The following is a 57671-nucleotide window of genomic DNA, read 5'->3' as shown; positions in this document are numbered from 1 at the left end:
CCTCTTCTCAGCGAAGCTATGAACAGCTTCATCCAACCGAAGAGATCTCCTTGGAAAGAGCGTTATGTTTGGTCTTGCCGATCCAGACATCTCTGGTTGAAAGTGTGCAGATCAAAATTAAAAATAGATCCGAGCATTCGGAAACGTTGCAAGTGAAGCTGTTTGGCGGGGAGCGGAAGGAAAACTATATTCCCACCAGCGAGCTGAAGGGATACAACTTGGTGATTTCAGCGGGTCACAATGACTGGATTACAATGGACCTCAGCTGCAAGAAGCCAGAAGACGACAAAATCTACATTGTATTGGAAGGTACGGCGGGCCTTACTGTACACAGCAATGAAGAGAAAATGACTGGAGCGGTTAGCTTCCTTTATAGACCGGAAGAGCCATCCAGGCTGAAGAAACTTAATAAGAGCATTTGCTTCAAAGACCTGATACCATCTCAAAATATGTATAATCCCACGAATGTCGTCAACGGTTTCTCCAGACCTTATGGTCTGCCTAACAGCTGGATATCGGAAAGTACGGAAGGACAGGAATGGTTGGAATTTGGTTTTGCAAGCCCCAAGAATCTGGATGAAATCCATCTTATTTTCAATTCAAAACTGAATTTGGAGCATTTCGACGATCCGATCGAACCACTGATCCAGGATTATGATGTGACTTTAACTTTAGAAGATGGAACCAAGAGTGAAATTAAAGTCCGCGGGAATTATCTTTCGTTGAACAAACATCAGGTGAATGCACAAGGTGTAACCCAGATCCGGTTTGATTTCTGTGCAACGTATGGTTCGCCTTATTATGAAGTGTTTGCTGTAAAACTTTTTGCTCCTAAAAATGCTAATTGAGGGCGGGTGAAGTCACGATGAAGGAATTTTTCCCACGAAGAGGGCTGCCTAATGTCATTCAGAAGTTAGAAAATGGAGAAACCGTGACCATCGTTTATTTCGGAGGCAGTAATACACGTTCGGAAGGATACAGGGTCATGACGGCGGATTGGCTACGAGGGCAATATCCCCATGCCGATATCCGCGCTGTGAATGCAGGCATTGATGGGACAGGATCGGACCTCGGCTGCGCCCGTTTGGAGACAGATGTGCTTCGTCATCAGCCTGATCTCGTATTTGTTGAATTTGTTGGAAACGACGGCGGAGTTCCCGAATCCAAGGCACGGATCGAAGGGATTGTCCGACAGATTCGCAAGTGTAGCCGGTTCACCGATATCCTGTTTGTATATACGGTTAAGGAGCGGGATTTGACCTCATTTCAATCCGGCGAATACCAGAAGGGCGCTCTTATGCAAGAGGAAGTCGCCGACTATTACGACATTCCTTCCATTCATCTGGGCGTAGCGGTCAGTCAATTGGTTTCGGACGGAAAGCTTATTTTCACCTCAAGGGCAGACGTGGCCATTCCCGGAGCCGTTATTTTTACGCATGATTCGATCCATCCGACAATTCCCGAAGGACACCAGATTTACACAGACACCATCATTCGGTCATTTGAGAAAATGAGCAAACTTCGAGATCACGTGGGAAAAGTCGAACATCACTTGCCGCAGGACCCCTTGGTCCCGTCCAATCCTTGGGAGTATGCAACGATGCTGCCACTGGATCGTCTTACTCATTTTTCCGCAGGGTGGTCTTACGTGACCTCTGATGACTTTCCTTTAGTGCGTGAGTATGATTGGTTGTTCTCCGGTCTATGGCGAGCAGTTGATCCCGGAGAGGCGATCACAGTGGAGTTTGAGGGTACCCACATCGGGCTATTTGATATCGGGGGGCCGGATTCTGGCCGATTGAAAGTGTCGGTGGATGGAGGGGAACCATTCCTTATTGATCGATTCACACTCTATAACGATCATAATCGAAATCAATATGTTTTCTTGCCGGAGCTACCAAATGGGAAACATACAGTTTGCTTCGAGATCGATCACGAGAAAACTGACAAAGCAGCCATGTTTGAGGCAAGTGGTAATGAACGAAGTATGGAACATGTTCGACAACATCCTGCTTGGTATGATCAAACCGTCATTCAGCTTGGAAAGTTGTTATTGGTGCAGCCGCCATTATAATTGATGGGTTCACTTGGAACACTTGGAAGACCTATATTCTATCTGACTGCTACTGAGCAATCAATTAGGATGTAGGTTTCTTTTTTACTTAAAATCGTATAAGAAATTCTTAAAATGAAAGAAATTTCACCGTAATCTAACATGCTAAGATAAAAACGACAGAGCGGGATTAGGCAGAAGGGGAAGGTTAATTGCTTTTTTACAATCATTTGAGCAAAAGGCAATGCATTTATGCAAGCATTATCATTTTAAGGAGAGGCTGTGAATTGTATGGTCAAAAGGAAGCTGTTTTTCTTCATCGTTTTCATGTTGACGATCGTAGTTCCTTTCAGCCTGATCGGAATAAGGTCCGCTTATGCGGAGACCTTACCTTATCAGACGATTATCATCGATGACGGGAGTATCAAGATCAATGATGTTGTAACACCTGATGCGGGTAACGAGAACAATGGATATGCGGCTCCAAATTGGACTACAAGCACAGGGGTAAAGGGGTATGATCTATCCAGCACCAAATATACGAGTACAGCAGGCAGAACGATAACATGGAATCCACGCTTGGAAGCAGGAACGGCGAAAATATCGTTCTATAAGTTGGATTGGACAGATAAAGCAGATAGCAATGTGAAAATTGAGATCGTTCATAATGGAACTACGGATGTAGTCTATATGGATCTAAGACCCTCATCTGGCGAGCCGGCGGGTTGGGTTGATTTGGGAGAGTACTATTTTTCCGGGGTTGGTGAAGAGTACGTTCAATTGACCCGGTCTACCAGCACCACAAACACGATCCTTACACGCGCGGATGCGGTCAAGTTCGAAGGGAATATAAGGCAGAAAGAGCCACATAAGACAATCATCATTGATGATGGGAGCCTCACAATTGATCATGTCATCACTGTTGATTCAGGCAACGTCAGTAACGGGTTCTCCGCTCCTTATTGGACGACCAGTGCAGGAGTGAAGGGATACAATAATTCCAGTTCCAAATTTACAGACGCTGTAGGTAGAAGCATCACCTGGAATCCACGCTTGGAAGCAGGGACGGCGAGAATATCGTTCTATAAGCTGGATTGGGCGGATAAAGCAGACAGTAATGTGAAAATTGAGATTGTTCATAACGGGATTACGGATGTTAAGTTTATGGATCTTAGACCCTCGTCAGGTCCATCGGTTGGATGGGTGGATCTGGGGGAGTATGAGTTTAGTGGTGATGATAGCGAATTTGTCAGGCTGACTCGAACGCAGCCTTCTACGGGTACAATTATTACGCGGGCTGATGCAGTCAAGTACGAGGGGAATATCCGTCAACAAGCACCCCCGCTCCCCCCGCTAAGAAGCCGTACCTTAGCGAATCTCAGTTACACAGAGAAAGGCAGCATCGAAAATGCTAATTACAAGGCAACCTTCTATGAGGCAGCATGGGATGAAGGTAAATCCATCGTTCGTGACATGTTCTACAAAAACACGGAGACAGGGAACTGGGTTCCAATCAATAATGAATCGGAAAGATTGGAGGAACAATGGGTTTTATTGGACGGGAATGCGGGCAGCCGAACCAATTACTACGATACGATGAATAAGCGCTGGATTACATTCGACGAGGTCCATTTTCCCGACAGCCAGACGGCGGTACTAACCGACTCTACGCATGGCAGTGATTACGATTTTGAAGTGAACTGGTCCATGGCAGGGGATAAACCAGATGTCTCTTTTGCCTTTACGCCTCGCCGCGACGGCAATTATGTGATTGGATATCAGTCCTTCACAACAGAGGCAGTCTCGGGCATTAATGAAGTGTTAAATGGATTTAGGTCACATGCCAAAATGGTAGGTACGGTGGAATCAACAAGTTTAAGAGAGCTGAGCGCTCCGATGAGCCTGGTTGAGAAAAATGATGGTGCGGGAAATCCATTGACGTATGGCGTATTTGTACCTTCGGCAGAGCTTCCGGTTGAATTTGAACCGACGGGAGGCGTTACGAAACAACGGCTTGGCATGAGCCTGGTCAACAACGAAGGCAGCGTGCAGCCAATCCTGTATGCGCCTCAATTAGGGACTTATTCCCAAATGACCGCAGAAAGCACGTATCAATTTCATATTGGGCTAATCGCTCAAAAAAGCAATCTGTATGAGTCCTACGCGGATATTCTTCGCAATGATTATGGTTATTCAGCTTATCGGGAAAATGTGTCAGATCAGTCGCTTACTGATGCGATGTTTAATATGATCGATTTGCTTAAGGTTGAGCCGCAAGGGGACGACTCTATGAATTATGTCCCATCACCCAGCGGGTGGTGGAGCCGTGCCAAGGGTTTTATCGATATCGAAAACGAGGATAGCGTCCGAACAAGCTCAAATGCGGTTCTTTTGGGAGCTTACTATCTAACTGGGGATGACCAGCTATACGATACGAGAGCACTGCCGTCCGTCCAGTATGGCGTATCGCGAAACGGTATCGGTTGGTCGCCAACGCAGAAAAAAGTATACGGTGTGCCTTCGTTATGGAAAATGGCTACTCTGCCATTTGATGTTTCAAGTGTAGCCGCTGTCAATCAGATGATGGGCACTTCGGCAGGGATTGGGGCACTGGCACAGGAAGAGTACCTTGTGCGTGACCCGGATCAGAAAGACAGGGGTCCTGTCATTCAGCCTCTAATGATGTATCGTATGACGGGAGAGACACAGTATCTACAGGCTGCGAAGGATGCAGCCGACAACTATATCACGCAACATATCGATACGCCTGCATCTGTCGATGTGAGTAAAAATGAGTTCATTTATTATTATAGCAAGCTGTGGATGGAAATTTTGGAGCTTTACGAAGAAACGCAGGACCCCAAATACTTGGATGCCGCTTACAAGGAAGCTAAACGGTATGCAACCATGTTTGTTGCTCGTCCAGTTCCTGAAGGGAACGTTACGATTCCGCAGCCGGAAACATATAATTACGCGGAGTCGTTCCATTGGCCGGAAAGCGGTAAATTTCAATATCCTAGGCTTAAGCTTCCCGAAGATATTGCAGGAGGCGTTCAAGCGGAGCGTTGGCTTGTTTCACCGAGCGGACTGACGTTTGAAGCAGGAAGTACAACCGGCTATTATCGAATGAATGCTCAGGAAGCTCCATTCATGCTAAGATTGTCGCTTTATACAGGGGATGAACTGCTACAGGACATTGCTCATAATGCGGTTATTGGCCGATATTCCAGTTATCCAGGTTATTATTATAAAGGCTTCGCCGTTAGCCAACTTGAACCGGACTTTCCTCTGGAAGGCCCAAGCGGGGCTACATCCATCTATTATCACCATATTCCGGGGCAACTCGGGCAAACGATGGATTATTTGATCAGCGAACAATCATTGAAATCGAACGGCAGTATTACGTTTCCTTCCGTTTTTGAAACGAATTTTTTATGGTTCAAATATCATCTCTATGGGAATAAACCAGGTCAATTTTATGGTAATTCAGACGTCTGGCTTTGGATGCCCAAGGGGATTATTAAGACCAACCATCCTCAATTGAATTGGATAACGGGTGAGAGCGGCGATAAATTCTACATCGGGTTAAGCAACGCATCTTCAGAAGAAGTTCAGACTCCAATTGAATTAAATGAACAAATCATTGGATTCAACCCGGCACAAGATTACACCGTAACGATCATCCGTGACAATGGTACACCAGAGCAAACGGTTATGAGTGGTGGAATCATTCAAGCCACGGTTTCAGGCAAGGGCATCACCGCGATCATTATAGAGGGACTCGATATTGATGTACCGCTGCATCAGGTCAGAACGGCAGATACATCGGATGCAAGTTATTTCTTTGATACCCACAGTCCAATTGATGCGGTTAAAGTCATGCTGATCGTTAAGCCTGACGAAACGGTTTATGATGCTTATGTGCAGGCCAAAACAACGAAACCAGCGACAATCCATTATTCCCTGGATGGCGGGGCCACGTACACAACCGTGCCAGATACAATATACCCAATGGAATGGTCGATACGGGTGAATGATTTATCCCAGACCTTCACTTATTATGTGGAATCCGAGGGGAAGCAGACCCGCAAGCGGACACTCTATCTGCCGGATCAGGTATCGGAAACTCCAGTTCAACCCGATGGGCAGGATAGTTCAACCATCATTGTGGATAATACGGAGGCGGAGACAGAAGGTGTCTGGATAAGGGATACGACGGCTAACGATTATTATTATGATAACTATGTGTATGCCCAATCTACGACCGGCACAGCGACAAGCAAAATGAGATGGCGGCCTGAGTTGCCGGAAAGTGTCACTTACAGTGTGTATTACAAGATTCCGCAAATCACGGCTGCGAGTGAAAATTGGGCAACAAATGCCTCATTTACCGTTTATCATAGCGGCGGCTCCGAGACGGTGACAGTTGATGAGACAACAGCGAATGGTACTTGGGTGCACCTAGGTGATTATCCTTTTGCTGCAGGCGATAGCGGGTACGTGGAATTAACCAATAAGGCCAACAAGTCCAGAGTTGTTGCCGATGCAATCATGTGGGTGGACCCAAACAGGATACCTCAATTGGAGTCTGCTGTGATCATGTCCGATCGGAACGAGCTACAGATGACTCAAACCGCACAACTGAGCGTAACCGGCTATTTGGATAACGGTTTGATCGGTGATCTAACACAGGCCAATGTGCAGTATTTTGTTGATCGTACGGATCTGGCTGAAGTAAATAGCAGTGGGTTGTTGACTCTTCTTAATCTCGATGGGAACACGGATCACATTGAGGTATGGGCTACTGTCACGATTGACGGAGTGACCTTAACCACAGCACCTTTGAATATCACGATCAGGGACCTAACGGTTATCGTGGACAGTACAAATACAACAGGGTTATACACGACAGAAGGGTCTTGGAGCCAAAGCAATTTAGCAGGATACAAAATTGGGGTTAAATCCCGCTATTCAACAGTTCAAGGATCATCAGCAACGTGGAAAGGCCAGTTTCCAGAGGGGAAATATACGGTCTCGATCTACAAACTTGTCCATACAACGGCAAACGATAACAATGTCAAAGTGGAAGTGAAACATAAGACGGGTACAGAGGTCACCTATATCGATGCAACGGTTGGTTCATCGGGTTGGGTTAATCTGGGAACGTTCGACTTTACGGGTGACGGCAGCGAGTATGTGCGGTTAACCAGGGTTACTCCGACAACGACAGACCCGCCAACGCTTCCTGCGGATATGATCTATACGAGGGTTGACGCAGTTATGTTCGAACGGCATTCCGATGATTCGGAGTTGCTTGCAAATGAGCCAGATGAACCGATACATTCTGAACAAGACGAGTGAATTATGAATGAATGGAAATGAAACAACGGCAAGTGATGGTATGCAAATTATAGTAAAATAACGCTAAGAGCCGAGTGGATCAATACGATCCATTTGGCTCTTTTTGTTTAGGAGCAAGAAAGTGTGGTCACAGGAAAGGAAGCCAGTAGGCCACCTTCCTCGTACCCATTAAACATTTAAGTTTGCCAAATCCAACTTTTTTGGATTCTCGTAAAAAAATTGCCGCTTTCAGATTATGTTTCGTCACACTCAAAACGTTTCTCTAGACCCACACGAATCTTCAATGGTACCATCATACACGTGCTAGAAATGAAGATTGCAGGAGGATATCTTTTTGGATCAACTAAAATACGATAATCTAAAGCTGGGGGAGCGCGGAGCTATCATCAGCATTATCGCCTACATATGTTTGACCTTAATAAAACTGATCGTTGGCAATATGGCCGGATCCGAAGCCCTAAAGGCGGATGGATTAAACAATGCCACCGATATTGTGGCCTCCATAGCTGTACTGATCGGTTTGAAGCTTGCCCAACGCCCAGCCGACAAAGATCATACATATGGTCACTGGAGAGCAGAGACTGTTGCGTCACTAGTTGCTTCTTTCATTATGATGGCGGTAGGTTTACAAGTACTGTTTGAAGCCATCGGTTCTGTGTTCAGGGGTACACATGAATCTCCGGATATCATCGCTGCGTACACAGGTATCTTCTGCGCGGTTGTCATGTATGTGGTCTATCGCTATAACAAGAGACTTGCTACACGTATTCAAAGTCAGGCGGTCATGGCTGCAGCTCGAGATAATATCTCCGATGCCTTGGTGAGCACTGGTGCGGTCATTGGAATCGTGGGCTCCCAGTTCGGCCTCCCATGGCTGGATCCTGTAACGGCTGTCATCGTAGGTTTCCTGATCTGCAAGACCGCTTGGGACATTTTCAAGGAAGCCACACATCATCTGACGGACGGTTTTGATGTTGAACTGATTCAGGAGTACAAAAAAACGATTGCCGCAATTGACAGCGTAGAGACAGTTAAAGACGTGAGAGCGCGGAACTATGGCAATAACGTTGTAGTAGACGTTGTCATAACAGTCCATGCTGAGCTGGATCTTCAACAAGCACATGATATCTGTACAGACGTGGAGAACGAGTTAATGGAGGAGCATGACGTATACACCGTTCACGTTCATGTGGAACCTGATATGTTGAAAGAGTGCATTTGATATCAAGATGATAAAAGAGAGATTCGGCAAAGCAAAAAACCAGTGAAGTGTACTCATTCACTGGTTTTTTGCTTATTTCAATTGTCATCTTTAAAGAATCCGCTCGTTATTTATCCTCTACATGACTATCTCGGCAAATTGTAGGTAATCAGATTGTTATATTTATCCGCATGTTTCTGTTCATCCAGAATGATCCCCCACACCGTGTCTTTATATATGCCATAAGGGAGACCAAACCATATTTTCCGATACTTTTCCACGGCCGCCAATTCACCTTGAAACGCCTGTTGCAGCCCAGCAAGATAAGAGGTGACCGTCTCAACCGGCTCACTACTTACGCCCGAAATCTCCTGACCCGTTAGATCTTTGTACATTTGCCGAAACATTTGATTATGTCCGCGTTCATCATTACGGATGCTCGTGATGATGGCATCAGGTGACGACTGAATCAGTGAATCATAGAAAATTTCATCGTTTCGTTCTCCCTGTACAGCCGATTTGATTAATTCAAGTGCTTCGACTGATGATGTTGCCCATACCGGAGTAAAAGTGTACCTGTAACCATAAGGATATGCCACATACATTACGAATCCCTCCAAGACGAATATGAGTTAAGATATGCATGTATGCCCATCCGCGTTAACCCATAGCTGTATTGTGTATGCACGGTAAACTTTTCAGACCGGGTTTCGATCGCTTTGTAGATGTTTCAATAACATACCGTACCCGTAAGCAAGCACAAATGGCAGGAGATAGGACAAGAAAGTCCAAAAGATGTTCCAACCGTTAAAATAGATCACATGTCCCAGCGTTTTAGCAATCCATTCTATTAAAGTCAGTGAAAAGGAGGCCGCAAATATGGCTCCCCATGGCTTCGCCCCTTTTACTAAAATGGCATACATCATCAGGCATCCGGCAATTGGATAGATTCCGAGGTCCATAGGGAGAGCGGCAAAGGACTGGTTGCGAGTGTTTGGAAGTATGTTCCAGAAATAATTAAACCCCACGTTGTTGATACATGCGGAAATAGCCACACCCAGTGGATAATAAATTACAAGGATTTTAACATTCCGTCGCAGAATCCATACGCCCAACAGAATGGGAAGAACCATACCCAAGAGCAAATTTCCTAACATTTATTTTTCCTCCAAAGCTTGTTACTTCAATTATTGATTCTCATTTCTTAATTCAGTCCGTCGTTTTCTTCTCCATAAGACGATCCATTTGATCGGACAGCGCATTTAATTTTTTATCATAATGCTTGTACGTATAGTATCCAATGATTGCTTTGACCGTAAAAAAGAGTATCGCGGCAATAACAATCAATATATAATTGTGGGCAATCTGGCTCAACCAGTCGTTAACCGCATTCATCGAATTTCTCTCCTTCAACACATAGTTGGTTAAGTTAGAGTGCCCATCTTCATGGGAAATAATGCATGGCTATACGGCAGCGAGAACGAACACAAACGGAAATAAAATCGTCACCCTCCTATAAAATGGCTCCATGTTTTGTTCCAACAACCGAACATATTTAAGGACGATTGGGTGAATACTCAGAAGAGTTCCATAATTATCTAACGAGTGAAAGGGTGCTTGTATTGTACGAACATCTTAGCATCTTCCTCCGAAGTATCTTTGCCTTTTTGATATTATTGGGTATTGCACGTATATTGGGAAAACAAACGTTGTCTGATATGAATTTCCATGAATTTGTCACCGCAGTGATCATGGGAGCCATAGCTGCCAATCTAGCTTTTAACGAAAAAATAGAAGTTACACATCTGATTATTTCTCTAATTGTTTTTACCGGAACCTCTTATCTGTTATCTAAATTAAATCTGAAAAGCAGAAAAATCCGTCTACTGGCAGAAGGTTCACCTACAGTATTAATTGAAGGCGGCAAAATCCTTGAAAATAATCTCGCCAAGAATAAACTGACATTGGATTCCTTAAACCAAATGTTAAGACAGAAAGACATTTTCAACATGGAGGAAGTTGAGTACGCCTTACTCGAAGTGAATGGACAAGTTTCAGTCATGAAAAAAAACAAATATAGAACGGCTACGGTTGAGGATGTTCGTAGGAAGGTAGAGGCCAAACCTGAACGCATGCCTGTGGAGTTAATTATGGACGGAACGATGTTAAGCAAGAACCTAGAACTAAATGGCATATCAGATAAGGAATTAATGCAACAGCTTGAATCGAAAAGTAAGAACATAAACGATGTATTCTATGCTGTAAAAGGAAGCGACGGCAGGATCTATATAGATTATTATGAGGATCAAATCAAGCATCCCATTGATGTCGAGTGACGCCATCAGAAATGAAAAAAATTCCCTTCTCTTCAGATGAAAGAAGAGAAGGGATAATCATAACTACCGTATTATTGTCAAATTATTGGTGCTTGCTGAGGATATCAAATATGATCTTGGCATTATCTGTGTTGTCGATCAATCCGGCGAAGCGATGACTTGCGGGTCCGTAGGCATAGACAGGAACATCTTCACCTGTATGTCCACCTGTTGTCCAGCCCGTAAACGAACGACTGTTAATAATTGCTTCAATGGCATTATCAATCTTCGTTACATCTGCACTTTTGGCTACTTCTTTCACCGATTGAATCTCTTCCGACTTCAACTCGAGTTTCAGATAACTTTTCAATGTTTCTTCAACCGAAGCACCTTTGGCAATTTGTGCTGCCATGAAGTCTGGTGTTCGCAGTGCAGCTTTGATCGGATCTACGAAGAAGTTGTATTCTCCGTCTTTTCCAAGCGTAAGTCCGCCCGTGGAGTGGTCAGCAGTAGCTACGACAAGTGTTTCGCCGTCTTTTTTGGCAAAATCAATAGCTGCCTGAAATGCTGCTGCGAAATCTTCCATTTCACTCATCGCACCAACGATATCATTATCATGTCCTGCCCAGTCGATCTGGCTGCCTTCGACCATTAGAAAGAATCCTTTGTCGTTGGAGCTGAGACGATCAATCGCTGTATTGGTCATCTCAGCCAATGATGGTGTTTCAGCAGTACGATCGATCATCTTGTCCAATCCTCCATCGGCAAACAGTCCAAGCACTTGTTGATTCTTATCAGCGAGGAGAGAGGAACGATCCGTCACATAGCTGAATCCGGCCTTCTGGAACTCCTTCGTCAGGTCACGACCCTCGCGTACAAAATTGGATTTCCCTCCACCCAGAAGTACATCCACTTTATGCTTGCCATTAATCAACTCATCATAATAATCGTCCGCAATGGCATCCATATTTTTTCGACTGATATCATGGGCACCAAATGCAGCTGGTGTGGCATGAGTGATCTCCGACGTAGCCACGAGTCCGGTGGACTTACCGTTTTCTTTGGCCTGCTCAAGTACGGTTTTGACTTCCTTCTGCTCAGGGTCAACCGCAATGGCCGCATTGTATGTTTTCACACCCGCCGACATGGCCGTTGCTGCGGAAGCGGAATCCGTTACATTTTGTTTATCATCATCCGGATAGGTCATTTGTGCCCCAACAAGATAAGGGTCAAATACGGTTTTGTCCATGCCCTTCGTTGAAGAATCATCCTTCATATAACGGTAGGCCGAAGTATACGAGGTACCCATGCCATCCCCAATGAGGAAAATGATGTTCTTGATTTGTTTTTTCTCCACACTCACAGCTTGAACGGCACTTGCTTGTCCGGCAGACAAGAGAGTGGAAGCGGAGACAGCCAGAGTCAGCGCTACCGCTGGTAATACTCTTTTGGATAATTTCACAATGATTCCTCCTCATCGTATCTCGAAAACAAAAATGAATGCATGAATCTATATTCATTTGTTCATCATTAAAAAGGTTAGCATTTATTTGTAAATGAAAACCAAGAATTTTGTATACCTGAGGTCAAATAAACAAAATAAGACGATGTGTTAATTCTTTGCATGAGGAGAAAGACATACATCCCGATCAGGACAATGGGATTCTGACGAAAGATTCACATGATCTGCAACATACGAGATTATAAAAACATACTCATTCCGCTGTTTTTGAAGTATGATACAACATAAGTAGAACGCTTTCATTTTTGTATTACTGTTAATATAAAGTCAATTTCATTTCAGGAGGCTCTTTACCATTGACCAAAACAACTCCAACTTATGATGGGTATCTCTTTGTACATTTTATTGGCGAACAACTAGACGGAGAGCAGGTTTATTTCTCCTATAGCGAGGATGGTCTTCACTGGAAAGACCTTAATGACGGCTCGCCTGTGCTGTTTTCCGGCCTTGGAGAAAAGGGGGTGCGGGACCCATTTCTAGTTCGTTCAGTCAAGGATAATAAATTTTATCTGATTGCTACGGATCTCCGCATCGCAAGCGGCAAAGGATGGACTCATGCCGTTAATGCCGGGAGCCGGGACGTAATTATATGGGAATCAAGCAATCTCGTGAACTGGTCATCCCCATGGAACGTTACACTGGGTGTTGAGGGCGCTGGATGTGTCTGGGCACCCGAAGCTGTGTATGATGAAATAACAGATGAGTTTCTTGTATTTTGGGCTTCTGCGACGCAAGAATCTCAGGAGCAAGAACGAAAACAAAAAATATACAGCGCTCGTACAAAAGACTTTCGTTCGTTCTCGGCATCGGAAAAATACATTGAGCGGGATAATCATATTATTGATACAACGATTCTTCCTGCGGATGGCTCTTATTATCGATACTCCAAGGATGAAACAACCAAAAACATACGGGTAGAAAAAGGAGACTCTCTCGACAAAGAGGCGTTTGTTACGCTGCAAGCCCCGGTACTGGAGGCTTTGGCAGGTGTGGAGGGACCTCAAATCTTTAAATTCAATGACCGGGAGGAATAGTGCCTGATTGTTGATCGATTTGCTGAAGGAAAGGGGTATCTTCCTCTGCTGACTACAGATCTGCGAAGCGGAGAATTCCGAATCGTCCCTGATGGTGAATTCGATATGGGTACGACTCAAAAGCGTCATGGAAGTGTCCTGCCAGTCACAGCAGAGGAGTGCAGCCGGCTTCTTGCGGCTTTCGGGGATGGTCATCAGGTGCTTCCGGGACAATATGCCGATCCTGATGTAGCCAAGTTTGAGGATCGTTACTATATGTATCCAACAACAGATGGCTTCGAGGGGTGGTCGGGGACACAGTTCAAAGTGTTTTCTTCTTCAGACCTGAAGCATTGGCAAGACGAAGGTGTTATCCTTGATCTGGGAACAGAGGATGTGGCCTGGGCAACCGGTAATGCATGGGCACCGGCAATTGCCAGCCGTAACGGAAAGTTCCATTTTTATTTCTGTGGCAAAATGCTGAACGGCGAGAGTGCCATTGGCGTTGCTGTAGCGGATACACCGATTGGTCCATTCCTGGCCGAGTCGCAACCTTTGATCACAATGGAGCAGTTAAAACGTCTGGGCATTACCATGGGCCAGGCTATTGATCCCTCCATCTATATTGAAGATGATGGAAAACCATATCTGCTATTTGGCAATGGACATGCTGCCATTGTGGAGCTTAATGAAGATATGATAAGTGTCGTTGAGGACACAATGAGCAATCTGGCGGGCTTGCATGATTTTCGTGAGGCGGTAACCGTTTTGAAGCAGGGTGGACTATACCATTTTACGTGGTCCTGTGATGACACAGGCAGCGAAGACTATCATGTGAATTACGGTACGGCAGAGCAGCTATATGGTCCAATCACCTATCGATACCCAATCCTGAGCAAAAATGTGGAGAAGGGCTTGCTGGGTACAGGTCATCACTGTATCTTTAATGATTCCGAAACGGGTCAATACCAGATTGCCTATCACCGTTTTGTCACCCCACTATCCAGATTTTCCTCTGGAAAGGGGTATCACCGCGAAATATGTATGGACCCGCTTCTATTTGGTAAGGACGGACTGATTCAGCCGGTTATACTCTAATATAAGACGTTTAATTAAATCGCTATTTACAAAGACCTGATACAGCATGATTGCCTGTCAAATATCGCTTTTGGCGGTTTTGGCAGGCATTTTTATCATCCACCTGGAACAAGCCAGAACCTTAGGGCTGAGCGGGTATGAAACTTATTGAACACATTCAATCCAGAATACATTTGACATGCGAATCAATAAATCGTATTATTACGATATAACGATTTAGGAGGAATACTTTTGAACACTCCCGCTTTTGACAGCAATAACATTAAACAGTTCGATGAACCTGCTAATCTGCTGAAAGCTTTATCTCACCCCATTCGTTTATGCATTGTGCGGGGACTGATGATGAAAAAAAAATGTAATGTTTCTTATATGCAGGAATGTCTGGATCTTCCCCAATCTACAGTGTCACAACATCTCCAAAAGCTTCGTAGTGCAGGTATTGTTGCTACAGAGCGCAATGGTCTTGAAGTGAACTATGTGCTTGCTGATCCACGGGTTGAACAGATTATAAATACTTTATTTGAAAAGGATGATTGTGAATCATGAGTAAAAAAGTACTGATTGTTGGCGGGGTAGCTGGAGGTGCATCTTCAGCTGCACGTCTTCGCCGTCTGGATGAACATGCCGAAATTATTATCTTTGAGAAAGGGCCTTATATCTCATTTGCCAATTGTGGCTTACCTTATTATGTAGGGGGATCAATCGATGACCGAGAGCGTCTGCTGGTGCAAACGCCAAAAGGGATGGCAGATCGTTTTCGTATCGATGTTCGCACAAGAAGTGAGGTTGTAGCTATTGATTCGCAGAAGCGAGTGGTTCAGATACAGTCGCAGGAACGCGGTGCATATGAAGAAAGCTATGACGAGTTGATATTGTCACCAGGTGCAAAACCGATCATTCCCGATCTGCCGGGTAAGGACAATCCACTAATTTATACCGTACGGAATATTCCTGATATTGATCGGATCAAAGACCAGGTAAGTTCTTCTAACAACAAGTCTACGATCGTCATAGGTGGTGGATTTATAGGTGTGGAAATGGCTGAGAATTTAAAGGAAGCTGGTCTGGATGTAACGCTGGTTGAGGGGAACGCACAAGTACTCACACCATATGATCCCGAATTAGCAGCCGCATTAGCACAGGAAATGGAGAATCACGGTGTGAACCTGCTGTTTTCCAAACGTGTTCAGGGATTCCATTCCCTGGAGCAGGGCATAGGAGTTGAACTTGCGGATGGTCATATGCTAACAGCTGACATGGTTATTCTTGCGATAGGCGTAACGCCGGACACCTATTTCTTGAAAGATAGCGGTGTTTCGCTGGGTGCACGTGGACATATTATCGTAAATGAAGCTTTAGAAAGCAGTGTGCCACATATCTATGCGGTTGGGGATGCCATCGAAGTAACGGAAACCATTCATGGTACGAAGGCAACGATACCACTTGCCGGACCTGCCAACAAACAAGGTCGTATTGTTGCCGACCGTATTGCAGGGCTTCATTCTACCTATAAAGGAACACAAGGTACGTCCATTATCAAAGTATTTGGAATGACCGCAGCCACAACAGGCAGTAATGAGAAAACACTCCAGCGTCTCGGCGTGGAATATCAAACCGTTATCGTACACCCTGCTTCTCATGCATCGTATTATCCGGGTTCTAGCGCAATTACTCTTAAACTGCTGTTTACTCCGGAAGGTAAGATTTTAGGCGCACAAGCAGTCGGGTATGATGGAGTGGATAAACGAATTGATGACATTGCTGTAGCCATTCATTTCGGAGGACATGTACGGGATTTGACAGAGCTTGAACTGAGTTACGCGCCACCATATTCTTCTGCCAAAGATCCCGTGAATATGGCTGGATATGCAGCAGAGAATATGATCACTGGACGTGTTCAGACGTTCACCTATAATCAACTGGCTGATCGTCAGCCTGGGCAGTCGATACTTCTGGATGTTCGCAGTGAAATTGAGCATCATAATGGTCATATTCCGGATTCACTCTCTATTCCAGTTGATGAGCTTCGTGAGCGGTTAGATGAATTAGACCGATCCAAAGAAATTTGGCTATACTGTCAAGTCGGCTTACGTGGTTATACAGCTTCGCAAATTCTGCGTCAGCATGGTTTTAGTGTAAAAAACTTGAGTGGTGGTTATAAAACATACCGTCAAGCCCAGTTTAAGCCTGCTCCATTTACTGCTGCAAAACAAGATTATCATGATCCTGCGGTGGATGCTAAGGAAAAGGAGTCTATTCCAGCTGACTCGACACAGCCGCAACGTATTGATCATGACTTGAACGTATGCGGATTAAGTTGTCCTGGTCCGTTAATACAAGTGAAGCAAAAAATGGATCAACTCTCGAACGGAGAAACCCTTCGCGTGAAAGCTTCCGATCCAGGCTTCTATGAAGATGTTAAAGCATGGGCCACGATGTCAGGTTCCACCATCTTGCAGTTGGAAAGAATGAAAGGCGGTACAATTGAGTCTGTCCTTGTTAAAAATACAGCACAACCCGTGTCGGATTCCCCCATCAGCGATCCTGCCAGTACAATGGTAGTCTTCAGTGGCGATCTGGATAAAGCGATTGCCTCACTCATTATTGCAAATGGGGCCGCAGCCAGTGGACGGAAAGTAACTCTATTTTTCACATTTTGGGGATTGAGTATTATTCGTAAGCCGCAACCGCAAAAGTTATCCAAAACCATGATCGGCCGTATGTTTGATATGATGTTACCTCGCGGTAGCCAGAAGCTTGGCATGTCCAAAATGAATATGCTTGGAGCAGGCCCGAAAATGATCCGGGGTTTGATGAAAAAACATCATGTGCCTTCGTTGGAAGAATTGATAGAGAGTGTAATTGCACAAGGAGCAGAGATCGTTGCCTGCCAAATGTCCATGGATTTAATGGGAATTCAGCGTGAAGAATTAATAGACCAAGTTAAAATTGGTGGTGTAGGTTACTATCTTGGACAAGCATCACAAGCAAATCATAATCTGTTTATTTAAAAATTTATCACAAACTCAAAAAAGCGTTGATTCGAATTCGAACCAACGCTTTTTTGGACTTAATCATCAAGTAAACATTGACTTCATTTTTTTGATATTATAATATAAGCATACACTTATATGTATTGAAGGAGGAAGTGCTATGGATTCTATGCAAGAGGTAGCGGATAAGCTTAAATTGCTGGGTGATAAAACACGCCTTACGATCCTTACACTCCTCAAAGAACGTGAATGGTGTGTGTGTGAATTTGTAGAGATTTTAGACATGTCACAACCTGGAATTAGTCAGCATTTGCGCAAACTGAAGGATCAAGGCTTGGTTAAAGAAAGTAAACGTGGTCAGTGGGTATACTACTCTTTAAATGTAGAGAATACACCCTATATTTCATCTGTCCTGGAATTGATGCCGGATACAGCAACTATTCTTAAATCGTTAAATAAAGAAAACTTTACATCAGTATGTAATTAATTTTTGATCAATATATAAGCATATCATTATATACCAATGTAAATTAAGATGAACTGAAAGGGGGGGATCGTTTTGTTTTCTACGCTGTTAGCCTGCATCATCTTTTTGATTACACTTGTACTCGTTATTTGGCAGCCTAAAAACCTGTCCATTGGTTGGTCTGCTTGCGGCGGAGCAATCCTTGCTTTACTTGTGGGTGTGGTCAATTTGGAAGATGTATGGGATGTAACACGAATCGTATGGAACGCCACGCTTGCTTTTGTCGCAATCATTCTGATCTCATTAATTCTGGATCGTATTGGTTTTTTTGAATGGGCTGCCTTACATATGGCCAAAGCCGCTCATGGCAATGGTGTACGTATGTTTGTTTACGTCTCCATACTGGGAGCGGTGGTTTCTGCTTTCTTTGCCAACGATGGAGGCGCACTGATTCTAACGCCGATTGTTCTAGCCATGGTACGTGCATTGAATTTCGATGCGAAAAAAGTATTTCCATTTATTATCGCCAGTGGATTTATTGCGGATACAACTTCCTTGCCATTGGTTGTAAGTAACCTGGTCAACATAGTGTCTGCCGATTTCTTTGGTATTACGTTTATGGAGTACGCAGGAAGGATGTTTGTTCCAAATCTGTTCTCACTGGCGGCGAGTATAGGTGTACTGTATCTCTTTTTCCGCAAGAGTATTCCCAAACGATTTGATGCCAGTGAATTGAAACCTCCGGTAACTGCCATTAAGGATATGAAGATGTTTCGGTTGTCGTGGGTGGTGTTAGCGGTTCTTCTCATTGGATACTTTACCAGTGAATTTATCGGAATTCCCGTATCTCTTGTGGCAGGTATTGTCGCGATATTCTTCCTGATCATGGCTTCCCGCAGTTCAGCTGTACCAGCTACATTGGTTGTCAAAGAAGCGCCGTGGGCCATCGTATTTTTCTCCATCGGCATGTATGTCGTGGTTTATGGTCTACGTAACGTAGGTTTGACCGATCTGTTGGCCGTAGTCATTCAGGCTGTGGCTGATCAAGGATTGTTTGCTGCAACAATGGGTATGGGCTTTATCGCGGCAATCATCTCATCCCTGATGAACAATATGCCTACCGTGTTAATTGATGCGCTTGCCATTGATGCAACCACAGCTACAGGGACTGTTCGGGAGGCGCTTATCTATGCCAATATTATTGGCTCGGACTTAGGTCCCAAGATTACCCCGATTGGTTCACTTGCGACCCTGCTTTGGCTTCATGTACTTAGCACCAAAGGTGTCAAAATCTCATGGGGCACTTACTTCAAGACGGGTATCATAATCACCATTCCGACTCTGTTTATTACGCTAGTGGGTCTGTATCTGTGGTTAAGCATTCTATAAAAGCAATCTATAATTCAAGTAACGAGGAGACGATGAACATGAGTAAAAAAACACTGTACTTCCTGTGCACAGGCAACTCTTGCCGGAGTCAAATGGCCGAAGGCTGGGCCAAGAAATATCTGAGTGAGGACTGGAATATCTATAGCGCAGGAATTGAGGCCCACGGTCTGAATCCAAAAGCGGTTGAAGCCATGAACGAAGTTGATCTGGATATTTCAACTCAAACCTCGGACATCATTGATTCAGAGTTGTTGAACAACGCTGATTTCGTAGTCACGTTGTGTGGGGATGCAGCAGATAAATGTCCAATGACGCCTCCACATGTGAAGAGGGAACACTGGGGATTTGATGATCCTGCCAAAGCGCAAGGTACAGATGAAGAGAAATGGGCCGTATTCCAAAGGGTTCGTGACCAGATCGGGGAGCGTATTAAAACATTTGCTGAAACCGGAAAATAATATAGACCTGCCTGAGCAGGGATAATTGAATGAGTACCGAGAGAATGCCACGATGAGTGGCATTTTTTTGTTCAAAAAAAAAGAACGTTTCATTTAGAAACGGTTCTTTGACTTACCCATAACAGCAACATAGAGTGATGACAAGGGCGGTGGTTGATTTTAGCTAGGCAAATGAGAAGCATATATACCCTTGACTTTCCCCTGTACGGGAAACTATATACTCGCATTAAGTTAATAGATTGGAGTTGATATGTTGTTCAAAATCAGTGCATTTTCCAGGTTAAGTAGGGTCTCATTAAAAACACTGCGTTATTATGACCAGATTGGCATACTTAAGCCGAGAAAGGTAGATCACGATTCGGGTTACCGTTACTATTCCGCAGATCAGTTCCTCGAGCTCAACCGAATCTTCATTTATAAAGAATTTGGGTTTACGTTGCCACAAATCACACAGCTGTTACAGGAACATATTACATTGGAGAATATTCAAGGCATGTTTAAGCTAAAAAGAAGCGAAATTCAGCAGATTATTGACACGGAACAAGCCAAACTTGTCCGGATTGAGGAAAGCATGCAGCTTATAGAGGAAGAGTTCGAGTTTGAAATAGGTTACTTCTTAACTTGTGAGCTGCGATCACCTCCCGACCCATTTCAACTGCGGACTCTTCCTGCTGAGCCCATGATGGCCACCATAGCTTATCGTTCCAATGCCGCCTTTGCCTGTAAAACCTGTGTTCATCTAGCTACATGGATTGAGAAAAATAACTATCAGATCAAGGAGAACGAAGCTGGTAGGGAATTATATTTACCCTTATCTCCTGTATTCGCTCTGGCAGCGGCCATTATCGCTCCGATTCTCATTGCAATTACAATAAATATGGATCGCAAGAAGTTACTGTTGGCCACCCTCAGTGTGTTTATTGCCAGTAACGGACTTATGCTTGTTAACCTTTCTTACGAAACTATACTATGGGTGCGAATTATTCAAGGGGCTAGCGGAGGCATGGCTACCGTAGTAGCAATGGCCGTATCGACACGACTGGTTGAAAAAGAAAAAAGAGGCAATGCCATCGGCATCATTTTGATGGGGCTAAGTAGTTCGCTAGTGCTCGGTGTCCGATTAGGCACATTTTTTAGTGAAATGTTTGGATGGAGAGTTCTATTTGTTTTAATCGGTTTGTTAAGTGTTCTTCCATTACTTATTATCTACAAAAAGGTTCCGGCAATCAAAGAGGAAGAAAAAATCACCCTCAGAATGCAGCTCTCCATCTTAAAAAATCCACTCATTCTGACTGCCTTGCTTATTACGTTATTGTATATCGGCGGCTATTCAACACTGTTCACGTATATTACGCCGTTCTTGCAAGCTACATCGACACTTACCATGACCGAGATCAGCGGTGTTCTGTTTCTCGCGGGAATTTGCAGCTTTGTCGGATCGAAAGTTGGTGGACAATTGGCAGATGCAAAGGGATCAAAGTTTACAATTTGTCTAGGCCTTCTGCTACAAGGGGCAACTCTTCGTTTGTTCGCTCTAGCAGGGATCAATCTTATGATTTTAATCTTGGTATTAATGATTTTTATGTTAGCAACGTGGAGCATATCTTCGGCCCAGCAACTATATCTGGTTACACTGGCACCTCGTAATTCCGACATTGCCCTTAGCGTAAATAAGATAAAAAGACTTTTTTCATTGAATATCCTCTTTTCCTTAATATGTTTTAAGTTACCTATCAAATATAGCGAATATATTTCTTTAATGGATAAATTTTCAATAAAGATCAACAATCTGCAATATTCTTTTTCTGGACTGATCAGTTCAGATATGTTATATTTCTGAAACGGGAGGTGTTACTTATCGCCAGGACTAAAGAATTTGACAAAAATCAAGCGTTACACCAAGCAATGTTGTTGTTTTGGAAAAAAGGATACGAGGCTGCTAGCATACCGGATTTACTAGAAGTGATGGGCATTAGTCGATCCAGCCTTTATGATACGTTTTCCGACAAGCAAACCTTGTACAAAGATGCCCTGGAGCATTATAAAAAAGGGAGTTCCAATAAGCAGACCATTCTTGAACAAGCATCAAACGTTAGAGATGGAATTCTTCAATTTTTTGAGTATCATATTGCTTCAGCATACGATACGACCCTACCGGGCGGATGTTTTGTAACGAATACAGCTACAACATTGGAGTCACCAGATGAACAGATAAATGTCTTGATACAGACTAGTTTTTCGGATTTGGAACAAGCATTTTGCGAGCTTTTGGAGAAGGGCCAACAATCGGGAGAGATAGATAAAACAACTGATATCAAAACATTGTCTTATTTATTGCTGAATTTACATCAAAGCATAAATATTATGGCCAAAACAGGTCAAAATCCAGAACGTGCAAAAGAGATGATTAGCTTTGTAATTGCAGGGATATAATTTTTTTTATCAATATTGGAATGATTGTTCCGTTATTATAGTCCTCATATTTTGAAGGTGTCATTTGAAGAGTATCTGAAAAACCATAATTTTTTTGATCATTCTGGAACATTCATTCCGTTATCGAAACAATCCATAAATAATAAGGAGATGCAACAATGAAGGTATCGTTTATTGGACTTGGAAATATGGGCCTTCCAATGGCACAAAACCTGTTGAAAGCGGGTTATGACGTAGTCATCTTTAATCGGACCCCTGAAAAAGCTGAACCATTAATAAAACAGGGAGCACGGTATGTCCAAACTCCACTAGAGGCAGCGAAAGAAAGCAATCTTGTAATTACCATGTTATCTGATGATGCTGCTTTGAGAGAGATTGTTGAGGGACCAACTGGCGTTCTGAACGGATTATCTGAAAATGGAATTCACGTATCTGCCAGTACGATCAGCGCAGATCTGGCTCGGAAATTATCCGCTTTGCATGCGGAGAGACACCAGCACTTTGTGTCTGCCACCGTAATGGGGCGCCCGGATGCCGCTAAAGCAGCTACATTGCGCATTATTTTAGCTGGTCCGGAACATGCAAGACAACGAGTACTTCCCATGTTAATAGCACTAAGTCAAGAGATATTTGAGATTGGGGATCATGGCGAAGAAGGTAACATTGTCAAAATAGGCGTTAACTTTCTGATTGCTTCAATGCTAGAAGCTTTGTCGGAAGCGCAGCTCATGGTTGAAAAGCACGGCATTAAGCCGTCCCGATATATGGATGTTGTGAATGCTCTTTTTCAATCTCCGGTATATCAGAACTATGGCGCGATCATGACCGAACAGCGCTTTGAACCAGCCGGTTTTAAAATGAAACTCGGGTTAAAGGATGTTGCATTAGCTATCGAGGCAGCCAAGTCAGTTCAAGCTCCACTTCCTTTAGGTCAGCTTATTCATCAACACCTCTCTGAAGGAATTACCCATGGTTATGGTGAGTTGGATTGGACGGCTTTAATCCGTTGTCTTGAGCATTCCTCTTAAGGAAAGAAAATATAAGGAGAGATTAATTATGGAAATAGGTGTTACTTCATTCGTAGAAACAAAGCCTGATACTAAGACCGGAGTTGTGATGAGTCACGCTCAGCGATTGCGAGAAGTTGTGGAAGAAATTGTCCTTGCAGATCAGGTAGGACTTGATGTGTTTGGCATAGGTGAGCATCATCGTGATGATTATGCAGCATCTTCACCAGCAATGGTGTTGTCCGCTGCGGCGCCCCTCACAAAACGGATTCGATTGACAAGTGCAGTGACGGTGCTTTCTTCAGCAGATCCTGTCCGTGTGTTTCAGGATTTTTCCACGCTTGACGGTCTCTCCAATGGACGTGCCGAGATTATAGCGGGTCGGGGTTCCTTCATTGAGTCCTTTCCACTGTTTGGTTATAACCTGAATGACTACGAGGATTTATTTAATGAAAACATTGAACTGCTTCTTAAATTACGGGAATCCGAGAAAGTAACATGGAGTGGAGGCCATCGTCCAGCGATACATAATCTGGGGGTATACCCGCGTCCTGTTCAGAATTCTATACCTGTATGGATCGGTAGCGGAGGTACTCAGGAGTCTGCCATACGTGCTGGAATTCTAGGTCTGCCACTAGTTCTGGCAATTATCGGTGGAAATCCAACGAAATTTGCGCCACTTGTAGAACTGTATAAAAAGGCGGCAACTCATGCTGGTCATGATGTATCGCAGCTTCGGGTAGGTTCACATTCAATCGGATTTGTTGCAGAAGATACGGAAAAAGCCGCAGAACTCTTTTTCCCGTCCACTCAGTACGGCATGAATAAACTCGGCAAAGAGCGGGGGTGGGCATATTACGATCGTTCCAGCTATGACGCTGCCCGCAGCTCTGATGGTGCGTTGTATGTAGGGGATCCGGAAACAGTTGCTCAAAAAATTATTCATCTGCGTAAGCATGTAGGAATTACACGTTTCATGATGTATGTTCCCTTAAGCACGATGCCACATGAGTTGGTAATGCGGGCTATAGAATTGCTCGGTAAAGAGGTTGCACCGCGAGTACGAGAGGAAATTTCCAAGTGGGAAGCTGAAATGAGATAAGGATTAACTAAAAAACATAAATGAACGAATTCATTATTATTATATTTGGAGGAATTATCATGAGTATTGAGACACGTATATTACCAGAATTAAAAAAGGTATATTCACAATTTCCAGGGTTTGAATTGGAGAAAAATTTAGAGTGGAGCAGAAACTTAGTATCGGCTGCATCGGTGAAAAAATCAGAGCATGTAAACACAACTAGCCGGAAAATTCCGAGAGATAAAGGTGAGATGCTGGTCAAAATATATGAACCTGCCGATCGAACGAATGATTTACTGCCAGCCATGTTATGGATTCACGGGGGCGGATACGTGTTAGGACATCCAGATATGGACGACAAATTGTGCGAACGTTTTGTTCAGACAGCAGAATGTATTGTCGTATCAGTGGATTATAGGCTCGCTCCTGAGCATCCATATCCTGCGGCGATTGAAGATTGTTATGCTGGATTGGTATGGATGACGGAGGAGGCAGCAATACTTGGCATTGATGTGAATCGGGTTGCAATTGCCGGTGCTAGTGGTGGTGGAGGGCTGACAGCAGCACTAGCGCTGATGGCACGTGATAAAGGAGGTCCGTCTATCATCTTCCAAATGCCATTGTACCCGATGTTAGATAATCGTAACATCACGCCATCTAGTCATGAGATTACAGAAGAGGGTTCAATCTGGAACCGAACGGACAACGTAGCTGCTTGGAATATGTACCTTGGTGAGGAGAACGATGTCATTGAAAGTTCTTCTTATGCAGTACCTTCTAGAGCAGAGAGCTTGGCCGGATTGCCGCCAGCCTATACTTGTGTAGGTCAGCTCGATCTCTTCCGGGACGAGACGATGGAGTATGTGGCACGACTAGCACAAGCAGGTGTGGATGTTGAATTTCACCTCTATCCAGGTTGCTTCCACCTTTTTGAAATTCTTGCTCCAGAAACAGAAGTGAGTCAACGCACTGTTCAGGGTTATATGGATGCAATGGCTCGTGCACTTCATCCCAATAGAACCCTAATTAAGGATTGATGAATCAGAACCTTTTAAGTTAAAGAAATTTATAATAGGAAACTTTATGTCCGAAGAAGTCACTAAATTAGTGACTTCTTTTGTTTGGAGATGTACGTATAGATAAATAATTCAAAAAGGTCGAAATGGGGTTAAGCTCCATGATTCCATCAGGATAACTCGTTCCTTAGATTGCTTGTTCAATCTCGAAGTCTGCCCCTATACTATAGTGAGTGATTCCGATAGAAAAGTAGACACTTCTTCTTTGGTAACCAAAAGAAAACTTTGGAACACGTTCCTTGGTATCAAAATAAATGAGAGCGGAGATTATTATGCGAAAATACATAATCGGAATTGACCTGGGTGGAACCAATATTAAGTCCGCCATTTTCAACCTGGAGTTTCAAAAAATTCACGAAAGATCTGACCCTACAGAAGCGGCAAAGGGACCATCTCATGTATTAAACCGAATGGTAGGCATTATTCAAGAGATGCTGACGTATGAGGGAATCCAGCCAAAATCTATTCTATGCATGGGTATGGGCATTCCTGGATTATTAGATCCTGAGCAGGGGCTATCTCTATTTTCACCTAATTTTCCAGACTGGGAAAACATTCATGTCGTGAATCATATGAAAAATCATTTTGAATTTCCTGCTTATATCGACAATGATGTTCGGGTAAATCTCTATGGTGAATGGCTTTTCGGTGCAGGCAGCGGATATAAAAACCTGATATTGATAACGTTAGGCACTGGTCTTGGATCTGGTATTGTCAATGACGGAAAGGTTATTTACGGTACTACATCGAGTGCGGGTGAAATCGGTCATATGAATATGTACCGAGAGGGGCGCCCGTGTCGTTGTGGAAGCTCGGGCTGTCTGGGAAGATACGTGTCCTCAATAGGAATGGTCAGAACCCTTACAGACAAGCTTGAGGAAGGGCGCTCAAGTATGATTTTGAAGTGGGTGGAAGGGAATTTGACGGCAATTACTGCCCGTATGATCTCGGAAGCATACGATCTTGGAGATTCACTTGCTGTTGAGGTTATGCATGAGACCGGAGAGATTCTTGGATTTGGTCTTTCCAATGTAATTAATCTATTCAATCCGGAAGTGATTATCGTTGGTGGAGGAATGTCGGCAGCGGGTGATCGCTTACTGAATACAGTGCGAGACACGGTTAAAAATCATGCATTGCATCTCTCATCAGGTGTTTGTCATATCGTACAAGCAAAGTTAGGTGGGCAAGCAGGAATGATCGGCGCGGCTGCATATGCAAAAAATAAGTTTCCATTATAAGGTATCACAATATGATAATTGATCAATTATGCTTGAGAATATGTCATTGCATCATACAGTCTAAAACCTTAACTTAAAATGACAGCAGAGAACGCTAACAACCTCAATGACGTTTATACCGGTTGGATGGCTAAGTTATGTATAAACACCCATTCGGCAGCGTGGGAATTTTCCCATTGATCTACGTACATCCCGCTTAAAAGTGAGATTTATCTCCCAACTCTGTTATGTCAGCCGCGGCACCTTCTGGTCGTTTATGAAACTGTTTAGGCGAGGAACCGGTCATTTGTTTGAACTGCCTGCAAAAATGCTCGACATTACGGTAACCGCATCGATCAGCAATCTCTGCAACCGTATACAGATGATGTCTGAGATATTCTTTGGCCAAACGTATTCGGCTATGAATAACATCCTCCATACACGAGAGGCCAAACGATTTCTTGTACATCAACTGCAGGTACCCCGGACTGACGTTTATGATCTTCGCCATTTCTGATATTGTCCAAGGATGGCTGGGATGGTTGTGAATTGCCGTCCGAAGCTTCAACAGTGGATAGTGCTGAGGACTAATATCCTCTTGGACACAAGATTCAAGCAATTTATTGAACAAGGTTCGCAGCAGGCAATTGATGGACGATTCCCGGTAATCCTTCTGAAAAGAATGCTCTGCAACAAGCAGTTGGAATAGCTTATGACAGTATTCCGGATCATCCAGCGGGAAAGGTGTGCCTGATGGAAGGGAGGTATCGGTTACAAACGGTTCATCACTTTCAAAACGAATCCAATCATTAATATAGCGCTCTGAACAAGCCCGATAATATATTTTCTGATAAGGTTTGAAAAGCACAGCACAATGAGCCGGGTATTCCTTGAGTTGTCCATCAACCCAGAACTGTGCAGGGGTCTGTGTAATAACCAATAGCCAGGCATCATGCCCTTCAGGGATATCAAAAACAAAATGGTTCTGATGTACCGCGTCACATTCCACGTAAAAAATAGAGGTCATGGTTGTTCCCCTTCTCTTTAAGTTGTAGATAAGAATAGTCAATACACTACTTAAGCTATTTTCTATTATACGAGAGTTATCTTCATTTCATAGAACGGATGTACTATTACGATTATATGAGGAGTGTAGCTGGAATGAACAAGCAGGGGTTCAACCCTTATCTTCCATCCTGGGAGTACGTACCTGATAGTGAGCCTTATGTATTCAATGAACGAGTGTATGTGTATGGTTCACATGACCGTTTTAACGGACATGCCTTCTGTCTGAACGATTATGTATGCTGGTCTGCACCTGTGAATGACCTTGGGGATTGGAGAAATGAAGGCGTGATCTACCGGAAAACAGATGATCCGCTGAATCCGAATGGCCATATGTGCCTGTATGCGCCAGATGTAACAGTGGGGCCCGATGGGCGGTATTATCTGTATTATGTGCTGGATAAGGTACCCGTTGTTTCGGTGGCAGTATGTGATACACCTGCCGGCAAATATGAATTCTATGGTTATGTACAATATGGCGACGGCACTCGTCTGGGTGAAAGAGAAGGGGACGAGCCCCAGTTCGATCCAGGTGTGATGACTGAAGGACAGCACACTTATCTGTATACCGGCTTCTGTGCGGCCGGAGATCAATCAAGACATGGCGCGATGGCCACGATGTTAGGTCCGGATATGCTGACGATTGTGGAAGAACCGGTATTCGTAGCACCGAGCGAACCTTATAGTAAGGGCAGCGGTTATGAGGGCCATGAATTTTTTGAAGCGCCCTCCATCCGGAAGAGAGGGGATACCTACTACCTAGTGTATTCCTCCATCGTTATGCATGAATTATGTTATGCCACCAGCCTATACCCAAATAGAGGATTTACATATCAGGGCGTCATCGTAAGCAACTGCGATCTCCATATCGACTCCTACAAACCTGCTGACAAACCCATGTATTATGGAGGCAATAACCATGGCAGCATTGTGGAGATCAGCGGAGACTGGTATGTCTTCTATCACCGTCATACCAATGGGGATGCATTCAACCGCCAGGGCTGTATTGAGAAGATATCATTTGAAGAGGACGGCAGCATTCCTCAGGTGGAAATGACCTCCTGTGGTCCGAGCGGGAGACCGCTTAAAGGTAAAGGCGAGTACCCCGCATATCTTGCATGTAATCTTTTGACCAGAGATGATCAGAAGTACACCGGAGGTTTCGGGGCAGGAGCCTGGCTGGACAGCCGCTTTCCGAAGATCACACAGGATGGTAGAGACGGTGATGAAGAGGTCGGATATATCGCCAATATGGTTGAATCCGCAACGGCAGGTTTCAAATTCTTTGATTGCCGAGGAATTCGCCAGGTCTCGATCAAGGTACGTGGATACTGTCACGGGGTATTTGAGGTCAAAACTGCATGGGACGGTCCTGTCCTGGGTACAATCCCGGTACATTTCACAAATCATTGGAAACCCTATTCAGCCGAGATAACGATTCCGGATGGTATACAGGCTTTGTATTTTACGTACAGAGGTTCAGGAAGTGCCAGCCTTGCATCATTTATTTTAGCCTAATCCTCCAAACATGATCTGAGTAATCCAAGCAAAACAAAGCAGCTGCTGATCATTCAGTGGCTGCTTTGTTGACCAATCAGGCTCTGCGGCTCAGACAATTGAAGTTTTTATGATTATACTTTTAGTCATCCGCATTGTTGGCTTCTCCGGCCTGCTGCGAATGACTGCGAAATTCACTTGGCGCGATGCCTGTCCACCGCTTGAACTGGCGACTGAAATGCGCATTGGTCTTATACCCCAGCATCATCGCAATATGGTCTATGTTCAGGTCGGTTTGTTTTAACAAGCGCTGCGCTTCGTTCAGAAGGGTTTCCGATAGAAACTTGCGCGGAGCGATACCGTATACCTGCCGAAAAATACGATTAACCTGTGACGGGCTAATGCTCAGCGATTTGGCAATGTCCTGAATCCAGGTTCGCTCGCTCTCCTGAATCTCCCCATGAAGATGGATATATCTCACCGAATCCTCAATGTGCTCAGCAATCTGATGGGCAATGGTTTCTTTTCTAGACAACGTAACGGATGCTTGCTGAGATAACTGGCCGACTAGGGAACCAAGCAGTTCAAACACAGCGGCATGTACCTTCATTTGTTTGGAGGAAGATAGCGAGCTAGACAAATGCTCTGTGGCCAGACCATACAAGGTAGACAGGGAAGAAGAGAGCCCCAGAGCCAAATTCGAATTTGCCGGATAATAGATGTCTTTGCAACGGTTAAGTTCTCTGCAAAAGGATGTATCGTGTATGCTGAAATGGACGGAAAAATAAGTGAACCCCTCTGGTCCGGCTCCCGTGCAAGAGTGGGTCATACCAGGCCGGATGAACAGAAGGTCGCCAACCGACTGACGGTAAGACTGCCCGTTGACAACCATGTTCATCTGCCCGTCCATCATCCAGTGGACTTCATACATTGAATGTTCGTGAGACGGATAAGTCCAGCTGGAATCCACTTTTCTTGCATGCAGCCCCAATAATTGAAAAGACATGCGAACATCGGGCAGACGACCTAAATACACAGCATCCGAAAGCTTGGTCACAACAAGCCAACCCCCTTGTACTATTCTATATTCCAAAATCCTGTCATCGGAGTATCCTCGTAAATCATCTTTAGTTCAACGGATCTAACCTCATCTTAACAGAAAAAAAATGCGTGAAAAGGGTAAATCGTCGGAGTGATTAGAACATCGTCATGAACCATAGCGGGTGCTATGGTAGTATTATCAACCCGATGGGGAAAAATGGAGGCAAGCTTGAATGAGAATTATTCGATTTCTGGACGGACAACAGAAGTGGCTGGCAGCCGTTACGGATGATGAACAAGCGTATCGTTTGCCGCAAGCAGATTTTATGACTTTGATCTATCAAGCAAGAAAGCAGGGGGTTTCCCCAGTTCAACTTGTTGAAAGCGCTTTTAAACCATTAAACAAGTTAACTGACGATTGGACTTCCTTGCATCTAATCACTCCATTGGAAGCTCCGGAAGTATGGGCGGCGGGTGTGACTTATCAGCGCAGCCGGGAAGCGCGAAATTATGAAGCAACGGAAGGCAAGCTGGATGCAAAGACCTTTTACGATAAAGTTTACGATGCCGAAAGACCGGAGATCTTTTTTAAATCTACAGCAGCCCGCACCGTCGGACCCAATGAGGCTGTCACACTTCGCAGCGATTCCAATTGGCAGATCCCGGAGCCTGAGCTGGGGTTGGTGCTTGCCGCGGATGGCAGCATAGTGGGATACATCGTTGGCAATGACATGAGCTGCCGCGATATTGAAGGGGAAAACCCGCTGTATCTGCCACAAGCAAAAATGTGGCGCAATTCTTGCTCCATAGGGCCAGCCATTCGTCTGGCGGAAACGGTGCAGAATCCATATGCGTTCAACATCGTCTGCGAGATATATCGCGAAGGTGAAGTAGTTGTCAAAAGCGAGGCAAGCACAAGTGAGTTAAACCGAAAACTCGATGAGCTGGTCTCTTTTCTGGCCAGAGATAACGATCTGTTTGACGGCACGGTGTTATTAACAGGTACAAGCATTGTGCCCCCTAATGATTTTACACTTGCACCAGGGGACCGCATTGAAATATCCATTAGCGATATCGGGACACTTATTAATCCAGTCATTTCAAACTAATGTACAAGGAGGATGAATGCGATGACCACATTTCAGTTAGAGCAGACATACAGCAATTATATTAACGGAGAATGGGTGAAGGCGACATCCGGTGAAACCGAACCGAGCATCAACCCGGCGAATCGGAAGGAGGTAGTTGGCTATGTACCCACCTCCGGCGTAGAGGATCTGAACCGGGCTGTCGCAGCGGCGAAGGAAGCAGCAAAAGATTGGCGGAGGTTATCGGGTGCGGAACGCGGCAACTATCTATTTCAAGCAGCCAATGTGCTGGAACGCCGGGCCGATGAAGTTGCAGAGGCGATGACCAGGGAAATGGGCAAAACACTCCCTGAAGCCAAAGGAGAGACACTGCGCGGTGTCGCGATCTTAAGGTATTACGCCGGAGAAGGCATGCGAAAAACCGGTGATGTCATTCCATCAACGGACAGCGAAGCGCTGATGTTTACGACTCGCGTACCCCTTGGCGTTGTAGGGGTTATTGCTCCTTGGAATTTCCCGGTAGCCATTCCGATTTGGAAAACGGCTCCGGCCTTGATTTACGGCAATACGGTTGTGTTGAAGCCTGCTCAGGAAACTGCGGTCACAGCAGCAAAAGTAATGGAGTGTTTCGAAGAAGCGGGCATTCCGGCAGGCGTTCTTAATCTGGTATGCGGTAGAGGCTCAGTGATCGGATCTGCCCTTGCTGAGCATCCGGATGTGGGCGGAATAACGTTCACAGGCTCCAATGAAGTGGGCAAACGTGTCGGCGGCGCAGCACTGGCACGTGGGGCCAAGTATCAACTTGAGATGGGTGGCAAAAACCCGATTATTATCGCGGCTGACGCTGACCTGGATTTGGCTGTGGAAGCCACCATCAGCGGAGGCTTGAAATCAACAGGGCAAAAATGTACGGCCACCAGCAAGGTCATTATTGAACGAAAAGTATACGATGCCTTCAAAGAAAAGCTGCTCTCGCAAATCCAGGAAATTCGGCTGGGTGACGGCATGTCTTCTGGAAGCTGGATGGGTCCATGTGCAAGCGAAGGACAGCTCAATACCGTGCTGAGTTATATTCAAAAAGGTCTGGATGAAGGTGCTGTTCTGCTCGCTGGTGGAAAAAGAGGGGATGGTCCTGGACTGGAAGAGGGGTTCTATGTGCAGCCGACCGTATTTGAAGGGGTAGAATCCCATATGTCCATTGCCCGGGAAGAAATCTTTGGCCCGGTCCTGGCCTTGATTGCGGTAGATTCCCTGGAGGAAGCCATCGAAGCGGCTAATGATAGCGATTATGGCTTGAGTGCTTCCATCTATACACAGAACGTCGGAGCCATGTTGTCTTTCATCCGGGATATGGATGCAGGACTGGTCAGAATTAATGCAGAAACGGCCGGCGTAGAGCTGCAGGCTCCGTTCGGTGGAATGAAGATGTCAAGTTCACATTCAAGAGAACAGGGGCAAGCGGCTATCGAATTTTTCACGGCCATCAAAACGGTCTTCGTGAAGTCATAAACTGTGGGAGGCTACCATGTACGAACAGATTACGTCGATTATGGGAGAGACCGCATCCAACTGCTTTGATATCATAGCCCATGCTCCAGGGGCTGCCGGACGTCTTCCTTTAACGGATGATTTGCTGCGGAATGCTCCAAGCGGCGACTTGTTTGGCATGTCCCAGAATGTTGGAATGGGCTGGAAGCCTGGGGAATTGAACGGAAAACAATTTCTGATCTTGAGTACACAAGGTGGCATACGCAATGAAGACGGCAGCCCGGCAGCACTCGGTTACCATACGGGGCACTGGGAGGTCGGCCTGCTGATGAAGGCTGCCGCAGAAGAACTGTCAAGCCGTGGAGGAATCCCGTTTGCCGGATATGTCAGCGATCCGTGTGACGGCAGATCACAGGGGACAACCGGCATGTTTGACTCGCTTCCGTACCGGAATGATGCCGCTATGGTATTTCGCAGACTGATTCGCTCGCTGCCAACGCGTAAAGGCGTGCTTGGTGTCGCCACTTGTGACAAAGGTCTTCCAGCGATGATGCTCGCGCTTGCCGGCATGCCTCAATTGCCTGGTGTAATCGTTCCCGGTGGGGTCACACTTCCGCCTACCGATGGAGAGGACGCCGGTAAAATTCAGACCATCGGTGCACGGTATGTCAACGGGGAACTTTCTCTGGAAATGGCGTCCGATTTAGGATGCCGAGCTTGTGCTACACCGGGAGGAGGCTGTCAGTTTCTAGGTACCGCGGCTACAGCCCAGGTTGTAGCAGAGGCATTGGGTATGACAGTGCCACATGCCGCGCTTGCACCTTCCGGGCAGCCCATCTGGTTTGAAATGGCGCGCCAATCGTCACGTGCACTCATCTATATGGAGTCTCAGGGGATGAGGATGGCAGACATTGTCACGGATGCATCCATTCGCAATGCGATGACCGTTCATGCCGCGTTTGGCGGATCGACCAATCTGCTTCTTCACATACCGGCCATTGCCCATGCCGCCGGTTTAACCGTACCCACGGTACAGGACTGGATACAGGTTAACAAAAATGTTCCGAGGCTGGTTAGTGCCCTGCCAAACGGACCGATCTTTTATCCGACCATACGTGTCTTTCAGGCCGGAGGCGTACCGGAGGTCATGCTCCACCTCAGACAGCTTGGTCTGTTGGATGAGTCTGTACCAACGGTTACAGGTACTTCATTGGGTCAGGTACTGGATTGGTGGGAATCGTCGGAACGGCGTCATCTCATGCGGAAGCAGTTAAAAGAGCAGGACGGCATTGATCCGGACAGTGTCATCATGAGTGTAGAACACGCTCAGCGGCTTGGCATCTCATCGACCGTAACATTTCCAACCGGGAATATCGCTCCAGAAGGTTCTGTCATCAAATCCACTTCTATTGATCCTGCTGTGCTGGATGAGCATGGCGTATACCGTCACCGTGGCAGAGCAAAGGTATTTACCACCGAACGTGAGGCGATCCATGCGATTAAGACAGGAGGTATACTTGCTGGCGACGTTGTTGTGCTTCTCGGGCGAGGTCCATCGGGAACCGGAATGGAGGAGACGTACCAGCTTACATCTGCGCTTAAACATTTGTCTTTTGGCAAATACGTGTCACTAATTACGGATGCCCGGTTCTCCGGTGTTTCCACCGGAGCGTGTATTGGTCATGTTGGCCCCGAAGCGCTGGCAGGCGGACCGATTGGCAAGCTGCGGAACGGAGACTTGATTGACATCGCGGTTGATCGTAACACGCTGGAGGGCAGCATTAACTTTGTAGGAGAAGGAGATCTGGAGTTTTCGCCGGAAGAAGGTGCTCTCATCCTGGCACAAAGGTCCTTCCATCCGGATATGAGGCCTGATGAAGCTTTGCCGGATGATACAAAGCTCTGGGCTGCATTGCAATCGGTCAGTGGTGGGACCTGGAGAGGGAATGTATATGATGTAGAGCGAATTATAACTGCTCTGGAAGCCGGCAAAAAAGCGCTGGGCTGGTACTGATTTCTAACTTTTGTGTATCTGCTGTTGTACAGATCATCACTTTCATACGGGAGGTTTCTTCCATGAATAAGATCAAGAAAATGATCACCAATCCCATTCTTCCCGGTTTCCATCCCGATCCGTCCATATGCCGAGCGGGGGAGGATTATTATATTGCCACTTCCACCTTTGAATGGTTCCCTGGTGTACGGATTCACCATTCCCGGGATCTGGTTCATTGGCGGCCAATCACTTCACCGCTGACTCGTGCAACGCAGTTGAACATGGAGGGTAACATTAACTCCGGAGGTGTATGGGCACCATGTCTTAGTTACGACAACGGTATGTTTTACCTGATCTACACCGATGTCAAAAGCCGGGTAGGCGCTTTTAAAGATACCCACAATTACCTTGTGACAGCAACGGATATTGAGGGCCCTTGGTCCGAGCCGGTGTATCTGAACAGCAGCGGTTTTGATCCTTCCCTGTTTCATGATGAAGACGGGCGTAAATGGCTGGTCAATATGATATGGGATCACCGTAAGGGCAAAAATCGGTTTGCAGGCATCGTTCTTCAGGAATATTCCGTCCAGGAACATAAGCTGATCGGACCGGCCATGAACATATTTAAGGGAACAGAATTAGGCCTGACCGAAGCACCCCACCTGTATAAACACAACGACTATTATTATCTCATTACGGCTGAAGGTGGAACCGGTTATGAGCATGCGGTTACCGCAGCACGTTCCCGTACGTTACAAGGCCCTTACGAGGTCGATCCTGCCAATCCGATCCTCACTTCATATGGCAGACCGGATTTAGCTCTGCATAAGGCAGGCCACGGTAGTCTAGTCGAAACGCACACCGGCGAATGGTACATGGCTCATCTGGTCGGACGACCCGTTCATCACAAATATTGCATTCTTGGACGTGAGACCGCACTTCAGTCGTGTTCGTGGAGCGAGGACGGCTGGCTGAGACTCGCGAGCGGTGACCGATATCCGGAGGTTCAGGTGCCTGCACCGATGATCCCGTCCCATCCGTTTGAGCCGATTGCTGAAATGGATCATTTCGATCACTTTGAGCTTCGGAATGAGTGGAATACACTTCGCATTTCACCCGATTCGACTTGGCTCACCTTGACGGAACGTCCCGGTTACTTGCGCTTGCACGGCATGGAGTCAATGAGTTCAACGCACAGGCAAAGCATGATCGCACGGAGACTTCAGGCCTTGGAATGTGAAGCCGAGACGTGTCTGGAATTTGCGCCGGACCATCCACAGCAAATGGCAGGATTGATTTTGTACTACGATACCCAGGACTATCTCTACTTACGTGTAACTTATCATGAGGATAAAGGGGTCTGCCTGGGGATCATTCAGTCCAAATACGGGGTATACGACGAACTGCTGGAGGATATTCCGCTAGAGTCGGTGAGCACGCTCCGTTTAAAGGCTGTGGTGGATCAAGATCGAGCCCGCTTTTACTATGCAATAAATAGTGATTCATCCTGGAATCATGTAGGCGAGTGGGTTGATATAACACATCTGTCCGATGAATCTCCGGAGTATATTCGGTTTACGGGAACATACATCGGACTTTGTGTGCAGGATCTCGGCGGAACCCGAAAACATGCCGATTTTGATTACTTTGTGTATAAAGAGACAAAGCATGCAGCTGCGGGAGGGGAATGAGAGGAGAGGCCTGTCAGATTTAACCGCGCGATATTAACTTAGAACTTTTGAAACCAAAATGATAAAAAGACCTTACGTTCGCGGAAACGTTAAGGTCTTTTTATCATTTTGCAATAGAAAAAATCGTAGCCTATATTTTGTAATGAGGAAATTATAGAAAGCTTAAAATAGTTGATATTTAGTATGTTTTAATTGATTTGTTCAATACTCACAATCGTCCTAATGGGTGGCGAGGGTTCTAGTTGGTCAAAGCCAGCAGTGATTCTTACTCTTTGGCCTATCTCAATTGTTTCATATGTTTCTCTATCGACCAAATAATACGAAGCTTCCTGGTCTTGTGCTAGTTCTATAAGATCCTCAAGATTTCCATTCTCCAGATCTTCCTTACTTATATTTTGTAGTACAAGAAATTTGTACTTGTCATTTTCATCTGTTTTAAATACTACAGTGCCCTCGAAAACTGGATAATTCTCTTTCTCATCCTTGTTAGAACAGCCCGCAAGTATAATCATACTAATGAAGATAAACAATATTATTTTTTTCATAATAACCTCCTTGATTTGAAATAAAGTTTTCCCCTTGCTTTTAAGTATACCCTACATAAAAAAAGTAAATTATTACTAAAAGGTAGTTCATACGAGAAAAGTATGAAACATGGCTTGAGGATTCCTTTAAATAATAAGTTCCTAGAGTAGAAAAAAACAAAAAAAGAGGTCACGACGATGGATACCTTACAATGGATTCAAAGCTGGTATTATGAAAATTGTGACGGCGATTGGGAGCATTCACACGGTGTGCGAATTGATACGGTGGATAATCCTGGTTGGTCTGTCGAAATCGATTTGACGGATACCTATTTAGAAGATGTGCCATTTGATTCGATTGAAGAAGAGAGAAATGAAAAAGATTGGTTCTACTGTATCGTGAGAGATGGCGTGTTTCACAGTGCAGGGGGAGCAAAAAATTTAGAAGAGATGCTTGATTGCTTCAAAAATTGGGCTTCAAGTTTGGATAGAAGTTAATGATGCATTGACTCAGGATTTAAACCATGGAGAGGATCAGATGATGTATCTAAAAGAATTCGATTTAGATTTACCGTATATTGTAGATGATGAAAATATTGAATCTATAATGAAAAAGCAAAAATGCGAGCGGAACGAAGCAACAAAATTAGATTATGCGTTGAATTGGAAATGGAAAAGACGCTCTTTTAGTTTGGAAACTCGCTGTATTACAGCGATGTATGAACGTCTGCTGGGGAAATACAAAACGAAAGATTGTTGGAAAGTCCTAATAGAATGTGTAGAAAATATTACGGATGAACGGATTGTTAACGATTCTGGTGTGTGTTCGGTACCAATCCAATTTAGTTTGAATGACTTTAGTGCAAAAAATGAGTTGGAGAAAAAAAAGACTACGCTTCGCCTGCTAATGGAAGGCATAGAGAAACTTGCTCTACGTAATAATTGGGAGATTGATCCATTTAGGGAGATAGCTTTGCAAATAGAGGAGTTAGATTATGTAAATGAATGGACTTGGAAAAAATCCGTGAAGAGCCCTAATAAGAAGTACAATGCTAGAGTCATTTGCCATCATAATGTAGAAAGTATGGATATATTCATATCGGTTTTACAACGAGATGGTACGCAAGTACTCTTTGAGAAGGTCATATCAGAACAACCAGATGAATTTGCCTATGCTGAACATCTAGGTGAACTTACATGGGTATCTGATTTTGAAGTTGCTTTAATTAATAAAACAGGCACTGAAAAGTACTCTGCAACCCTGAAATATTTTGGCCGTTAGAAAAAATAGTCGAACCCTCTGTTAAGAAGAATATAACAAAATCTGCAGTAAAAGCAATTAAAAAGGGAACGTCGTCTGCGGCAAGAAAATGGGAGGGTCAGAAAACAAGTTAGACGTACAGAGATAGCAAATGATGATAAGGTTTCAACTTCATTGAGAGGTGAAATCAAACGTGATCTAAATGTAACATGAGCAAGAAACACAAAAATGCAAGAGCCACAGGGGATACCAATGCAGCATAAATTCTTTAATAAAGTTGATGCTGCTGTACTGGATGTCGGGATACTAATTGAGGATTTGAAGGCAGAACTCGAAAGATATTAATCTCATTTGGACAAATTTAAGCTACGGACAAGACCATTGTGTCATCTCCGATTAGACAATAAATAATTGTGATTTGTGAAATTGGCTATTCAATAAGGATTGCTGTGATGCATATAAGGTAACATATAGTCCCATTAGAAGTCGCTAATATAGCGACTTTTTATGTATACATCTAATTTAATCAACTTACTCGAGATCATGCGTCAAACTTGCCACCTACATAAAGAAAAGAGTGAATATGCGTTTTGGTGAGTTCAATCACGTTTTTAATAAATGCCTCACGTGATTCGCGATATCCGCTTAATATCCAATTGTTCAACAATCCAAAAAAACCATAGGCGGTATAGTACTTGAAATAGTCCATGTTCACTGGGGAGTTGTTGATCGTCTCAAAGACAAATTGCTCCTGATAGATTTTGAGTATGGTTTGTGGAAAGCCTGTATGTAAACCAGGTAACGTATCATCGTATTGAATCAGTTCGAAGAAGTCACGGTGTTCGTAGATATAATCCACGATTTGAAAAGATTCGGCATCCAGCTTGTTTGTTGAAACCTTTTGACCGTGCCAATAGGGTTTACCTACTGCACCCCTCAATCCTTCGAGTGTCATACTCAACAACTCTTCGGCGAGAATATATTTATCCTGGTAGTGTAAATAAAACGTGCTGCGATTATAACCGGCCTGATCAACGATGTCTTTGACAGAAACACCATGAAATCCTTTTTTCTTAATAAGCTGAATCAGAGCGGTTTTTAGGTGCTCCTTGGTTCGATTACGATGTTGAGCTGTCACAGTAAGTTCATTATTCATTCAAAAAAACTCCTATAAATATAGACATATTTTTATGAAGTGTCTACGAGGTAGACACTTGGTCATATCTTAATGATTGGAATGTTACAATTTTAAGCATAGAATTAGTTTTGTAAACATCATATAGCACTATTTATATAGGCGCTATTCAAAATATTATACTGGGGGATTTATTCATGGGCAAACTACAGGATAAAGTAGCAATTATTACAGGAGGAGCATCCGGAATCGGCGCAGCGACAGCCCGTCTGTTCGTTTCCGAGGGAGCCAAAGTGGTTTTGGTCGATCTGAATGAAGAAAAAGGCAAGGCGTTTGAGCAGGAACTGAAAGCGCTTAATGCGGAAGCTCTCTTTATCAAAGCAAACATCACGAGTGAAGAAGAGGTTTCCGAGATTTTCAAACAAACCGTAGAAGCATTTGGTCAAGTGGATATCGTATTCAACAATGCGGGCATTGGACGTGTTCATCCTACACATGAGCTTGATTATGCCGAATGGCGCAATACGGTCAATGTTGATCTGGACGGCGTTTTCTTGGTCGCTCGTGAGTCGATACGCGAAATGCTGAAAATCGGCGGAGGCACAATCGTCAACACGGCATCCATGTACGGATGGGTTGGTTCGCCTGGTTCAGCAGCATACAATGCAGCTAAAGGTGGCGTTGTGAATCTGACTCGTTCCCTCGCGCTGGAGTATGCTGAGCAGAATATTCGGGTGAACTCCCTTTGCCCAGGTTTCATCGATACACCGATTATTCCGGAAGAGAGCAAACAAGCACTTTCAGCGGCAACACCAATGAAACGTCTGGGTCAAGCAGAAGAGATGGCGAAAGCCGTTCTGTTCCTAGCTAGCGACGACTCTTCATATATGACAGGAAATAGCCTCATCATAGATGGAGGATACACCGCTCAATAAGTGTAGCAATTGTCAAAGCACACAAGAAAGAACATAGTTCCATTAAAAGTCGCTAATCTAGCGGCTTTTTTTATTTTATTGGTATAAGAGCAGTTCCCGAGCCAAGGACAACTAACAAACAGCGAGATTAGCTATTCATAATAGATGGCCTCATAAGGAAACTCCAACTTATTCAAGCGATATTCTTTGGGCGACATGGACATATATTGACGAAAAACTTTGCCGAAATAGCTGGGACTCTCAAAACCGCATTGTTGACCAATTTGGGAAATCGGGAGTTCCGTTGTGCGGAGTAGCCGGATTGCAACCTCAATGCGTCTGTCTTTGAGATAGGCTAGCGGTGAGGTTTTCTCGGATTTCTGAAATAACCTGCACAAGTAGTGTTTATTGATATCACAATGGCTGGCTAGAAGATCCAACGTCAATGGAGATGCATAATTCTCTCGGATGAACTTTTTACATTTCTCAATCGTTGTTATGGATAGGGCACCGATATCCTTCTCCGCATCCCGACTCGTCTGTACCAGGATAAGCAACCAGCGATAGACTTGCATGGACAAGCGATACTTGTCCGTAACTTTCTCTTGATGAATCAAATGGATAATTTGCCATAACTCTTGAATCAAGGGAGAGTCCGCGTTTCGTCGAATGACATGTCCCTCATTATCATGCATCATATCCCATATTCGGTTGGCTTCATCCCCGCGAATGTTAATCCATATAAATTCCCATGGTTCGTTGTTCTCTTGTTTATAGTAATAGCAATGTTCTCCGGATATTTTAACAAGTAGGGCATGTCCCTTTGGTAAAGGAATCGTTTGATTTTCAATATCCAGATAACCCTGACCATTAAGCGTGTATTGAAAAACAACGTGTCCCGGGTCTGGTCTATCATCACTTGGACAACGATATTCCTCGCTAGAAACGATCTGCCATCCAATAGAGTCCAGTGTCATGATTGATGTATCGTCATTGCGAAAAGCATAAGAAACCGTATGAACCATCGTTTCGTCTCCTTCCTAAAAAAGTCAATTATCTTATATAATACGTCACATTTTTTAGATTGTCTGTCTTTTTTTAGACCTGTAAGATAAATGTAAGCGGTAACATAAAAAGGAGGTGGCTGTAAATTGTGTTCATTTGACAACAAGCAGGGCAGGATCGAACTGATGATTCTACAAATGAATTTTTAGATAAGGAGGAGTTAATCAAATGATCCGAAGAACTGTTTCCATTCAGAAATCGATGTTTGTATCTTTTTTAGCACTCCTTATGGTTATTTCACTGGCTGTCCCCCCAGCGCCGATACGTGCAGAGTCATCAAGCAGCCTGCCGGGTCGCCAAGCAGAGTATCTTAACCGGGGATTGGTTGCGGTTCTTGTAGACAACGGCGTTTTTCTGAGCTGGAGGTATTTAAACAACGATCCAGATGATATCGCTTTTAATATATATAAAAATGGAACCAAAGTGAACGCATCGCCCATAAGCGATGTGACGAACTATGTGGACACCACTGGTTTCGACAGCTCGCAATATCAGATCTCGACCGTTATTGCAGGCAAAGAGCAAATGCAACCGGAGGTTGTATCGGTCTGGCATAACGATTATCTGCCTATTCCGCTTGATAAACCGGCCGATGGCCGGACTAAGGATGGTGGAACCTACTCCTATTATGCAGGAGATGCTTCCGTAGCTGACTTGGACGGGGATGGCGAATATGAAATTGTTTTCTTGTGGAGTCCGAGCAATTCCAAAGATAATTCGCAGGCCGGTTATACGGGCAATGTCTATATCGATGCCATCAAACTGGACGGCACTAAGCTGTGGAGGATTGACCTGGGAGTCAACATCCGCGCCGGAGCGCATTATACGCAGTTAATGGTGTATGACCTCGATGGCAACGGAAAGGCCGAGGTTGTTGTCAAGACGGCGGACGGCACGAAGGACAGCCAAGGCACGGTCATTGGTGACGGCACGAAGGATTATCGCAACGATGGCGGATACATACTGTCAGGACCGGAATATCTCACGCTGTTTAACGGTGAGACTGGCGCGGCTGTATCCACCGTGAATTATGATCCGCCAAGAGGCAATGTCAGTGATTGGGGTGACGGCTATGGCAACCGTGTAGACCGGTTCCTTGGCGCGATTGCTTATCTGGACGGTACGAAGCCAAGTGTCGTGATGAGCCGAGGTTATTATACCCGCACAGTGCTTGTTGCTTATGATTATGTTGGCGGGGAACTCGTCAAGCGCTGGACGTTCGACACAAACGAAGCAGGATCACAATATCAATCACAGGGCAACCATAATCTAAGTGTGCTGGATGTCGACAAGGACGGCAAGGACGAAATTATGTTTGGCGCTTTGGCCATTGATGATGACGGCAGCTTGCTGTACAGCACCGGACTCGGCCACGGTGATGCTATGCATGCCGGCCAGCTCGATCCGAACCGGGCGGGCTATCAGGTCGTAAGCGTGCATGAGCATTCGGATGCGGCATACGGACTGGAGATGCGTAATGCAGCAACAGGTGAAATCCTCTGGGGTGAGAAAACAGGTTTTGACACCGGTCGCGGGATGTCGGCGGACATTGATCCGAACTATCCAGGTTACGAATCATGGGCCACGACCGTTACCAACGGGCAAAATGTCCCTGTAACCAATACCTATTCAGCAGCCGGAGAGGCTATCTACACTGTGGACGAAGGGCCCAAAACCGCCAACTTTGCCATCTGGTGGGATGGAGATCTTCAGCGGGAGCTGTTGGACCATGAGTGGGATAATGGCACAGCCAAAGGAATTCCGCTCATCTATAAGTGGGATTACCAAAACAAAAAGTTGAATGAAATCTTGCGGGCAACCGGTACGTTAACGAACAACCATACCAAAGGTAATCCGGCACTTCAGGCGGACATTCTGGGCGACTGGCGTGAGGAGCTTCTGCTGCGGAGCGAAGATAGTTCGGAGTATCGTCTTTACACAACGACCATTCCTTCAGACTATCGCATCCCTACGCTGATGCAGGACCCTGTGTATCGACTTGGCATAGCCTGGCAAAATGTAGCTTACAACCAGCCGCCTCATACCGGCTTTTATCTTGGAGCGGAAGCTACGACATTCCCTAAAGCCGATTTGGCGCTGACTCGCGAAGCTGAAATGCCGGAGCCGGTCTACCGCTTTAATTTTGGCACAGAGACTGCGTCAGGAAGTACGAACATACAGGATACGCTATACGCACAAGATCCGGGATACGGCTTCAAGGATACAAATGGTATTACGGTAGGGGCAAAACAGGTTTCGGTCCCGGCGGGCACGGCATTTGCCATTGATCTGCCCAATGCGAACTATAAGGTGACGCTGCGATTGGGCGATGATGCAAATGACTCGAACGTTGGAGTCAAATCCGAATTCGTCCAGAAGCTCGCCGTAACCAATGTGACAGCAGGAGCGCCACTGGAGTATTCCTATGATATTGCTGTGGTGGATGGACAGCTCGATCTTCTTTTCACGGGTACAGCCATAGACATCCAAGACGTCATCATCGAGAAATATCCAGAGAAAGCGGCTGGTGCGGCAACAACGATCTATATGGCTGGTGATTCAACCATGCAATCTTACAGTGAAGCGCAGGCTCCTCAAGAAGGATGGGGCCAGCAGTTCGGACGTTATTTCTCCAATGGGGCAGTCGTCGTGAACGATGCGATCGGTGGCCGAAGCAGTAAATCCTTTATGGTAGACGGTCGTCTCGATACGATCCTGCAGCGAATTAAGCCGGGGGACTTCTTCTTCATTTCCTTTGGTCATAACGACGCCAGTGCAGGGATACCGGACCGGTACGCATCACCGGAGGACTATAAAATTTATTTGGCTCGTTATGTAAACGGTGCCAAACAGCGGGGCGCTACACCGGTATTGCTGACTCCGGTTGGACGCAGAGATTTTAATACAGTGACTCAAGAATTCAACGTTAGCTTCCCGGCATATGTTCAGGCTGCCAAAGAAGTAGCTGAAGAGCAGGACGTGCCACTGATTGATCTCAGCAAGTTGAGTATTGCTTACTACGACAAAATTGGTAACACAGCTACGGAAAAAGTGTTCTTATATGCTAATCCGGGTGAATATCCAAAATACCCAAATGGGATCAACGATAATACGCATTTCAGCAGCTATGGTGCACGGAAAATTGCCGGACTCGTTGCTGGTGCAGTCAAAGACATGGAGCTGAGCATTTCATCACTGGTCATTGACCCGGATATTTCCGAGCCAGAGCCAGAGCCGGAAGCCCAGCTCTATGAGGAGGATTTTGAAGGCGACGCTGCGGGCTACCAATATGCGATGGTCAATGCCACGGGTATTGCAGGAACCATGACGGGAACCGTTGTTGAACAGTCCGGAAATAAAGTACTGTCCGTCGCGGGTTCCGGATCGGGCAACCGGGCCAAGGTATTCCGTCTGTTCGATGCCGTAAACGGCGATCAGGTGAACGTGAACTTTGACTGGCAATCCGGTAATGTGAGTGCCTATCCATCAGAAGGTCACCTCACAATACAGGATTCTAACGAAAATGCCCTGTTCACGCTGTATACCAAAACCGGAAGCACCAAAATTCATTATTTTGTCGGTGCATATAACCCAGACTACGGCACAGGGGATACAGCCATACCCGAAGGGGGAACGGCTACAGATATTTCCAAGAACCAGTGGGTCACTGTGGATGCAACCGTTAATTTTTCCGAGAAAACATTGGATCTGACATTAACGAACCTAGCCGATCCGACAGTTACACAAACGATTGCAGATATCTCGCTGAGTTCAGCCGCATATGCGGACAACGTCAGATCCATGCGGTTCCTGGGAACGAGAAAAGGCGGTGGAGGCACGTTGAACTGGACTACCCAGATCGACAACGTGCGAATTGAGGGCACTCAGCTCTCTTCGGAGGGCGGCGATCAGACTGCCTTAATCGCTCTGTACGATGAGATCAAAGCACTCGATCTGTCGAATTATACGGATGCATCGAAGGCCGTGGTGAACCGGGCTTTGGCAGCTGCGGAAGCAATATTCAATACGGAAGCCACGCAATCTCAAGTTAACCATACGTTTAACATGTTAACTGTGGCGAAGGATTCATTGACAAGTGAACCAAGCGAAGAGATAAGTGAATACAAATTTGACTTTGGTTCTGGCGACGCAGCCGACGGATACATCAAGGTAGATGCCAAAAGAGCGTACATTGAAGGCAATGGGTACGGCTTTGCTGATACTGCGCTGACCAAAGATGAGAACCGGGAAACCGGAGATTTGCTCAAGGAGGATTTCACACGGGTAAACGGCACCTCCTTCCTGGCGGAGATGGAACCGGCCAATTACCGGGTAACGATGACCATCGGGGATGCGGAGGAATCAACCAGCGCAAATGTCGTTGTAGAACAGATGACAAAGTTGCCGCTCACAACCGTTGCCAAAGGCGAGTTCAAAGAAATTACGTACGACATTGCTCTGATTGATGGGGTATTTAACTTCAACTTCACCGGAAATGCACCAAAGATCAATGCGCTGAAGCTGGAGCGTCTGCCAGATCACAGTGCAAGCGATAAACCTGTTATTTATTTGGCCAGCGATTCCACTGTGGCCAATTACGCGGAAAACTATCGTCCGCAAGCAGGCTGGGGAGAAACGTTGGGTGGTTTTTTTGATGCAAATGAAGTCAGTATTGATAACCGGGCAGTTGGAGGTTTGAGCAGCAAGACCTTCCTGGTCGGTGGATATCTCAACGATATTTTACTCGACATTCAAGAAGGCGATTATTTGTTCATGCAGTGGTCTCATAATGATTCCACACCTTCACGTCCAGAGCGTTATCTCACGCCCGAGCAGTTCAAGGTATATTTGAAAGAATACATTGACGGCGCTCTGCAGAGAGGTGCGATTCCGGTTCTGGTCACGCCAGTGAATCGTCGTGATTTTACCGGAGAGGTGCTGAACAAAAGCTTCCCGGAATACGTTCAGGCGATGAAAGAAACTGCGCAGGAAACGGAAACACTCATCATCGATCTGAATCAGGCCAGTTGGGAGCATTTCCAGAAGCTTGGTACAGAAGGAACCAAATCGATATTTATGTGGGTAGGCACAACCGAAGACAACACACATTTGCAAATGAATGGTGCAATCAAGGTATCTGAACTCGTGGCACGTCTTGTGAAGGAATTGAATATATCTTTATCTGATTTTGTTACGTTGGAAGGAGAAACTCCGGAGCAGGAAGCCCCGCATACTACGGCAACTGTGGAAGGAGAATTGCAGAACGGCTGGTATACTTCTCCGGCACAAGTAACCTTCACAGCAAGTGATGAAGATTCCGAGATCGAAGGAACCTATTATCAAATCAATGGGGGCGAAACGGTGAGTGGCACACAGTTGACTCTAACTGAAGAAGGTACACATACCATCACCTACTGGAGTGTCGATGTTGACGGCAACAAAGAGAGTGAACAGTCTTTGTCCATATCCATTGATCTCGTACCTCCAACCATTGAAATTCATGGTCAAACCGAGTACACCATTGATCAGCATGTGGAAATTGGCTATACAGCCTCCGATTCGGTATCCGGTGTGGAAGAACCGGAGGGTGTGCTTCTCGACACTCCTGCGTATACACTGGAACCCGGTCTGAACCAGGTTACGGCAACGGTCTCTGATTTGGCTGGCTGGGAACAGACGGTAGAATATCGTTTTGGCGTTATTGCTACATTCGACAGCCTAATTAATCTGACCAACGCCTTTGCTGATGAATCGATCGATCCTAATGCTGGTGTTCTTGCTGATCAGCTCACAAACACGTTACAGCAGGCCAAACAGGCAGCAAACAATCGTGAAGGAGCAAAAGCGCGTCAATTGCTTGCATCCTACGGTAATGACGTTCAATCAGCTAGAGGAACCGTATTTACGGATGAGCAGGCAAGTGTGCTGATTAAGTGGGAGGAATGGCTCCATCAGACAACGCCACTAGCAAACGGTGCCCCTGGCACTCCGGTGTTATCTGATAATAATGGTTACGACACGGGGCTCAAAGACGGAGACTATACAATCACGATGAATCTGTGGTGGGGGAATAACGGCAATCAGTTCAAGCTGTATGAGAATGGTGAATTGATTAAAGAAATTTCTCTGGTCGATCAATCTCCATCCGCCCAATCTGTTCAAGTTGATATTACTGGAAAGAAAAATGGCACCTATATCTATACTGGAGAATTGATCAATGCACTGGGTTCAACCATGAGTGTTCCACTGACAGTCATCGTCACGGATGCTTCCCCGGGGCAAGCTGTTCTGTCGAACGACAACTGGGATGGTGACGGCAACTATAATGTCACCATGAATCTGTGGTGGGGAACAAACGCAACCGAATACGAACTTTACGAAAATGGTGTATTGATTGACACACAATCACTGCAATCTCATTCGCCTGGTGCACAGTCTGCGGTTACCTCAATCTCTGGAAGGGTACCCGGAATCTACGAGTATGAAGCTGCACTTCGTAATTCTTCAGGGGAAACCAGATCACACAAATTAAATGTGACGGTACGAGAGTAGACTGAAATGTTTGAGCATTCCATGAACAAGAAGTGATTACAACTGAAGTAAGGTACGCATATAAAAGTGCTATTCCTCATCATTTTGAGGAGTAGCACTTTTTTATATGCGCACAGTATGAAAGCGTTTGACTTATTTGAATATCAATCTATAATGATGAAAGGAAATTGGACTTGGAGCAAGCTTCCATACGCAGGGAGCTTGCTGTTTCATTTTCAGAAGGAGAATAGGTTCCCATGACACTTAAAAAAAGAATCTTTTTACTGTTCTTTCTCAGTGCGTTTATCCCCTTTATCAGTATATTTGCGATTTCTTATTATACGATCGACTCCATTTTCGCAAATAAGATCGATGATGGTATCCGTAGCAATTTACAGCAGGTGACATCCTCATTGGAGAACTCCATCACCAATCTGAATCATGTTACGCAACAATTATCTTACAGGGGTACTTTAGGCAAAAGATTAGATGAATTCTTGAATCCTTCCTCCGATATCTTCGAACTGATTGAGGCCAGGGACGAATTAAAGAACGAGTTAAGTGTTGTCACCTTCACCAATCCTAATATCGGATTAACCCTGTATTACTTTCAAAAAGAAGGTACTACTCAGTTCGGCAACTTTCCAATTAAGGATCGTTTCTCTCCTGAGTCTCTGCCTGTGCTCTTCCAAACCTATAGCATTAAGTACTATGGCCCTCATATGAGTATGAACCGATTTGATGATCAACTTGTTCTGTCTGCTATGCGTAAAGTACAACTTTCCGAGAGGAACGACGTGTTCATTTACGTAGAATCAGGCTTTCGCCTCACACAGGATATCTTGGGCTACAATCAATACAACGGCGCATTATCTCATCTCATCCTGGATGGTGAAGGCAACATTGTGTACAGCGAAATACCGGAAGCCATGAAGGTTGGACAGAATTTCACCAGCTTAACGGCCGATCCTGCCAAGGACGGAATATCCCGCGGGTATCACTGGTTCAAGGAGGATTCCTCACAGAAATGGAGTGTCGTATCGGTCATTTCGCAGTCTCAATATCAACAGGAGAAAAACCAGTGGTTGCTTCAAATTTTGCTGGTCGCTTTATTTTTCCTCGGCTTTACCGTGTTTCTCGCTTGGCTCCTGTGGAAGATGGTCTACAAACCACTCGGTCTGTTCCATTCGGAGATCAATGGGATGTCCAAAAATCCACAAACGAAAGGGAACCGAGCTCGCACTCAGATTCCTGAATTTGATTTTCTATTGGGTGAATTTTCGAATATGCAGCATCAAATTGGTGACCTCTTCAAGGAAGTTCAGCAGAAAGAGAAGATACGTGCAGACCTGGAAGTGGAAAAACTGCTCTATCAGATCAACCCGCACTTTCTGATGAATACGCTCGATACGGTGCACTGGCTGGCCGTCATGAACGGACAAGGTGAGATCGACAAGCTAGTGCAGTCCTTGAACAAGCTGCTCTATTACAATCTAGGCAAATTAGGGCAAGTATCCACCATGGAAGAGGAGATCGATGCCCTAAGACAGTATCTGATTTTGCAGCAAATTCGCTATGATTTTGAATTTGACGTCCGTATTACTGCAGATGAACAAGTGCTTCAAATTCCTGTGCCCCGCTTCATTCTGCAACCGCTGGTTGAAAATTCGTTATATCATGGATTGAGTGACGAAGGTTTTATTCAGATTGAAGTGACATGCACTTCAACGTTGAACATTATGATACAAGATAATGGTGCAGGTATGACTGAGGATACCATTCATAATCTGCTGAACAATCGTGAAGCTGAACAACAAAAAGTAGGGATGGGCATCGGACTCAATTACGTTCACCGCATGTTGAAGGCACAGTACGGGGATCAAGCACAACTGGTGATCGAGAGTGAATTGGGAACAGGGACAAACATACTGCTCGTATTGCCTATTAAAGGAGAAGATATCTCGGCATGATTAAGGTATTGATTGTAGATGATGATAAGTTGGTACGCAAAGGCATTAGCTCTGCGATGCCATGGAACGAGTTCAACATGGAGGTTGTAGGAGAGGCCAGCAACGGGGCGAAAGCACTGGATTTCCTAAAAACCCAACCGGTCGATCTGATGCTAACGGATCTTGCGATGCCCGTCATGTCAGGAATTGAACTGATGCGAGCTGCGAGGCAGCTCTATCCCGAACTTCATATCGTTGTGTTAACACTGCATCAGGATTTCGATTATATCCAGGAAGCGCTAAGACTCGGAGCCATCGATTATATAGCCAAAGTGCAGCTTGAGAAAGAGCAATTCGAACATGTTCTGCAGCGGATACATACCCGAATTAGCGGGTTGACAAACACGACAAGAAAGATGCCTTCGCAGGATGAAATCAATGTCTATTATCCAAATGTGTATGCACTTGTTTCCCAGGATCGTAAATCAGAGCAGAAGTGGCCAATAGAGTTAACTGCGCATGAAGATCTGATAAGGTGGGAGATTGAGCGTAATAGCTGCATGTGGGCTGCACCCCCGTCCAAAGAGGATCAACTTTTTCATCAATTGAAGGAAGGCCTGCATCAAGTTCCCCATAGTACGTTGTTGGTTTTGTCTGATGTACAAGAGCGAACATGGTCGCAAATCAAAAACTGGATTAGGAATTATACAGAGACGAGTTTATTCTATGCGTACAATCCCAATAATCAAGTCATTACCATTTCCATGAATGAGAAAGATACATTTTCAAAAGAACCGCAGGATGAGGACCTTGATCGAATTAAGCAAACTTGGTTCCAAACACCATGGACCCACCACGATAGTTACTACAAACAACTTGTTGACCAGTTTATATCCTTACGATTACATAAAGGTCAGTTGATGGGATTGCTGTACTCGATCGTAATGGAGTGGAACCGTATTTTTGCCCAAACTACGCTTGGAAGAATCTCGATGATCCATTCTTTCGAATCTTGGTACGAGGTTGAAGAATGGATAAAACAGACTGCTGCAGGCATTCGAAAGGCTGATGAACAGACTTCATATTCACAGGAAATCATCGATGCCGTGAAAAAAGCAGTGATGATCGTGCAGCATGATTTGGAGCAGGCCTATACAGCTTCAGGTCTCTCCCAACAACTCAACATCAGCCGAAGTTATTTCAGTCAATGTTTCAAAGATCTGATGGGGAAAACCTTTAATGAGTACTCCCGCTTCATCCGGGTAGAGAAATCCAAAGAGTACTTGCTCAATACGAACAATACGATTTTCTGGATTGCGGAGCGAGTGGGTTATACGGATGAAAAATATTTCAGCCGAATTTTCCGAGAACTGACAGGTCTTCTGCCAAGCGAATATCGGCAGCTAGGTAGAGGAAATAAATAGCCGACAGCTTCCTGTTTTAGGAGCTGCCGGCTTTTGTTTTTGATCGAGAAGAGGGGTAGATAGACGAATGTTGGTCAGTAGGTAGGGTAAATGATCACAAGTTAACCATACTTCATCATACGGACTGAAAACTGTAAGCATTTCTCTATCCAAACGGACGTGTAATCCCTATCTCGATTGGCCTTCATTTCATTTTATAATGAAAGCGCAAACAAATATATTAAACATCAGATAAAGGGGAATCGAACTAGATGAGAACAAAATGGTCTATTAAAAGCAAACGGGTGACAAAGCGTCTGGCCGTGCTGTCCATGTCCGCCTTGATGGTTGCAGCCCTAGCGGCATGTGGAGACTCTTCCAATCCTCCTACTGCAGAGGAAGCAGGCAAATATGAGGTAACGCCAGGAGATCCGTTTAGTGCCTATAAAGACGAAATAACCGTAACCATGGGACGGGTAACCACAGCCAACCCAAAACTGCCGGCGGGTGATACCTATGAGAACAACGCATATACTCGGCTGGTCAAAGACACGTTTAACGCTCAGATTACAGATCAATTTGAAGCCAATGGCGAAGATTATAGCCGTCAGGTTTCGCTCGCCATCGCATCCGGGGAATTGCCAGACATGATGCGTGTTGATTCCAAAGATGAATTGAAAGAGCTGGTGGATAATGATCTGATAGAGGATCTAACAACCATATATGATCAATATGCTACGGATAATATCAAGCAGATATACGATTCCTATGATGGCCGTGCATTAGAAAATGCGACGATTGACGGACGTTTGATGGGACTTCCGGCGACTTCTCTGGATTCTGCACCCACGATGGTTTGGGTTCGTCAGGATTGGTTGGATCTGTTGGGGATTCAACTTGATGCAGACGGAGACGGTGCCATCTCGCTCGATGAGGTAGAGAAAACGGCACAGGAATTCCTGAAAAGAGATCCTGGTCAATCCGGTAACCCGGTAGGTATTCCATTTGTGAACACGATGAACACAACAGATTACAATGGCTCTGCTTATACGATGCTTGGTGTGGCCTCAACCGAGGGAGCCTTCCCGCAATATTGGATGAATGGTGAAGACGGCAAAATCGTGTATGGTTCCACGACAGAAGCAACGAAGAAGATGCTTGGTATCATGGCGGATTGGTTCAAGAATGGGATCATTGACCCGCAATTTGGAACCCGCACGTTTGACGATATTACCGCACTCTACGCCAATGGCCAAAGCGGTATTGCCTTTGGACCGTGGCATATCCCTGACTGGGGACTGATCAGTGCAAAACAGATGGATAAAAATGCGAAATTCTCGGCTTATACGCTGGAAGATGCAAACGGCAAGGTCAACGTGGCGCATGCCAATCCATCCAATCAGTTTATCGTGGTGAGAAAGGGATATGAACACCCTGAACTGGCCGTTAAGATTCTTAACCTGTTCTACGATAAACTGGCCAATGATAAAGATGCCGCTACAACCATGCCGGAAGCTGCCAAATATCAGGAGACCGGGGTAGACGGATCTACGAGACCTTTTAATATCGAAGTCAACTCGGCTACATCGCTGCTGGATGATTACTCTGACGTTGTTCGAGGAATCAAAGGAGAAATTTCCCTGGATGAGGTTCGCACTACCGAATCGAAAAACATTATCGGCAGCATCAAAACTTATTTGAGTGACATGGATACGGATGATGTGACTGCTTGGTCCAAATATCATTCGCGGATTAACGGAGTGGGACTAATCGACAAACTGACTCAGGAAAACAAATTTGTCTGGATGACACCTGCTTTCTCCGGCACTACACCAAGCATGAAACAGACGTGGGCCAATCTGACGAAGTTGGAGCAGGAATCGTTTATCAAAATTATAACGGGTTCAGAACCTTTGGATTACTTCGATACATTCGTGAATAACTGGAAAAAACAAGGCGGTGATCAAGTCATTCAGGAAATTGAAGATGAGATCGCATCCAAACAATAATATCCATGCACAGTAGCAGGGCTGCGATACGCAGCCTTTCTTCAACGAAAGGGGTTCATCCATGAAACAGGGGAAATTGAAAGCGAGAGGCCGGCTTGGCCCAGGTGCCATGTACCATATGATGATGCTACCAGGCATTTTGTTTTTGCTGGTATTCAGCTATGTTCCAATGGTCGGTATCATTACGGCTTTTCAGGATTATATACCGGCCAAAGGCATGTTTGGCTCTGAATTTGTAGGGCTGAAACATTTTACTTATATGTTCAAGCTGCCGGATATCGCGCAGGTCGTCAGCAATACGTTGGTGATAGCGATTGGCAAGATTTTGCTTGGAACGATGATGGCCATCATTTTTTCCGTTTTGTTAAATGAAATTCGTGTCAAATACGTTAAAAAATCGGTGCAGACGATCGTTTATCTGCCGCACTTTCTATCCTGGGTTGTACTGGCATCGGTCGTTGTCAACATGTTCAGTCTGGATGGTATTGTGAATCAAATGTTGGCGTTTTTTGGCCTCGAAAATATTAATTTCCTTGGCAGCAACACCTGGTTCCAGCCACTGATTATCGGTACAGACGTATGGAAAGAGTTTGGTTATAGTTCCATCGTCTATCTGGCTGCAATCACGTCGATTGATCCCGGTCTGTATGAAGCAGCAGGAATGGATGGAGCCAGTTGGTGGAGAAAAGTATGGCATATTACATTGCCAGGCATGCTGCCTATTATTCTGCTCATGGGCGTAATGAGCCTGACCAACATTTTGAGCGCCGGTTTCGACCAAGTCTATAATCTGTATAACCCGGTTGTCTATGAGTCAGGCGACATTCTGGATACCTATGTCTATCGGATCGGTCTCGTTGGACGACAGTATAGCTTCGGTACAGCTGTTGGTTTGTTCAAGTCCGTAATCGGTATTGTGTTGCTCTTGTCTGCCAACCAGTTGGCCAAAAAATATACGGATCGAAAAATATTCTAAGGAGGCCAAACCTGTGTCCTATTCTGCAAACTTCAAAGATCGAATTGGCCGGTTTGCCATCTATGCCATCGTCATCATGCTGGCATTGGTATGCCTTCTTCCTTTATGGAATATCGTCGCCATTTCATTCAGCAGCAGCGAGGCGGTATCCGCAAATGCAGTAGGTCTCGTTCCGGTCAATTTTACAACAGCGGCTTATACCAAAATCATTGATGATGCACAGTTCTGGCGTTCCTTTGGCATATCTGTTCTACGTGTCGCGCTTACCCTTGTGCTTAACATGATTTTGATTATTTTAATGGCTTATCCGCTATCCAAATCGAAGAGGGATTTCAAAGGCAGAAACATTTATATGAATATCATGATTTTTGCCATGTTGTTTAGCGGAGGCATGATTCCGAGTTACCTGCTGATCAAAAACCTGGACATGCTGAATACGATATGGGCACTCGTTCTGCCAGGCGCTGTCCCCATATTCAGTGTCATCCTTGTGATGAATTTCTTCTCCGCTGTACCTAAGGCGCTTGAAGAAGCAGCGTTCATCGATGGAGCAAATCCCATTCAGGTCTTGTTTAAAGTATATGTCCCTGTGTCCATTCCTGCGCTGGCGACAGTTGCCTTATTCAGTATCGTGGGTACATGGAATGACTTCTTCAGTGGTTTGATCTATATGACCAAAGTTAGCAATTACCCGCTAATGACCTATATTCAGTCCCTTAACGTGAATATTGCCGATTTGCTTCAAGCGGGCACCAATTCCAGTGAACTCAGCAACCTGACTGAAATTTCGAACAAAAACCTGAACGCAGCCAAAATCGTAGTTGCTGTTATCCCGCTATTGCTGATTTATCCGCTGCTGCAAAAATACTTTGTGACTGGCATTGTTGTAGGATCGGTCAAAGAATAACATTAGAAAGGTTGAATGGAACATGGAAAATAAAAAATGGTGGAAAGAAACCGTTGTATATCAAATATATCCACGCAGCTTTCAAGATCGTAACGGTGATGGAATTGGCGACTTGAAGGGCATTGTGTCCCGATTGGATTATTTGCAGCAACTCGGCATTGGTGCGATCTGGTTATCACCCGTTTGCAAGTCTCCTCAAGATGATTACGGATATGATATTTCAGATTATCAGGACATTGATCCGATGTTTGGGTCTTTGGAAGATATGGAAACGTTAATTCTTGAAGCCAAGAAACGTGACATTCGAATCATCATGGATTTGGTGTTGAACCATACCTCGGATGAACACCCCTGGTTCCAAGAAGCCAAAAAAGGCAAAGACAATCCGTACCATGACTACTACGTCTGGAGAGATGGCGTGGAAGGAACACCTCCGAACGACTTGGGGTCCACCTTTGGTGGTTCAGCTTGGGAATGGGTGCCTGAGATCGGGCAATATTATTTGCATCTATTTTCCGTAAAACAGCCAGATCTCAACTGGGAAAACCCCAAAGTCCGGCAGGAAATATACAACATGATCAATTGGTGGATCGACAAGGGTGTGGGTGGTTTTCGACTTGACGTGATCGACTTAATCGGTAAAGAACCGGATTTGAAGATTACGGGAAATGGACCTAATCTGCATCAATATATCAGGGAACTGAGCAAGGAGACGTTTCAAAAAGCGGAAGACCTGCTAACGGTTGGAGAAACATGGGGCGCCACTCCGGAAATCGCCAAACTGTACAGCAATCCAGACGGTAGTGAGTTTTCAATGGTCTTCCAATTTGAACACATCAGTTTGGATGAACAAGAAGGCAAAGGAAAGTGGGATCTTAAACCTTTGGATGTGATGGCATTAAAAAAAGTGCTGTCCAAGTGGCAAACGGAGCTCAAGGGTGATGCCTGGAACAGTCTGTTCTGGAACAACCACGATTTGCCGCGTATCGTATCACGTTGGGGAAATGATGGAGAATTCAGAGTTGAATCGGCTAAAATGTTGGCTACCCTTCTTCATGGCATGCAAGGTACGCCTTACATATATCAAGGTGAAGAGTTGGGTATGACGAATGTTCAATATTCGATCGAGGATTATCGGGATATTGAATTGCTCAACTTTTATAAGGAAAGAATGGGGAAAGGTTATCCTGAACAAAGTGTGATGGAGTCGATCTACGCCAAGGGACGTGATAATGCACGTACACCTATGCAATGGGATACTTCCGATAACGCGGGTTTTACACAAGGGGAACCTTGGATTAAGGTGAATCCAAATTATAAGCAGATCCATGCCGAGGAAAGTTTGAATAATCCCGAATCCATATTCCATTATTACCGGAAGTTAATTCAATTACGAAAAGATCATGAAGTCATTGTATATGGTGATTATGAGCTGATCTTTCCAGAGAACCCAGACGTGTTTGCATATACCCGAACGCTGAATGGTACGACAATTCTTGTGGTATGCAATTTCCAGGGATATACGACAGAACTACCGCTTCAGGAGCAATTGACAGGGTCCCATCGGCTTTTGATAGCTAACTATACAGGTGAACTATCGGAGAGCGAATTACGTCCATACGAAGCCAGAATGTACCTTATCCATGATTAAAGCATAATACGTTATATAATGTTCAGTTCTCAAGAAAGAAGGATTGTATTCAATGAAAAGAGTATGGTGGAAAGAAGCAGTAGCTTATCAAATCTATCCGAGAAGTTTTATGGATTCCAACGGAGATGGGGTTGGTGACATCAAGGGGATCATATCTAAACTGGATTATATTCAAGATCTCGGTATTGATCTGATATGGATCTGTCCGATGTATAAGTCACCTAACGATGATAATGGTTATGACATCAGTGATTACTGTTCCATTATGGATGAATTCGGCACGATGGCTGACTTTGATCAATTATTGCATGAAGTGCATCATCGCGGCATGAAACTCATTATGGACTTGGTAATCAATCATACAAGTGACGAACACCCGTGGTTTATTGAATCCAGAGCTTCACTGGATAATCCCAAACGGGATTGGTACATCTGGAGAGATGGGAAGAATGGGGACGAACCGAACAACTGGGAGAGCATCTTTGGCGGTTCTGCTTGGGAATATGATGAAGTCTCCGGACAGTACTATCTCCATCTGTTCTCCAAAAAACAACCGGATTTGAATTGGGCAAATCAGGAAGTTCGGAAATCCATATATGAAATGATGAATTGGTGGCTGGATAAAGGGATTGATGGTTTCCGTGTGGATGCAATCAGCCATATTCACAAAGAAGAGGGCCTCTTGGATATGCCAATCCGAGAAGGCGTCAAGTATATCTCTTCTTTTGAAAAGCATATGAATGTCAAGGGAATCCAGAGTTATCTGCAAGAAATGAAAGAGAACACTTTAT

Annotated in this window: 42 protein-coding genes and 2 pseudogenes (2 of these 44 only partly in view); 35 read left to right on the top strand and 9 right to left on the bottom strand. The window is 45.0% G+C overall.

Features of this window, described 5'->3' with window-relative positions; genetic code table 11:
* The 4 genes from FE296_RS27925 to FE296_RS27910 all read left to right on the top strand — a co-directional run.
* Nucleotides 1-848 carry the 3' portion of an FAD-dependent oxidoreductase gene (locus FE296_RS27925; protein WP_150367151.1) on the top strand. Its footprint begins 1384 nt before the window's first position, so 848 of the gene's 2232 nt are visible here — the last part of the coding sequence; its start codon lies beyond the left edge, outside the window; it ends in the stop codon at nucleotides 846-848.
* Nucleotides 849-865: 17 nt separating this feature from the next.
* Nucleotides 866-2074 carry an SGNH/GDSL hydrolase family protein gene (locus tag FE296_RS27920; protein WP_150367150.1) on the top strand — a complete coding sequence of 403 codons (1209 nt, stop codon included), beginning with the start codon at nucleotides 866-868 and terminating at the stop codon, nucleotides 2072-2074.
* Between the two features lie 306 nt (nucleotides 2075-2380).
* Nucleotides 2381-7414 (top strand): golvesin C-terminal-like domain-containing protein, encoded by a 5034-nt coding sequence (locus FE296_RS27915; protein ID WP_190945608.1) that lies wholly within the window; start codon nucleotides 2381-2383, stop codon nucleotides 7412-7414.
* A gap of 334 nt (nucleotides 7415-7748) precedes the next feature.
* Nucleotides 7749-8636, top strand: a complete 888-nt coding sequence (locus FE296_RS27910; protein ID WP_150367148.1) for a cation diffusion facilitator family transporter — start codon at nucleotides 7749-7751, stop codon at nucleotides 8634-8636.
* A 125-nt stretch (nucleotides 8637-8761) separates the two neighbouring features.
* On the opposite strand, the gene FE296_RS27905 is transcribed toward FE296_RS27910, so the two are convergent.
* From FE296_RS27905 to FE296_RS27895, 3 genes are all read right to left on the bottom strand, one after another.
* Complete coding sequence (locus FE296_RS27905) at nucleotides 8762-9220, bottom strand: ferritin-like domain-containing protein (protein WP_150367147.1); 459 nt, start codon at nucleotides 9218-9220, stop codon at nucleotides 8762-8764.
* Between the two features lie 93 nt (nucleotides 9221-9313).
* Nucleotides 9314-9772: a CBO0543 family protein gene (locus tag FE296_RS27900; RefSeq protein ID WP_150367146.1), complete on the bottom strand. Its 459-nt coding sequence runs from the start codon at nucleotides 9770-9772 to the stop codon at nucleotides 9314-9316.
* 52 nt (nucleotides 9773-9824) lie between these two features.
* On the bottom strand, nucleotides 9825-10010 hold the full coding sequence (locus FE296_RS27895; protein ID WP_150367145.1) for a hypothetical protein: 186 nt from the start codon (nucleotides 10008-10010) through the stop codon (nucleotides 9825-9827).
* Between the two features lie 218 nt (nucleotides 10011-10228).
* Between FE296_RS27895 and FE296_RS27890 the strand changes: the two genes are divergently transcribed.
* Complete coding sequence (locus tag FE296_RS27890) at nucleotides 10229-10951, top strand: DUF421 domain-containing protein (protein WP_411860607.1); 723 nt, start codon at nucleotides 10229-10231, stop codon at nucleotides 10949-10951.
* Between the two features lie 82 nt (nucleotides 10952-11033).
* Here FE296_RS27890 and FE296_RS27885 read toward each other — a convergent pair whose 3' ends face one another.
* Complete coding sequence (locus FE296_RS27885; protein ID WP_150367143.1) at nucleotides 11034-12395, bottom strand: alkaline phosphatase; 1362 nt, start codon at nucleotides 12393-12395, stop codon at nucleotides 11034-11036.
* Between the two features lie 353 nt (nucleotides 12396-12748).
* Here FE296_RS27885 and FE296_RS33615 point away from each other — a divergent pair, with 353 nt between their 5' ends.
* The 14 genes and pseudogenes from FE296_RS33615 (at nucleotide 12749) to FE296_RS27820 (ending at nucleotide 26710) form a co-directional block, all read left to right on the top strand.
* Complete coding sequence (locus tag FE296_RS33615) at nucleotides 12749-13486, top strand: glycoside hydrolase family 43 protein (RefSeq protein WP_223869064.1); 738 nt, start codon at nucleotides 12749-12751, stop codon at nucleotides 13484-13486.
* Between the two features lie 105 nt (nucleotides 13487-13591).
* Nucleotides 13592-14563, top strand: a complete 972-nt coding sequence (locus FE296_RS33610; protein WP_223869063.1) for a family 43 glycosylhydrolase — start codon at nucleotides 13592-13594, stop codon at nucleotides 14561-14563.
* A 231-nt stretch (nucleotides 14564-14794) separates the two neighbouring features.
* The gene (locus FE296_RS27875; RefSeq protein WP_124114836.1) at nucleotides 14795-15109 is read left to right on the top strand and encodes an ArsR/SmtB family transcription factor; all 315 of its coding nucleotides are present in this window, start codon (nucleotides 14795-14797) and stop codon (nucleotides 15107-15109) included.
* On the top strand, nucleotides 15106-17574 hold the full coding sequence (locus FE296_RS27870) for an FAD-dependent oxidoreductase (RefSeq protein WP_150367142.1): 2469 nt from the start codon (nucleotides 15106-15108) through the stop codon (nucleotides 17572-17574). Before FE296_RS27875 ends, FE296_RS27870 begins: the two co-directional genes overlap by 4 nt.
* 142 nt (nucleotides 17575-17716) lie before the next feature.
* Nucleotides 17717-18043 carry an ArsR/SmtB family transcription factor gene (locus FE296_RS27865; protein WP_124114838.1) on the top strand — a complete coding sequence of 109 codons (327 nt, stop codon included), beginning with the start codon at nucleotides 17717-17719 and terminating at the stop codon, nucleotides 18041-18043.
* A 72-nt stretch (nucleotides 18044-18115) separates the two neighbouring features.
* Nucleotides 18116-19411: an arsenic transporter gene (locus tag FE296_RS27860; protein WP_150367141.1), complete on the top strand. Its 1296-nt coding sequence runs from the start codon at nucleotides 18116-18118 to the stop codon at nucleotides 19409-19411.
* A gap of 38 nt (nucleotides 19412-19449) precedes the next feature.
* Entirely contained in the window at nucleotides 19450-19869 is a 420-nt protein-coding gene (arsC, locus tag FE296_RS27855; protein ID WP_047843093.1) for an arsenate reductase (thioredoxin), read from the top strand.
* Nucleotides 19870-20122: 253 nt separating this feature from the next.
* Nucleotides 20123-20689 (top strand): annotated as a pseudogene (locus FE296_RS27850) (MerR family transcriptional regulator); the annotation flags it as partial.
* A pseudogene (locus tag FE296_RS27845) lies at nucleotides 20681-21541 on the top strand (MFS transporter); the annotation flags it as partial. The pseudogenes FE296_RS27850 and FE296_RS27845, both read left to right, overlap by 9 nt.
* A gap of 176 nt (nucleotides 21542-21717) precedes the next feature.
* The gene (locus FE296_RS27840) at nucleotides 21718-22302 is read left to right on the top strand and encodes a TetR/AcrR family transcriptional regulator (protein WP_223869062.1); all 585 of its coding nucleotides are present in this window, start codon (nucleotides 21718-21720) and stop codon (nucleotides 22300-22302) included.
* 158 nt (nucleotides 22303-22460) lie between these two features.
* Nucleotides 22461-23330, top strand: coding sequence for an NAD(P)-dependent oxidoreductase (locus FE296_RS27835; protein WP_150367140.1), 870 nt, complete (start codon nucleotides 22461-22463; stop codon nucleotides 23328-23330).
* A 28-nt stretch (nucleotides 23331-23358) separates the two neighbouring features.
* Nucleotides 23359-24411 (top strand): LLM class flavin-dependent oxidoreductase, encoded by a 1053-nt coding sequence (locus FE296_RS27830; protein WP_150367139.1) that lies wholly within the window; start codon nucleotides 23359-23361, stop codon nucleotides 24409-24411.
* Nucleotides 24412-24470: 59 nt separating this feature from the next.
* The gene (locus FE296_RS27825; RefSeq protein WP_150367138.1) at nucleotides 24471-25430 is read left to right on the top strand and encodes an alpha/beta hydrolase; all 960 of its coding nucleotides are present in this window, start codon (nucleotides 24471-24473) and stop codon (nucleotides 25428-25430) included.
* A 293-nt stretch (nucleotides 25431-25723) separates the two neighbouring features.
* The gene (locus tag FE296_RS27820) at nucleotides 25724-26710 is read left to right on the top strand and encodes an ROK family protein (protein WP_223869061.1); all 987 of its coding nucleotides are present in this window, start codon (nucleotides 25724-25726) and stop codon (nucleotides 26708-26710) included.
* A 196-nt stretch (nucleotides 26711-26906) separates the two neighbouring features.
* Here FE296_RS27820 and FE296_RS27815 read toward each other — a convergent pair whose 3' ends face one another.
* A complete protein-coding gene (locus tag FE296_RS27815) occupies nucleotides 26907-27716 on the bottom strand; it encodes a helix-turn-helix transcriptional regulator (RefSeq protein ID WP_150367137.1) in 810 nt (269 codons plus the stop codon).
* 134 nt (nucleotides 27717-27850) lie between these two features.
* Between FE296_RS27815 and FE296_RS27810 the strand changes: the two genes are divergently transcribed.
* Entirely contained in the window at nucleotides 27851-29272 is a 1422-nt protein-coding gene (locus FE296_RS27810; protein WP_150367136.1) for a family 43 glycosylhydrolase, read from the top strand.
* A 121-nt stretch (nucleotides 29273-29393) separates the two neighbouring features.
* On the opposite strand, the gene FE296_RS27805 is transcribed toward FE296_RS27810, so the two are convergent.
* On the bottom strand, nucleotides 29394-30308 hold the full coding sequence (locus tag FE296_RS27805; protein ID WP_124114843.1) for a helix-turn-helix domain-containing protein: 915 nt from the start codon (nucleotides 30306-30308) through the stop codon (nucleotides 29394-29396).
* A gap of 217 nt (nucleotides 30309-30525) precedes the next feature.
* Here FE296_RS27805 and FE296_RS27800 point away from each other — a divergent pair, with 217 nt between their 5' ends.
* From FE296_RS27800 to FE296_RS27785, 4 genes are all read left to right on the top strand, one after another.
* Nucleotides 30526-31401, top strand: a complete 876-nt coding sequence (locus FE296_RS27800) for a fumarylacetoacetate hydrolase family protein (RefSeq protein WP_091020965.1) — start codon at nucleotides 30526-30528, stop codon at nucleotides 31399-31401.
* Nucleotides 31402-31422: 21 nt separating this feature from the next.
* Nucleotides 31423-32889 carry an alpha-ketoglutaric semialdehyde dehydrogenase GucD gene (gucD, locus tag FE296_RS27795; RefSeq protein WP_150367135.1) on the top strand — a complete coding sequence of 489 codons (1467 nt, stop codon included), beginning with the start codon at nucleotides 31423-31425 and terminating at the stop codon, nucleotides 32887-32889.
* Between the two features lie 16 nt (nucleotides 32890-32905).
* Nucleotides 32906-34882 carry a YjhG/YagF family D-xylonate dehydratase gene (locus tag FE296_RS27790; protein ID WP_150367134.1) on the top strand — a complete coding sequence of 659 codons (1977 nt, stop codon included), beginning with the start codon at nucleotides 32906-32908 and terminating at the stop codon, nucleotides 34880-34882.
* 62 nt (nucleotides 34883-34944) lie between these two features.
* The gene (locus FE296_RS27785) at nucleotides 34945-36555 is read left to right on the top strand and encodes a glycoside hydrolase family 43 protein (RefSeq protein WP_150367133.1); all 1611 of its coding nucleotides are present in this window, start codon (nucleotides 34945-34947) and stop codon (nucleotides 36553-36555) included.
* 188 nt (nucleotides 36556-36743) lie between these two features.
* Here the strand turns inward: FE296_RS27785 and FE296_RS27780 are convergent, their stop codons facing one another.
* Entirely contained in the window at nucleotides 36744-37100 is a 357-nt protein-coding gene (locus tag FE296_RS27780; RefSeq protein ID WP_150367132.1) for a DUF3221 domain-containing protein, read from the bottom strand.
* A 177-nt stretch (nucleotides 37101-37277) separates the two neighbouring features.
* Here FE296_RS27780 and FE296_RS27775 point away from each other — a divergent pair, with 177 nt between their 5' ends.
* Both FE296_RS27775 and FE296_RS27770 read left to right on the top strand, forming a co-directional pair.
* On the top strand, nucleotides 37278-37577 hold the full coding sequence (locus FE296_RS27775; protein ID WP_150367131.1) for an immunity 53 family protein: 300 nt from the start codon (nucleotides 37278-37280) through the stop codon (nucleotides 37575-37577).
* Nucleotides 37534-38361: a hypothetical protein gene (locus tag FE296_RS27770; RefSeq protein ID WP_150367130.1), complete on the top strand. Its 828-nt coding sequence runs from the start codon at nucleotides 37534-37536 to the stop codon at nucleotides 38359-38361. The genes FE296_RS27775 and FE296_RS27770 overlap by 44 nt, the downstream gene beginning before the upstream one ends.
* Nucleotides 38362-38881: 520 nt before the next feature.
* Here the strand turns inward: FE296_RS27770 and FE296_RS27765 are convergent.
* Nucleotides 38882-39496 (bottom strand): TetR/AcrR family transcriptional regulator, encoded by a 615-nt coding sequence (locus tag FE296_RS27765; protein ID WP_150367129.1) that lies wholly within the window; start codon nucleotides 39494-39496, stop codon nucleotides 38882-38884.
* A 176-nt stretch (nucleotides 39497-39672) separates the two neighbouring features.
* Between FE296_RS27765 and FE296_RS27760 the strand changes: the two genes are divergently transcribed.
* Nucleotides 39673-40410 (top strand): SDR family NAD(P)-dependent oxidoreductase, encoded by a 738-nt coding sequence (locus FE296_RS27760; protein ID WP_150367128.1) that lies wholly within the window; start codon nucleotides 39673-39675, stop codon nucleotides 40408-40410.
* Nucleotides 40411-40541: 131 nt separating this feature from the next.
* Here FE296_RS27760 and FE296_RS27755 read toward each other — a convergent pair whose 3' ends face one another.
* Nucleotides 40542-41414: an AraC family transcriptional regulator gene (locus tag FE296_RS27755; RefSeq protein WP_076210573.1), complete on the bottom strand. Its 873-nt coding sequence runs from the start codon at nucleotides 41412-41414 to the stop codon at nucleotides 40542-40544.
* Nucleotides 41415-41622: 208 nt separating this feature from the next.
* Here FE296_RS27755 and FE296_RS27750 point away from each other — a divergent pair, with 208 nt between their 5' ends.
* From FE296_RS27750 to FE296_RS27715, 8 genes are all read left to right on the top strand, one after another.
* On the top strand, nucleotides 41623-48006 hold the full coding sequence (locus tag FE296_RS27750) for a rhamnogalacturonan lyase family protein (RefSeq protein ID WP_150367127.1): 6384 nt from the start codon (nucleotides 41623-41625) through the stop codon (nucleotides 48004-48006).
* Between the two features lie 236 nt (nucleotides 48007-48242).
* On the top strand, nucleotides 48243-49955 hold the full coding sequence (locus FE296_RS27745; protein WP_150367126.1) for a sensor histidine kinase: 1713 nt from the start codon (nucleotides 48243-48245) through the stop codon (nucleotides 49953-49955).
* On the top strand, nucleotides 49952-51358 hold the full coding sequence (locus FE296_RS27740) for a response regulator transcription factor (protein ID WP_150367125.1): 1407 nt from the start codon (nucleotides 49952-49954) through the stop codon (nucleotides 51356-51358). The genes FE296_RS27745 and FE296_RS27740 overlap by 4 nt, the downstream gene beginning before the upstream one ends.
* Nucleotides 51359-51609: 251 nt before the next feature.
* Nucleotides 51610-53346 carry an extracellular solute-binding protein gene (locus FE296_RS27735; RefSeq protein ID WP_150367124.1) on the top strand — a complete coding sequence of 579 codons (1737 nt, stop codon included), beginning with the start codon at nucleotides 51610-51612 and terminating at the stop codon, nucleotides 53344-53346.
* A gap of 61 nt (nucleotides 53347-53407) precedes the next feature.
* Complete coding sequence (locus FE296_RS27730; protein WP_091020977.1) at nucleotides 53408-54322, top strand: ABC transporter permease; 915 nt, start codon at nucleotides 53408-53410, stop codon at nucleotides 54320-54322.
* 13 nt (nucleotides 54323-54335) lie between these two features.
* Nucleotides 54336-55229 carry a carbohydrate ABC transporter permease gene (locus FE296_RS27725; RefSeq protein ID WP_124114857.1) on the top strand — a complete coding sequence of 298 codons (894 nt, stop codon included), beginning with the start codon at nucleotides 54336-54338 and terminating at the stop codon, nucleotides 55227-55229.
* A 22-nt stretch (nucleotides 55230-55251) separates the two neighbouring features.
* Nucleotides 55252-56880 carry a glycoside hydrolase family 13 protein gene (locus FE296_RS27720; RefSeq protein ID WP_150367123.1) on the top strand — a complete coding sequence of 543 codons (1629 nt, stop codon included), beginning with the start codon at nucleotides 55252-55254 and terminating at the stop codon, nucleotides 56878-56880.
* Nucleotides 56881-56932: 52 nt separating this feature from the next.
* Nucleotides 56933-57671 carry the start of a glycoside hydrolase family 13 protein gene (locus tag FE296_RS27715; RefSeq protein WP_150367122.1) on the top strand. The gene runs 929 nt beyond the window's last position, so 739 of the gene's 1668 nt are visible here — the first part of the coding sequence; the start codon lies at nucleotides 56933-56935; its stop codon lies beyond the right edge, outside the window.

The organism is Paenibacillus sp. UASWS1643 (assembly GCF_008693195.1).
GTDB lineage: Bacteria > Bacillota > Bacilli > Paenibacillales > Paenibacillaceae > Paenibacillus > Paenibacillus amylolyticus_B.
This window is presented reverse-complemented; position numbering and strand designations above follow the sequence as displayed.

Excerpts from the sequence above, each read along its gene's own strand:
- FE296_RS27825 (WP_150367138.1), top strand. The coding sequence starts at position 24,471 with ATGAGTATTGAGACACGTATATTACCAGAATTAAAAAAGGTATATTCA.
- FE296_RS27865 (WP_124114838.1), top strand. The coding sequence starts at position 17,717 with ATGGATTCTATGCAAGAGGTAGCGGATAAGCTTAAATTGCTGGGTGAT.
- FE296_RS27760 (WP_150367128.1), top strand. The coding sequence starts at position 39,673 with ATGGGCAAACTACAGGATAAAGTAGCAATTATTACAGGAGGAGCATCC.
- FE296_RS27815 (WP_150367137.1), bottom strand. The coding sequence starts at position 27,716 with ATGACCTCTATTTTTTACGTGGAATGTGACGCGGTACATCAGAACCAT.
- FE296_RS27920 (WP_150367150.1), top strand. The coding sequence starts at position 866 with ATGAAGGAATTTTTCCCACGAAGAGGGCTGCCTAATGTCATTCAGAAG.
- FE296_RS27835 (WP_150367140.1), top strand. The coding sequence starts at position 22,461 with ATGAAGGTATCGTTTATTGGACTTGGAAATATGGGCCTTCCAATGGCA.
- FE296_RS27800 (WP_091020965.1), top strand. The coding sequence starts at position 30,526 with ATGAGAATTATTCGATTTCTGGACGGACAACAGAAGTGGCTGGCAGCC.
- FE296_RS27775 (WP_150367131.1), top strand. The coding sequence starts at position 37,278 with ATGGATACCTTACAATGGATTCAAAGCTGGTATTATGAAAATTGTGAC.
- FE296_RS27785 (WP_150367133.1), top strand. The coding sequence starts at position 34,945 with ATGAATAAGATCAAGAAAATGATCACCAATCCCATTCTTCCCGGTTTC.
- FE296_RS27790 (WP_150367134.1), top strand. The coding sequence starts at position 32,906 with ATGTACGAACAGATTACGTCGATTATGGGAGAGACCGCATCCAACTGC.
- FE296_RS27870 (WP_150367142.1), top strand. The coding sequence starts at position 15,106 with ATGAGTAAAAAAGTACTGATTGTTGGCGGGGTAGCTGGAGGTGCATCT.
- FE296_RS27750 (WP_150367127.1), top strand. The coding sequence starts at position 41,623 with ATGATCCGAAGAACTGTTTCCATTCAGAAATCGATGTTTGTATCTTTT.
- FE296_RS27740 (WP_150367125.1), top strand. The coding sequence starts at position 49,952 with ATGATTAAGGTATTGATTGTAGATGATGATAAGTTGGTACGCAAAGGC.
- FE296_RS33610 (WP_223869063.1), top strand. The coding sequence starts at position 13,592 with ATGGGTACGACTCAAAAGCGTCATGGAAGTGTCCTGCCAGTCACAGCA.
- FE296_RS27765 (WP_150367129.1), bottom strand. The coding sequence starts at position 39,496 with ATGAATAATGAACTTACTGTGACAGCTCAACATCGTAATCGAACCAAG.
- gucD (WP_150367135.1), top strand. The coding sequence starts at position 31,423 with ATGACCACATTTCAGTTAGAGCAGACATACAGCAATTATATTAACGGA.
- FE296_RS27755 (WP_076210573.1), bottom strand. The coding sequence starts at position 41,414 with ATGGTTCATACGGTTTCTTATGCTTTTCGCAATGACGATACATCAATC.
- FE296_RS27905 (WP_150367147.1), bottom strand. The coding sequence starts at position 9,220 with ATGTATGTGGCATATCCTTATGGTTACAGGTACACTTTTACTCCGGTA.
- FE296_RS27810 (WP_150367136.1), top strand. The coding sequence starts at position 27,851 with ATGAACAAGCAGGGGTTCAACCCTTATCTTCCATCCTGGGAGTACGTA.
- FE296_RS27915 (WP_190945608.1), top strand. The coding sequence starts at position 2,381 with ATGTTGACGATCGTAGTTCCTTTCAGCCTGATCGGAATAAGGTCCGCT.
- FE296_RS27745 (WP_150367126.1), top strand. The coding sequence starts at position 48,243 with ATGACACTTAAAAAAAGAATCTTTTTACTGTTCTTTCTCAGTGCGTTT.
- FE296_RS27780 (WP_150367132.1), bottom strand. The coding sequence starts at position 37,100 with ATGAAAAAAATAATATTGTTTATCTTCATTAGTATGATTATACTTGCG.
- FE296_RS27820 (WP_223869061.1), top strand. The coding sequence starts at position 25,724 with ATGAGAGCGGAGATTATTATGCGAAAATACATAATCGGAATTGACCTG.
- FE296_RS27730 (WP_091020977.1), top strand. The coding sequence starts at position 53,408 with ATGAAACAGGGGAAATTGAAAGCGAGAGGCCGGCTTGGCCCAGGTGCC.
- FE296_RS27900 (WP_150367146.1), bottom strand. The coding sequence starts at position 9,772 with ATGTTAGGAAATTTGCTCTTGGGTATGGTTCTTCCCATTCTGTTGGGC.
- arsC (WP_047843093.1), top strand. The coding sequence starts at position 19,450 with ATGAGTAAAAAAACACTGTACTTCCTGTGCACAGGCAACTCTTGCCGG.
- FE296_RS27735 (WP_150367124.1), top strand. The coding sequence starts at position 51,610 with ATGAGAACAAAATGGTCTATTAAAAGCAAACGGGTGACAAAGCGTCTG.
- FE296_RS27720 (WP_150367123.1), top strand. The coding sequence starts at position 55,252 with ATGGAAAATAAAAAATGGTGGAAAGAAACCGTTGTATATCAAATATAT.
- FE296_RS27830 (WP_150367139.1), top strand. The coding sequence starts at position 23,359 with ATGGAAATAGGTGTTACTTCATTCGTAGAAACAAAGCCTGATACTAAG.
- FE296_RS27895 (WP_150367145.1), bottom strand. The coding sequence starts at position 10,010 with ATGAATGCGGTTAACGACTGGTTGAGCCAGATTGCCCACAATTATATA.